Source organism: Bacillus cereus group sp. BfR-BA-01350 (assembly GCF_022663775.1).
Lineage (GTDB): Bacteria > Bacillota > Bacilli > Bacillales > Bacillaceae_G > Bacillus_A > Bacillus_A paranthracis.
Map to the genome: position 1 here is coordinate 1 of NZ_JAKUGD010000017.1, position 57671 is coordinate 57671.

Genomic DNA, 57671 nt, shown 5'->3' on the forward strand with positions numbered 1-57671 from the left:
ACCTCAAGGTGTTCAAGGACCAGCAGGCGCTACGGGCGCTACGGGGGCTCAAGGACCTCAAGGTGTTCAAGGACCAGCAGGGGCTACACGTGCTACGGGGGCTGAAGGACCTCAAGGTGTTCAAGGACCAGCAGGCGCAACAGGTGCTACTGGTGCTCAAGGTGCTACTGGTGCAACCGGACCAGCGGGTACACCAATTCCTGTAACGATCGCGGCAATCGGAAACTCAAATCCACAAACTATATCACCTGGAACAAACCTTCAATTCAATCAAGTGTTTGAATTAACTAATATCTCTTTCAATGATACTTCAGATACTTTAACGATTTTAGAAACAGGCGTATATGATATTAGTTTCTCAGCGTCTACAACTTTCCCAGGGTCTTCACCATTTGGATTCGGTATTTCATTCAATGGTCAACCACCTACTCGTAATTTCTCAACTAACGTTATCGGTAGTGCTGTTTCTTTCTCTACAATTGTTACTTTACAAGCTGGTACAACGATTGCTATACAGCCTACAGCAAACACTATTTCTATTCCAAACACAGGCGATACAACAGCAACACTATCTGTATTCCGAATTTACTAATTTTCGCTTAAGAAGTATATTTATAATAATATGTATCGTTTAACCATGCATTAAATCTCTCTTTATATAGAAAGGAGCACTTATTTGGGAGGATAAGTGCTCCTTCTTTACGTTTCTTTACCTCAAATTTACTCTATCTTAATCCTTATTTTGTATGATAAATAGTGAAGTCAAAGATATGAAAGAGGGATGAAAATGAGAGTTATGTCACTAATACGCATTTGGTTTGCACTTATGGTATGCATTATTTTATGTGTAGGATTTTTTTTAACTCTAAAATATTCCACTATATCAAAAGCAGAGAGAAAAACTGCTCCATACAAACTTTTGTATACAAAACAAAGCAACATCCCTTATTCCAATTCCACAAATAATGAAAAAAGGGTTATAAAAGGAATGCTTATTACGAAAGCTTCTAGTTCCGAGGCGTTACTCCAAATTGCTGAAACGATTAAAAATCAGTATACAAATAAAAAAATCGATGAAATCACACTTTCTATCCACAATGAGAATAACGGTAATTACGAAGAAGAATTACCTTATGAACCTATAAGCAAAGGTAGAATAAGTGTCACATACGATTCCGAATCCTATGGCAGTACGAACATTATACTTAACGAATAATAGCTAATAAGGATAGATGAAAATCTCTACCATTTAAAGTTTCATTTTGTTTTTCATACAAAAAAGAGGCGAATTTCGTTATTCGCCTCTTTCTTTTACCAAAATGAAGGAATCCATTCTTTCACTTTATCAAGCCACTCTTGTTGCTCTTGTTTTCGTTGTTGTTCCTCTTCTTTCCTTCTCTTCTCTTCTTTCCTTCTCTTCTCTTCTTCTTTTCTTCGTTTTTCCTCTTCTATTGTAGTCAATTGTTTTTTATAATCAGCCTCAGATATGAGCGATAACTGAAATGCTTTTTGAGCTGGATTTGCGTTCGCTTTTTTCATAATATCCCGGAACATTGTCGTCGTAATTTGACTACCACCCGGAACATAATGATCGCTATCGGTTTTATCATATCCTACCCAAATCGCACCTACTAAATCTGGTGTGTATCCAACAAACCATGAATCCTTTGCACCGGTGCTCGGGCCATTTACAATTTGAGTAGTTCCTGTCTTACCTGCCGTATCAACATTATTAACTTTTGCCTTTTCGCCCGTTCCCTTTTCGACAACACCTTTTAATAAATATGTCATTTTTTGAGAAACTTTCTCACTCGTCACTCGTGTCTCTTTCTTATACCACTTTCCAAGCGTTTCACCTTCAGCATTTTGTATCTCCCTAATTGCATGAGCTTCCACTTGGACTCCGTCATTTGCAAATGTACTGTATGCTTGAGCCATTACAAATGGAGATGTCCCCACATGCATACCGCCTAAAGCAATCGGATACGTACGATCTTCTGGCACTAATGGAATACCAAATCGCTCTAAAGATTTCAATCCTTTATCTAATCCAATTTGTTCTAATAGCCACACAGCTGAAACATTATACGACTTTGCTACGGCTTCATACATTGTCACATCACCGTGAAAAGTATGATCGCTATTTTGTGGTTTATATTCTTTAATGTTAAATGGTTCATCTTTTAATATATCGTATACTTCATATCCTTGTTCTAACGCTGGTACATATACAGCCAAAGGTTTTAACGTTGAGCCCGGTTGTCTTTTTAATTGGGTTGCATGGTTAAACTGTAAAAACTGATACGGCCCTCTGCCTCCAACTAAAGCTGGTATACCACCTGTTTTGGGATTCATAAGAACTACACCCGTTTGCATGAGTTGGTCTGAGCCACTATCTTTGAAATAACTATCATTATTCACAACGTCTTCTACGGCCTGTTGTTTTTTCGGGTCAAGCTCTGTATAAATACGATAACCACCTGCTAAAATTTCATTTTGTGTTAATTCGTACTTGTCCATCGCCTCTCTAACAATATAATCTACATATTGAGAGTATTTTCCCTTGTATTTATCATCAACGCCACGTTTTAACACAAGTCCACTCTCTTTTTCTTTATTATACTGTTCGTCCGAAATATACCCTTGCTCTTTCATTAAACTTAATACGACATTACGTCTTTCAATTGACTTGTTAAAGTTTTTATAAGGTGAATACGCAGATGGTGCTTTAATCAAGCCCGCAATCGTTGCTGCTTCTGAAATTGTTAAATCTTTTACATCTTTATCAAAATAAGATTTAGCTGCTCTTTTTATACCCCAAGCACCTTCACCAAAATAAATTTGGTTCATATACATTTCAATGATTTCATCTTTCGTATACGTACGCTCTATTTTTTTTGTTAAAAAATATTCCTTAATTTTTCGAGAGTATGTGCGGTCTTGTGTCAGAAATACATTTTTCGCAAGTTGTTGTGTAATTGTACTTCCCCCTGCTACAACTTCTCCTGCTGTAATATTTTTAAAAACTGCACTTATAATTCCACTATAGTAAATCCCGTGATGGTTAAAAAATTCCTTATCTTCTACTGCAACAATGGCCTGAACCATAATATCAGGAATATCTTTCTTTTTTACGCCTTCTGTTTTAGAAGAAGCTAATTTAGTCGCAACTTCATTATTTGCATCATAAATTAAGGTCGGCTGCGGAACAGCTTGCTTTAATTCAGATATGTCTTGAATAGAAATTATTATATTTATAGCAATAAATAGAGTAGCGAGCAAACTTCCTAATACAATTAATGAATTACGAAGCTTCTTCCTCTTGTTGAACCACTCCTGCATTTTTTTTAAGTGAGTGTTCTTCAATTTCATTCGTTCACTTCCTTCGTTTGTTTACACTCTTCTTTTCAAAAGGAAGAATATACCTCCTTTTAAATTTATTATAATAACGTAGTCTTTCCTGTAGTGTAAAGCTTTTCTTTCACATTCATACTTTTTGCAAGAAAAGGACATTCTACAAGTAAGATATTCAATATTGATTATTAATATTATTAATACAACAATAAGAGTTATGTTAAGTTTTTGTAAACTTTTCGATAAAATGTTTTAAAAAACGACAGTTTTTTGTTAGAATTGACTAGCCAATATATTTTACATATATTACTTTTGTGGGGGTAACTAATAATGGTCTTTAAATCAAAAAAAGATAAATTTTCTGAAATGTTAATGAATGTTTCCGAAAATTTAAAAGAAGGCGCGCAGTTTTTCGTGGAGTATAAAATTAAAAATGCTAGCGATTTAAAAGAGTTTTCTATGCGCATGAAAGAGTATGAGTCAAAAGGTGACTCATTTATTCACGAAATCATTATGGAGCTAAACAAAGCGTTTATTACTCCTATTGAACGTGAGGACATCCTACAGCTTGCAATGAGTATGGATGATGTATTAGACGGATTAGATCATAGTGCTGGTCTATTCGAAATGTATTCTATTACAGAAGCTGATGAATACATGATTAAATTCGTAGAAGCAATTAATCAATGTGCGATTGAAATTGCAAACTCTGTTGAATTAATGTCTAACAAAAAATTAGTCGACATTCGTACAAATGCGATTAAGATTAAAGATTATGAATCACAATGTGATGATATTCGCCGTCACGCGATTAAGCACTTATTCTCTCGTGAAAAAGATCCAATTAAGATCATTCAATACAAAGAGATTTACGAAGAGCTTGAAGAAGTAGCGGATAGCTGCCAAAGCGTTGCAAACGTATTAGAAACAATTATTATGAAGAACGCGTAAGGAGTTTGATCATGGATACACTCTTGATACTGACCGTTTTAGTAGTCATTTGCGCTTTAGCTTTTGACTTTATTAATGGATTTCACGATACAGCAAACGCTATTGCAACGGCTGTTTCAACGAAAGCTCTAAAGCCTAGACATGCAATTATTATGGCAGCTATTATGAACTTTTTAGGTGCGATGACATTTACAGGTGTAGCAAAAACGATTACGAAAGATATCGTTGATCCGTTCGCTTTACAAAATGGTTCTCTTGTAATTTTAGCTGCTTTACTTGCGGCAATAGCATGGAATTTGATTACTTGGTACTACGGTATTCCAAGTAGTTCTTCGCATGCAATCATTGGCTCCATCGCAGGTGCAGCGATAGCTGCTGCTGGTTTTAGTTCATTAAACTTTAAAGGATTCATAAAAATTATTGAAGCTTTAATCATTTCACCAATTATCGCATTTGTTATTGGTTATATCGTATACAGTATTTTTAAAGTCGTCTTTAAAAACTTTAATTTAACGAAGACAAACAAAAACTTCCGTATATTCCAGATTTTCACTGCTGCATTACAAGCTTATACACATGGTACGAATGATGCGCAAAAAGCAATGGGAATTATTACAATGGCTCTTATGGCGAATAGTTATCATACTTCTAGCGACATCCCGTTCTGGGTACAATTATCTTGTGCCATTGCAATGGGTCTTGGTACTTCTGTCGGCGGATGGAAAATTATTAAAACTGTCGGTGGACAAATTATGAAAATTCGTCCTGTAAATGGTGTAGCTGCTGATTTATCATCATCTCTTGTTATTTTCGGGGCAACATTCATTCACTTACCAGTTAGTACGACGCACGTTATCTCCTCTTCTATTTTAGGGGTTGGTGCTTCTCATCGTGTAAAAGGTGTAAAATGGGGAACTGCAAAACGTATGTTAATTACTTGGGTTATCACACTTCCTATTTCAGCTTCATTAGCTGCTTTATTTTATTCTTTATTACACTTAATCTTTTAATTAAAAGTCGTCTTCCTTATTTTTCTAGGAAGACGACTTTTTTGTGAACAAAGCTTTTTCTCATGAAAAAGCGTGTATAATAATTGGTGGATAAGTTATATAGAGGAGTTGGCAATTTTGGAATACATCATGTTACTTTTCATCGGGCTAATCGCCGGGACAGTCGGGAGTCTAGTCGGACTTGGCGGCGGAATTATTATTGTTCCGTTATTAATCGGATTACATAGCCTGTCACCACAACTTGCAGTAGGAACTTCAATGGTAACAGTCGTTTTTACGGGACTATCTTCCACCCTTACTTATATGAAGCATAAACGAGTAGATTACAAAAGTGGACTTATTTTATTTATCGGGAGTGGCCCTGGTGGTATCATCGGCTCGTGGGCGAATAAATTTTTAAACCAAGATACATTTTCTTTATATTTTGGGATTTTTCTTATTTTTGTCTCCATTCTTCTTATGTTACGAGACAAATTAAAACCCCTTTCTTTATCAAATATGACTGTAATCAAGCGCTCTTTTACAGATAACGAAGGAAACACTGTACACTATCAATTCCCACCGCTTCTCGCTATCTTTATCGCCTTTATAGTTGGTTTTATATCTGGATTATTTGGAATTGGTGGCGGTGCTTTACTTGTTCCAGCAATGATGCTACTTTTTGCATTCCCAGCACATATTGCTGTAGCAACTTCGATGTTTATCGTATTTCTATCAGCAATTGTAAGTTCTGCAACTCACATCTCCCTTGGAAATGTTAGCTGGATTTACGCATTAATTCTTATTCCTGGTGCATGGATTGGTGGAAAAATCGGGGCATATATTAATACAAAATTAAGCGGTAACGCCGTAATTAATTTATTGCGTATCACATTAATTATTCTTGGGACTAGATTAATCATTACTTCTTTTTTATAACGCGTTCTTTTTAGAATGCGTTTTTTCTTATACACATGAATATAAAAATCCTCCTAAGAGAACAAATAAAATTAGACAAACACATAATAACATGTAATTGGAAATATGTACTTTCTTCACGTTGACCACTCCTATGACTGCGACTGTTATCTTTATGATAGCGAAAAAATAATTCAGTTGCAGTTACAAAGTGCTAACAATGCAAAATCATTTATTACAAATTTTATCCTTATATTTCATTTCTTTGTATATTCTATCGGTTTAATAAAAAAAGATGTCATATTGACATCTTTTTTAATGAAGAAGTGACCATCCCATAAAATCTTCATGTACTTGGCACGCCCTCTTATCGTTTCGATCATATAATTCAGCATAACTATCTGTTTCTTCATCATAAGCCATCGTATAAATAATTTGGCCGTCTACTTCAACGGATAACACGACTCCACCTTTCATCTCTTCTACATGAATGATGGCATTCGCTGGAATTCTCATATCCGTCATTTTTATCGCATCTAACAATATACTAAACCCCCTACAGCGTATTCATTGCTAGTACTATTACACACTAAATAGTATACTACTGTAATAGCATATATTTCGTCAATGAAATTGCTGTTGTAAAGTATATTATCTTTATACATATACGCTAAAATAAAAGAAATAGAAATGTTTAAATGGGGGGCTAACATTGATTTTACACAAAGGAGATGTACTATTCCGTCAAGGTGAGGACGGTCCTTTATATTTTATAAAAACAGGTTTATTAAAAGTAGTAAGGTTAGAAGAAAATGGAACACCATTTCTATTCAATATTATCGTTCCAGGAGAAACGATACCTCACCATTCTTTAATTTCACCGAAGGAATATCACGGTACAGCAATCGCTTTAATGAAAACAGAAGTTGAACCTATAATGAGTAATGAATGGTATGATCAACTTCAAGCGGATCCTGCATCATATGCAAATATCGCTATGCAATTACAGTCAAAATTAAGAATGATGCAGCAACGTATCGACCAATTGACGACCGTCTCTCCGAAAGAACGCCTTCATCGCTTACAAGAATGGTTCACACTATATTTAGGTGACATTCCTATATATGAAATATTAACGCAAACTGAAATTGGTCAACTGATCGGTATACGCCGTGAAACAGTAAATCGACTATTACGAGAACAAATAAAAAACGAGGTAAAATAACACCTCGTTTTTTTGCTTCTTAAAGCTCAATTTATTGTAAACTTGCTGCTGGACCGAAAAATTCATAATGAATATGTTCTTGTTTCACACCTAAATCAGTTAGTACAGCATTTATATGTTTCATAAATGGTATTGGACCACAGAAATAAAACTCTGCTTCAGTTGTCGGAATAATAGTTTGTAACCATTCTCTTTCAACAAAACCTTCTTTATCAAAGTTCTTCATTTCTAAATCTTTTTCAGTTGGTGCAGAATAACAAGTATATGCTTTAACTTGTTCATATTCATTATCTACTGCCTCAACGTGTTCTTTCATTGCATGTGTATTACTATTTAGTGCTGCATGAACAAAACATACATTACGTTTTGAATCTTGTTCAATTAACGTATTTAGCATACTCATCATTGGTGTAATACCTACTCCACCACTAATTAGGACAACTGGTAATGTTGAATCCATATTTAATACGAAATCTCCCGCTGGTGCACTTACTGGTAACATATCGCCTTCTTTTACATGATCATGTAAGTAATTAGATACTTTACCGTCCGGTGTATCTACACCTTTTTCTTTCTTGACACTAATACGATAATATTCTTTTCCAGGAGCATCTGATAAGCTATATTGACGATTATGTGTATATGTTTCACCTTCGATATTGATTTGAACCGTTACATATTGTCCTGGAATGAATGAAGAAACTTTCCCTCCATCTTCAGGTTTTAAATAAAATGACGTAATAACATCGCTTTCCTTCACTTTTTTAACAACTACAAAGTTACGGAAATCTTTCCATCCACCTTCTTTATGTGCCGCTTCTTCATACATCTCTGCTTCAATGCTAATGAATGCATCAGCAATGACACCATACGCTTCTCCCCATGCCTTTAATACTTCATCAGGTGCACCTGCGACCTCTTTAATTGCACGTAATAAACATGTACCTACAATCGGATAATGCTCTGCTTTAATACCTAAACTTCTATGCTTATGACCAATTTGTTTTACAACTGGAATAATAGCTTCTAAATTATCAATGTACGTTGCAGCTGCATAAACAGCATTCGCTAACGCTTGTTGTTGTCTTCCCTTTTTCTGATTTGTATGGTTGAAAATATTCAATAACTCCGGATGTTCCGAAAATAAAATTTCATAAAATCTCGTTGTAATTTCAACGCCTTTTTCCTGTAATAATGGTACTGTTGACTTTACGATTTCAATTGTTTTTTCACTTAACATTGTATCCCACTCCTCTATTTCCTTAACTGTTTTTAGTTTAACTGAATTGTATAATACAGATTGTGATTTTAATCACTATTAACACGGTGTTTTTGTGAAAAATATATGAACATTGAACTTACAAAATAAAATAAGCCAACTAGAATGCTAGCTCGCTTATTATTTAGACTGTATCGCTTGTTCAATTACCTTTATATCTTTCCCATCTCCAAATTCTGTATACCCCCAGATGTTCGTTTCACCTCTATATTTATTTACAATAATATCTAAGTCATGGTATACGCAATGTGCATACACTACATACTCAATATTTTGGAGCTCCACACCTTTTTTTACAATTTCATAGCTTCTATTTACATCACGTTTTATTTTTTCATTCTTTATGTCTGTATGTATATTTTTTAACGATGATTCTTGTTGTTGAAACCATTGTTTAAATTGGTTCCAGTCCCCTTCTGTATAATTCTCTGCTTTACCATAATTTAAGAAATTATTATAACTTTCATGTGTCATACGAATAAAATCTAGTACTTTTGTCTCTTCTTGCACATCTTCTATTTCAGCTGTTGTACTTACCTCAGCGGGCTTATTCGCATAATGTAATAATACTTTCATAAGACTATAGCTCGCAATGATCATTACGATAATAATCACGAATACATTTAACAATTTCTTCATATACAGAACTCCTTCTCTACTAAAGATATTACAATGTATGACTATACTTGTAACATTCTCTCGTAGAAATATAATTCCTGTATAAATTCTTCCTATCATTTCGACAATATTCTTTTATACATTTCTCGTTGGCAAATGTTCTTGTAAAACAATATATCCTTCATAAGCTGCGTAGCCAAGTATAGCCATTAATCCGATATAACAAGCAAATACCGTCCATTTCGTTTTTGTATCCACTTTATAGTAGTTTTCCTGTTGTCTCTTTTCCGCATCCCATTCCTCTAATTTTCTTTCTGACATTTCAAATGCTTCTCTTATATGAATGGTATGTGTTTCTTTTTCATCTTCATACGGGACGTAATCCAGTGGCTCAAACTTCGGTAACAAATACTCTAACACTTCAATCTTTTGAAATTCTCCTGTTTTTAATTCTTTCTCTCTTTCTTTTTGCCTTAATACATTTATTTCATGTTGCATCATATATATATTTCGATGCACAGCACCAGTTTCTTTTAACTCCTCTTCAAGCCTTGCAACATATTCTTTCATTCCATCAATTTTATATCCTAATTCCTTAATTGGCTCATCTCTTTTTATTACTCTATACAATTCCATACAGCCGATAATAACAATAAATCCTCCCAAAATACTTTTAAAATAAATTGAATACCCAAGTAGTAAAACAAGCCCTGCTCCCCAAATTTTCGTACTTACAACTGAAATAATCCGTCCCCCGTCTAACGGAGAAACCGGAATTAAATTAAAGAAATTAATCATACTTCCGAGTAAAATAATGAGCGCCCAAAACGGCTCTTTCGTTATCATATAAAGTGGAATAGCCGGTAAAAATGAAAGTAATCCGAAAAGAGGTCCCATATAGGCAATATATGCTTCATCTTTTGCATTTTTAGGCATCTCTTTCATCCCAATAAGAGCGCCCATAAATGGAATAAATATTGCTGGCGATGTTGGTATACCTTTTCTTTTCGCAGCCCATAAATGGCCCATTTCATGAATAAACAACAAATAAATGAGCGCTACCCCAAATTTCCAACCATATATAACCGCGTACGCACCAAGTGATAGAAACATACTAAATACCGTTGAAAACTTTGCTAATTTAAAAATTGCAAATACCCACTTTAACTTAGAAAGTAAAAATAGCCCTATTGCAACAAGAATTCCCCATAATCCTTTTTTATTATTTTTCATATTCCTCTCCTTTATCTTTCATTAATGAATCATATACATTCATCAAAGCTTGTTCTTTTCTCTATTATGACATATTTTTTTCTATTGTTAGAAATAATGTTTATATAATCCATTTTTAGCCAAAAATATAAATAAAAGGAGGTGCACACAATTGAATTTACAATCTCTCATAATAGGCGCTCTATCATTTTTAGCTTCAACTCTTATTTTTTATACCGTTAGTTACGTATTATTATTAGATTTGTTGCCCAATCACGTATTTATTGCCCTTATCATCCTTTCCGCTCTTATGATTTCTTTCCTTATTACACGAAAATCAATGAATGAGCCATCTGCAAAAGCAAAGTAATAGAGAGGGGCGTCCCCTCTCTATTATCATTTCCTAGGAAAGTACATATAAAATTGAAAAATTTTTATTCCCCCCAATCCGTAAGGACTAAATAAAGATTCACTTTACCTTTGTAAATTCATTTTTTCACCATACTCTTTAACAATTTGAATAATATTTTGAAAAACACCTATTTTTTCTTGTTTACTATTTAATATTTTTAAATCATAATTTTCATAATATGTTTCTAATGACTTTAATTGTGATTCTGAAGCACCTTGTACCGGAACAGTAGCATGCAATTCATACTGTTTATATCCTTCCTTTACCTGTTCTCCTAAGATTTTTTCACTCTCTTTTGCTCCAATTAATTTTTGAACTTTTTCTGGAAAAATAACCTGCAAATAGTATTTTTGTTCCTTCTCTAACTTGTTGTATAGTGATTGTGAAATCGTATACCGTACTGTATAATTCACTTTTTGATCGCCGGCTTTAATATGAAACGCGGTAATCTGCAAATCTTTTTTCGTTACTTCCGTTAAAGGACCTACTTGTATCTCATCTTCTTTTTGTTCTGATACATTTGGAAATATAGCCAAAAGCTTTTCTGTATCTTTTTTATTCAGCATATACATAGCTTTCTTATGTTGTATCCATCCTCGTCTATCCTCTCCTCTTAGCCATGCATAATATGTTTCCTTTTTCCCATCTCTACTAATTTGTATTTCATATTCAGGTTCACCGAAGCTACCTGTTATTTCTTGTTTTTCAGCTTTATCTATAATGTCTATTACTACATTAGCTTCAGATTCCTGTAACTTTTTCTCTTTATCTTTTTTTTGTATAACGGTTACCTCTATTGTTTCTTTCACTTCATTCACCGTCTCTTCCACTTTTTTTGTTTCTTTTTTTTGCTCAACTTGACTACAAGATGCTAGTAACATAGCAAATAACAGCACTACATATTTCCTTCTCACCTTAATCCTCCTTTTACAATAAGAAACTCTTATAATCTTCATATAAAAAACAAAAACGTGACACACTATAAAATACGCTATACTAAGCATTGAAAGGAGGTCTTTTTCATGCCCATTAATTTTCACGATGCAAATAATAAATACACATACGCACAGCGAAACGCTCATATTTCTTGGAGAGAAATGATAAAAAATATTACAGACATACAAAACAAACGAATAATTGATATCGGCTGTGGTGGCGGGATTTATACGAAAGAACTTGCTCTTATGGGAGCAAAAAGTGTTGTTGGGCTTGATTTTTCAAAAGAAATATTACAAGCTGCAAAAGAAAACTGTAGTGGATTTTCAAATATTTCATTCATTCACGGTGATGCACATAGTACTCCATATCCTAACGATACATTCGACATTGTTATTTCGCGTGCGGTTATTCATCATTTGCAAGACATTCCTACATTTCTACGTGAAGCTTCTCGTATATTAAAGAAAAACGGTGTACTTATTGTACAAGACCGAACCATTGAAGATTGTACAATTCCTGGAAGCCCTGAACACATTCGTGGATATTTTTTCTCTATATTTCCGAAACTTATCGAAATAGAATCAAAAAGACGACCAAAAACCACCACGATACAACAAGAATTACAAAAATATTTTCTTCACGTGTTCCCCACTCAAACACAATGGGAAGTACGAAAAATACATGATTCTGTAGAAGCATTATTGCAAGATTTATCTCCCCGAACAGGTCGATCCATTCTATACGAATTAACAGATTATGAACTTTCTCAACTTCTACAACAAGTACAGACTGCCTTACAAAACGTCGCTCCTATTATCGAAAGGGATCGGTGGACCATTTGGAGCGCCATGAAGTTGTAAGGAAGGAAGCCTCACAAAATAATGTGAGGCTTCCTTCTTTCATAATCTAATTTTGCAACACTCTTGATACCCTCCACTTCTGGCCTGTGCACTTCCACACTTCGGACATACTAAATATCTAGACTGATTTGTCAACAAACTACCTTTTTGAAAGAGTAAAACTTCTGCTTGTTTAAACGAACGCGAATAATATAACCACATAAAACCAATTATAGCAATAATGCCAAATAATACTCCCATCGCAAGCATTCCAGTCACCTCTTTTGGTTTGTTCTTTCCAGCAAGTGGATTGTTGTATTATTCTCTGTAAATTCAAATAATCCCTTCTTTACTCCTATAAATATCAACTTTCTCTATAATTTTTACAATTCTCCGCAAATTTTTACTTCTGTTTTACAAGTCAATTTACATCAACTATTCATTTCAAAACAAATAACATTTCCGCATATATATATTTTATTAAAAAATATATTGACTTTCTAAAAAAAAAATGTGACAATACTTTCAGAATACTTGAATAAAAATTCATTGACGAGAACGAGTACGTTATAGAACTGTTCCCCAGAGAGTTGGCGATTTGCTGAAAGCCAACGTTCAGTGCGTAGCCGAAAATCATCTCCGAGAAGTAGAACCGAATGTTATAGTAAGTTCTTACCGGCTGTCCCCCGTTACAAGGAACACGTATCATGTTGTACGTTGCAAAGCCGTATACATATAGAATTATTTCTACATGTATAAATTAGGGTGGTATCGCGGGTAAATAAAACTCGTCCCTTTCTTTAGGGACGAGTTTTTTGTGTTCTTACAAATGAATTTTAAAAAAGGAGGAAAAACAATGAACACTGTATCAAAAAAACATATTTTTTTCACGGGTCTTATGCTATTTTCTTTATTTTTTGGGGCAGGTAATTTAATTTTCCCTCCCATGCTTGGACAAAATGCAGGTGAAAACTTTTGGCCAGCAATGATTGGATTTTTACTAACAGGAGTCGGTTTACCACTACTAACTGTTATCGCAATTTCTTTATCAGGAAATGGTATGCAACAACTTGCAAGTCATGTTCACCCATTATTCGGAATATTCTTTACGGTAGTTGTATACATTGCCATTGGTCCTTCTATGGGTATTCCACGCGTTGCAAATGTCGCTTATGAAATGGGCGTAAGTTCTTTCTTACCAGAAACAATCCGTTCTAGCAGCCTAGTGCTATTTGTATATACAATCATATTCTTTGCTATCGTATTTTGGCTGAGCTTGAATCCATCTAAACTTGTAGATCGCATTGGAAATATATTAACACCTATTTTATTACTCTCTATTTTCTTATTGTTTGTTAAAAGTGTATTTACACCACTTGGGCAATCAGGACCAGCGATGCAAGAGTATCAAACTTCCCCGATCTTCAAAGGATTTATGGAAGGATACTTAACGATGGATACCATTTCAGCACTTGCATTTGGAATTATCGTTGTAAATGCTATTCGCTCTAAAGGTGTGAATGATCCTAAATCCATTGCCATCGCAACAGCAAAAGCAGGACTTATTGCCGCTACTGGTCTCGTACTTGTATATGGTGCGCTTGGCTGGCTCGGTACAACTAGCGTCTCGCTCGGATATGCAAAAAATGGCGGACAGTTACTTACTGTCATCGTACAACAATTATTCGGTCCATACGGCTTACTTCTACTAGCTCTAATCGTTACACTCGCTTGCTTAACGACATGTGTTGGACTCGTATCTGCATGTAGTCAATATTTCTCAACATTATTGACTAAATTTTCATACAAAACATTTGCAAGTATCATTTGTGCTTTAGGGTTACTAGTTGCTAACTTAGGTTTAACAAAAATCATTGCCATCTCTGTTCCAATTCTACTTGTTGTATATCCAATTGCAATTGTACTTGTTCTACTATCGTTACTGCATAAATATTTTGGGGGATATCGTTCTGTTTATGTAGGTGCTTTAATTGGAGCAGCTATAGTGAGCGTATTTGATGGATTAAAACAAGGGGGTATTTCAGTTTCATTTATCACATCATATTTTGAATTTATCCCTTTATATAATGAAGGAATAGGCTGGCTAGTACCTGCATTAGCCGGAGCTCTTATTGGCCTTGCAATCGCTAAGCTAAGTGGCGCGAAAAAAGTTCCCTTACTAACCGAATCTCGTGAAGTAAAAGCATCCTAAAAAAACTCCCAAAAGGGAGTTTTTTACTTTTGATAAGCAGTATGATTAAAACTGCTTATTTTATACGCTTTCGTATAATAGTCGATATTTGTATCCACTGTTTCTACTTTGACGACATCATAGCAATCTTCTTGCTTTATTAAAAATAAATAGTACTCTTCTGTCGCCTCAACAATTGCAATTTTATCTGTTTCAACATTATATTGTTCACAAAGCGCTTGTAATGCGTTCACATAATCCCCTAATTTTTTTGATTTATCCATGCCAAATATCGTTTGAACTAACATATACATTCTCCCCTTTATATGTACTGTTAACAACTTAATGATAACGCTTACATATATTAGCGTCAATAAAAAGATTCGGTGCAAACTAATAATCAGTGGGAATAGCTCCCCACTGATTAAAGTTTCACTGTATCATTTCGTCAATTGATGTCGAAACGCATAAATAACCGCCTGTGTCCGGTCACTTACATTTAGCTTATTTAATATATTGCTCACATGTGTCTTTACTGTTTTGAGGGCAATAAACAACTCATCTGCAATCTCTTGATTACTTTTCCCCTCTGCAATTAATAACAAAATTTCAGACTCTCTTTCTGTTAACTCCTCATGCAAAGGTTGTTCTTTCTTCTGACGCATACGAGACATCATTTTACCAGTAACTTTCGGCTCTAATACCGTTTCTCCATCATAAGTAGCTCGTACAGCGTCTGCTATATCACTCGCTCTTGATGTTTTTAATAAATAACTTGTCGCTCCAGCCTCAATAACAGGATACAATTTCTCATCATCTAAAAAACTCGTTACAACTACAATTTTTGCTTCTGGCCATTCTTGAATAATAGCACGTGTTGCTTCAACACCATCCATCTCATCCATGACAAGGTCCATCAAAATAATATCCGGCCTTAATTGCAAAGCTAACTCTGAACCTTTTCTTCCATTTTCAGCTTCTCCAACTACTTCAATATCTGGCTGCGTTGATAAATATGCTGATACACCCATTCGAACCATTTCATGATCATCCACTAGTAATACTTTTATCATGATTCTCCCCCTCTCTCAATCATAATCGGTACTTTTACTTCTATTTGTGTACCTTTATTTGGAAAACTAAGCACTTTTAATGTACCACCAATTTCATGAACTCGCTCTTGCATTGATCTTAATCCGTAAGAACCTGCCTTATTCACTCCTACTTTAAAACCTACACCATCATCAATAATTTTCAATATTGCATATTGATCAATTTTTCGAAGACGCACTTCCGTTTTCTTTGCCTTCGCATGACGTAAAGTGTTAGATAGCGCCTCTTGTACAATGCGGAATAAGTGATCTTCTACACCTTTTTTTAATTGAATCGGTTCAATTAACCATTCAATTTTCATATGTTGCTTTCTAGATAGTTCTGTTAATAATTCTTCTATACCTTCTGTTAGTTTCTTACCTTCTAACTGTACTGGGCGTAAATGAAGAAGCAATGCTCTCATCTCTGATTGTGCATTTACAACCATATTTTCAACAAGTTGCAACTGCTTTTTCGTCGTTTCTGGAAATTCAGCTACTTGTTCATTAATAGCCGACATCATCATCGACATTGCAAAAAGCTGCTGACTTACAGAATCATGCAGCTCCCTCGCCAATCGATGCCTTTCTTGGGAAATCGCTTCTTGTCTCATCTCTTCATTCCAATGAGCTCGTTCATTCGTTACTTTTTGAAAGAGTCCAGCTTGCTCCTCTAATCGACGAGCCAGACCGATTACTTTTCGTTCCACTTCATGAAATTCATCATCTGCAGTAAACGAAACATCGCTTGGAAAATTCCCTCGCTCCACTTCAAATAGAAATGTATTTAACCCTTGTATACGCTGCTCTATATAGTAACCGATTGCATATCCTACAATTCCCCCGATAAGTAAACTTGTAGTCATAATAAACAAGCCAATTGGAACAGAAGCGATGGATTCCTTCCATAATAAATCATATACTTGTTGCTCACTTTTCCATACATATACAATTGTACAAATGAGTGCGATACTAACTGAGGACAACATAGAATAACGAATATACATCCACGAAATATTTTTTTGTTTCTTCATTATACTTTCCTCACTTCCGTATCGCCTACGACAAGCGAAGAAATAATTTTAATACGACGAGGAGCCTCTTTATACTGCTCTGTTCTAAATGTAACATTGCGGTTAAACCCCGTCTCCTCATGACCTGGCAAGAGCACACGTCCGACAATAACAGAATGATTTAAAGACAGTTCAATATCATATGGCACATATAAACGAATATTACCAACGACACCCCGAATAACAATTACCGTCTCCCCTTCAGGAATCATAGCAGTTGTTAAATCTATTTCCACATCACAAGCACCATATTGAACATTAATATCCTCAAGTTCATAAATATGATCCATCATTCGTACATTACCTACAAACATGTTTTTTAAATATGGTTCTGTACGATATATTTGTTTCTCTTCGTCTATAATCACTTTTTCTTTAATTTCAACCTTCATTGCCTTTTGCTTATGTCCTTGTTGAATCAATTGATAACCAATTAAAGCTAAACAAGCAAATACGACAAGAACAAATGCTGCTGATGAAAATAAGAAGAATAAAAATACGATACCACCAACAAATAAAAATACATTTCCCCGTACATAACGATTCTTTTTACGATAATGTCTTCCAAACATAAGCATAATAAATGCAAAAATAAGACCACCTGGTTCAAAATGTCCAAGTATCATATCAAGAAAAAGACCGAATCCAAATATGATGAGGAGCATCCCCATTAATTGTGTTTTTGAAAAATGCTTCTTCATTTCAGCTCCCCCCTTCTTGTCACATATACATAGAAGAAAAGGCATTGCTTTCCAACACCTTTTCTCCTATCACTATATCATAAGCCTGTTTTATAATATACTACTATTATTTTGTTAACTCTTTCGTTAACGATACATCATTCTTTTCTTTCATTTCACGCTCAAGTTTTGCAATTTTCATATCAAATGTGTCACGTTCATGCTCATCATTCATACGAGTTTCTAAGTCACGAATATGCTCTTCAATTTCTTCAAAGCGTAAGAATGGATTATTTTCATCCATTTTATGCATCGCAGTATTCATACGACGATTTGCATGTGCCATATTTTCACGTGCCATTAATTCCATACGTTTTGCGTGCATTTCTTTTAATTTATTTTTCATTTCAGAAAGACGACGCTCTAACTCATCAATTTGCTCTACAACACCTGCATACATTTCTTCTAATCGAGTTACTTGCCCTTCATAGTAAGCTACTTCTTCTAATGCACGCTCATGTAGTTGTAATTCGCCTGCTTCTTGAGCGATAAGCGCTTGCTTTGATCTTTTATTTACGAAATAACGAGCTTGCTCAAGCTCACGAGCAAAGTTAGATTTTAATGTTTTATGACGCTGAATTAACTTCTCAATTTTTGTTATTTCACGCTCACTATCGCGTAAATATTGGTTTAACATAGCAATTGGGTTTTTTCTTTCTTTCTCATCTAATACATTATGAAAATCTGCTAAAATTGCATCGCGTACACGTCCGAATAAAGATTGTTTCATTATAATCTTCCTCTCTTCTACTTTATAAATTTGATTTGATTTATTTTTTATTAGTTTTTCATTAACTTGTTCCACTCATCTTCAAAGTTGCTATATGGTTTAGAACTTTCTGGAGCAGAATCAACAACTACATCTTTTTCTTTTTTCCACTCACGGTATCCGTAGTATAAAACTACTAATGCGGCAATACCGATTAATGCTGGGGAATGAGAAAGGGCGATGGACAAGCCGATTAAACCAACAATACCCCAAGCTAACTTTCCAAAAAATGATTGTGCTCGCACAAATGATTTATAGCTCCAGTACACAACTCCTGCTCCAATTGCGAATCCTATAATACCAGCAAGACTGCCAAGAGCAATTAAAGCTAAAATACCAGCCGCGATAAACGCTAGAAATTGTTTCATCTTGTGCTTGCCTCCCTTCGATTTGATACTCTTATCTTAACTATTTTTTCTTTTTTCCATAACGAGCTTAAGAACCGTTTTCAACTCAGACTTAAGACCGAGTTGCATTCAGCCTTTTGTAAAAACATAAGGTAGCATGAGATTATTCACTCTTTTATCGCACAAAAAAAGCCGCACAGAGAACATTCTCTGAACGGCTTTCGTTACTTTTAATAAACTTCATTTTCATTATGCTGTTTTATGATATTCTTTCTTTTCTGCTACTTTAGAAAACCTCGGGAAACCAATTAATATAGAAATGATTCCACATACTCCCACTAAGATCGGATAAAACGCATATGGTAACAATTCAATTGGAGATAACGCCGCAAATCCTGCTGCCGTTAACATTTGTGCACCATACGGAATTAATCCTTGCACACAGCATGAGAAAAGATCTAATACACTCGCTGATTTACGAGGATCAATTTCATATTGATCTGCAATGTTTTTTGCAAGTGGACCTGTAAAGATAATAGAAATTGTATTATTTGCTGTACACATATTCGTCATCCCTACTAAACCAGCGATACCGAACTCTGCTCCTTTTTTAGAACGAATGTTACGCGTTAAAAGATTCATTAAATATTGAATACCACCATTATATTGGATCAATTCAACCATACCGCCAATTAAAATAGCGAGTAATACTAACTCCATCATGCCGCCCATTCCAGTCGTTACACTTTTAAAGAAGCTCTCTAACGTGTAACTTCCATCTAAAAGACCGATAACCCCAGATAGTACAGTTCCACCAGTTAATACAATAAGTACATTCCAACCAAGTAGCGCTGTAATAAGTACTCCTGCATACGGTAAAATCTTTATCAAGTCAAAGCTATGCGCTTTAACTTGCGTGTCGCTTCCTAAAGTAAGAATTACTAATAGTACAATTGTAATAATAGCCGCTGGTAATACAATTAAAAAGTTCGTTTTAAACTTATCTTTCATTTCTGTTCCTTGTGAACGTACAGCTGCGATTGTTGTATCTGAAATAAATGATAAATTATCACCAAACATCGCCCCGCCAACAACGGTAGCCATTGCAAGCGCAATGGAGATATCAGTTTGCCCACTAATACCTACCGCAATCGGTGCTAATGCGGCAATTGTTCCCATTGAAGTTCCCATTGCTAATGAAATAAATGCCCCTATAACAAAAATTCCAGCTATAATAAATCCTTGCGGTAAAATTGATAACGCTAAGTTAACTGTAGAATCAACGCCGCCCATCCCTTTTGCCGTTTCAGAAAATGCTCCTGCAAGTACAAAGATTAGAACCATAATCATAATATCTGGGTTTCCTGCACCTTTAGCAAATCTTTCTACTTTTACATGAAAGCTTTCTTTACGATTCATCGCTAAAGCGACTCCTACAGCAATTGAAATTGCTACAAGTATCGGCAATTTATAGAAATCACCTGTAATAATTCCAGAACCTATAAATAGCGCCAAAAATATCCCAAGTGGTAATAAAGCTAAACCATTTCCTCTCGTTTCTTTCAAAGTACCATCTCTCCCTAGTTTCAACCTTTTTTCTAATGAATAACAAAAGACCTCTTCCAACGAGAAGAGGTCTTATACATCTATAAGAAACGCTCTTCTCATCTTTCAAGCACATGCTTGCTGGATTTGGCACAGCACTCTAAAATCGAGTCCGCTGCCGAGGCATCGTAGGGCCAGTCCCTCCGCCTCTCTTTATAAGAAGGTTTGATATTTATTTTTTAATAATAATTTCTTCCCTAACTTTACTCGCTTACAAAACAAAAGTCAATTATTTTTTGTATAGATTTTTTTGGTAATTATACAAAAATTTGAATACAATAATCATTTTAACTTTTTGATTTCTTCTTCCAATATTGAAATCCAATAAAATTCATTATTTTTTATTGCAGCTATAATCCACTTTGTAGTGTACCAAGCTAACTCATACTCTTCTTTTGTAACATCGCCACTTTTATAAGCATCCTCTAACTCATCTTCATCCAATACATACATTTTACCATTCGGTAATAATACCACATCTAAATATAAATCATCAAAATACGGTAAACCACGCTCGTCTATTTCATAGTCTTTCGCCACATCGATATAATATTGCACTAATTCCTTTTGATCATCTAACATAGCGGTAATCGCAAAGTTTTTCCCGTCTATGAAATATTGAATCCACGTATACTGATTGCCAGCAATACATAGCTCTTTCCCGTCATATTCTTTACAACTAGGTTCTCTCACCTTTTTTATTTCCAGTATTCCTAGCATTCCCTCTTCTATTTGCTTAACCGTATAATTCCTTTCTATTAGTCGCTTCCACGAAGAACCGTCACCATATTTACGTTTCATTACGTCCGCTTCCCTTCTATATAGAAAAGCCCTCACATATTATGTGAGAGCTTTTTTCAAATTATAATTAAGCTGCTTGCTTATTAGAAATTTCTTTCAAATAGGCTTGTCCTTTTTCAGCGTCATATTGACCTTCCCATTTAGACATAACTACAGCTGCTAAAGAGTTACCTACAACGTTAACTGCTGTACGAGCCATATCTAAAATACGGTCAATACCGGCGATGAATGCTAAACCTTCAGGTGGAATACCTACTGTACCAAGTGTCGCTAATAATACAACGAATGATACGCCCGGTACACCTGCGATACCTTTTGATGTAACCATTAATACAAGTAATAATGTAATTTGTTGTGTAATAGATAAATCAATACCGTACATTTGCGCTAAGAAAATAGCTGCAATTGCTTGATATAAAGTTGATCCATCTAAGTTAAATGAATAACCTGTCGGAATAACGAAAGATGTAATTGCTTTCGGACAACCGAACTTCTCCATTTTCTCCATAATTTTCGGTAAAACTGTTTCTGAACTCGCTGTAGAATATGCTAAGATCAGCTCGTCTTTTAAAATCTTAAAGAATTGGAAAATGTTAATTCCAAATATTTTCGCTGTAAGTCCTAAGACAACTACAACGAAGAAAATCATTGCCCCGTATACTACAATTAATAATTTCCCTAATGGAATTAACGAAGCAAGACCAAATGTAGAAACTGTAACTCCAATTAGTGCAAACACACCAAATGGTGCAAATTTCATAACTTGATTTGTTACGTAAAACATCGCATCAGCTACACCTTGGAAAAATTGAAGAACCGGTCTTCCTCTTTCACCAATTGCTGCTACACCTAAACCAAATAATACAGAGAAGAAGATAATAGCAAGCATATCTCCGTCAGCTAATGACTTCATAATGTTTGTTGGAACAATATTTACAAATGTATCTGCAAACGAATGACTTTGTACTTGCTCTGTCGTATGTGTATATTTCGAAATATCTGTCTTTGTTAACTGCTCCATATTCACGCCTTTTCCTGGTTGGAAAATATTCGCAATTAATAGACCGACAATAATTGCAATTGTTGTAATAATTTCAAAGTAAATAATTGTTTTTCCGCCTAGTCGGCCTAATTTTTTTACATCGCCAACACCAGCAACCCCAACAACAATACTTGCTACAACAATCGGTACAACGATCATTTTAATTAATCGGATGAAAATATCACCAATTGGTTGTAAGTAACTCACCACTGCCGGATTGCCAAAGAAAATCGCTCCAACTGCAATACCAAGCGCAAGCCCTATTAAAATTTGCCATGCAAGTCCTATTCTTTTCATATTTGTTGTAACCCCCTCTTCGATGTTTCACTCTATCTCTCATTCTATCTATCTTTATAAAACTTGAAATTAAGAGTATTACATATTATTCGACAATTCACTACATTTTGTCCCTGTTAAAAATCATAAATCAAAATTTAAAATCTGACAACAAAATAACTTTGCCCGAACGCAAATAATTTTCTTGACAAAAATAAAACCCATGTCAGAAAACCTAACATGAGAACGATTCCTTACTAGTATTTTATTGAGTTTCCAAATTAAATTTCACTACATAAAATAGACCTATTTATTCCTTTATTTAACAAAACGTAATCCAGAACACACCTTTGTTACACAAACTAAAAAATAGAATCACCATTACAATTACCGTAAAAAAATGATAAATTCCGACAAAACTTAGTAATTTTATAAAATTTTCTTTACATTATGGTTACAACGATAGACACTCTTCTTCTTATGATATATAACATTCATAGGGAAAGGAGCCAGACAACCATGAAAAAGAAATTTGTAGCGTTCAGCGTTTTAGCAGCAGGAACGATTTTTGCTTCCCCGTTACTTTCACCCGCATACGCTGAAACGAATCAAGATAAATTATCTAATATTCAATCTGAATTAGAAGGAAAACAAAATGACTTACAAAATAAATCAGCCGAGAAAGAACAAATAGAAAAGGAAATTCAAGAATTACAAAAGAAAATCGACGATTTAACTACTTCTATTAATAAAAACGAGGCTGAATTAAACGATACAAAAAAAGAAATTAGTAAAACACAACAAGTAATCGCTGAAAAAAAGAAACATATAGAGCAATTACAAACAAACATAGATACACGCCAGGAAGTTATTAAGCAACGTTTGCAATCTATGCAAGAAAAACCTCGCACAAATATTATTACAGAGGTATTAACAACTTCTACAAACATCGCTGATCTTGTTGATAATATGTACTCTGTAAGTTTAATTTTAAACAACGATACCGATATTGTGAAAAAACAAACAACTGACCAAAATGCTGTAACGAAAGAAAAAGAGGCGGTTGAGAAAAAAGAGCAAGAATTAAAAGAAGCTGAACAGAAATTAGTTCACAAACAACAAGAGTTGCAAACGAATCAGCAACAGCAGCAAACCTTTATTAGCGATCTACATACGAAAGTAGCAAAAGTAGATTCAGAGATTGAAGGATTAGAAGAATCTAAAGGTATTTTAGAAAATCAGCGTCAAGCTGTTCAAAAAGCAATTGAAGAGGAAAAACGTGCAGAAGAAGCTCGTAAAGCTGAGGAAGCCCGCAAGGCAGAAGAAGCTCGTAAACAAGCTACTACATCTGCTCAAAAAGCTCAAGCAGCTCCAACACCACACGATACAAATATTGGCGGCTTTATTAAACCAGCAGCCGGATCAAAAACTTCTGGGTTTGGCGTGCGCTCTATAGATAACCATAAAGGAATCGATATCGCTGCTTCAGGAACTGTTCCAATTATTGCCGCTGCAGATGGCGTTGTTATTCGCTCAGAATTATCATCTAGTTACGGAAATGTTGTGTACTTATCTCACCGTATTAACGGAAAAACATATACAACAGTATATGCTCATATGAGTAGCCGTTCTGTATCAAATGGACAAACTGTAAAACAAGGAACTCAACTTGGATTTATGGGGAATACTGGCCAATCATACGGACAACATTTACACTTTGAACTTCATCTGGGAGAATGGAATGTCGGTAAGACAAACGCAGTTGATCCATCTCCTTATATCGGATTATAAAAAAACTCGGTGCATACCGAGTTTTTTTATTTCCACTTCACACACTATAGGCATTCTACATAGACTATAACTAAATGCCTATAGTTTACGGGGTGAATTATATGAATACACAATTACAACAAGAAATACAAGAAGCTAGAGAGACTTTTATTGGCCGGATATTTACATTTGGCGGCTCAGTTTTATTTTTAATCGGGTCATTCCTCGCAGTCGTCACAGCCTATAAAGCATATAATCGTTTATTAAATACACCTACAACATAATAAAAAGACGGAGATTTCTCCGTCTTTTTATTATGCAAACATTTTAAATACACCTATCACATTTAAAAATACAATAATTACAGTTACTGGAATAACATAACGAAGTAAGAAGAACCAAATATTAAATAATGTTTTCCCTTTCGTTTCCGTAACTTCTAATTCTTTCATTAACATTTCTTTACTCATTTTATTTGGTACGAATAGCGAAATAGCTAGTACCCCTAACGGCAGCAATACGTTACTTACTGAGAAGTCGACTAAGTCAAAGAATGTTTTCCCAAATATTTTCACATCACTCATAATACCAAACGATAACGCTGACGGAATTCCAACCGCAAAAATTAGAATACCAATTAATAATGATGCTGACGGACGCTTTTTCTCATTATCTTTCGCAACAGATGCTACTACAATTTCAAGCATGGAAATCGCAGATGTTAGCGTTGCAAAGAAGAATAACACCAAAAACATAATGAAGAAAAATTGTCCAAATGGTATTTTCGCAAATACCGCTGGAAGGACGATAAATAGTAACCCCGGTCCTTCAGTCGGCTTAACACCTAATGCGAAAATCGCTGGAAAAATCGCTAATCCTGCAAGTACTGTAATAAAAACAGTTAAACTTACAATAGATGTTGCTGATTTTGCTAAATGTTCTTCTTTCTTCAAATAAGAACTATACGTGACCATTACCGAGGCCCCAACTGTTAGCGAGAAGAATGATTGTCCCATCGCGTATAAAATCGTATCTGCTGTCAGCTTTGAAAAATCTGGTTTTAAGAAGAACTCTACCCCAGCAAAAGCACCATCCAGTGTTAACGCACGAACAATAATTGCAATAAACAAAATAAATAATAGCGGCATCATATACTTACTTGCTTTTTCTATCCCTTTCTCTACACCTTTACTTACAACAAAAATCGTACAAAGCATAAAGACAAATTGCGCTCCAATCGCGCTTACTGGATTTGAAATCGTCTCACCGAATAATTGCCCATAATCAGTCACTCCATTCCAGAAACTTCCTGTCACACTATAGTATAAGTAAAGTAAAATCCATCCACCTACAACACTATAAAAAGATAGTACACTAAAACAAGTAACAACTCCCATACGACCAATCCAAGGATATAACTTGCTATTTGGCACCAATACTTTATACGCTGTAACTGCCTCTTTTTGCGTACTACGTCCAATAACAAATTCAGCTAAAAGGAGTGGCATACCTATAAATAAAGTTAATAGTAAAAATACAAGGAAGAATGCGCCTCCCCCTCCATTACCTGCAACATATGGAAATTTCCATATTGCACCAAGACCTACTGCGGCTCCGGCTGCTGCGAGTACAAAGCCTATTTTCGACGTCCATTGCTGTGTTTCTTTCATCATAAATTCTCCTTTTCTGAATATTTAAACTTTTATTAATTATACACTTTCATTTCATACTCGCACACCTCCTTTAGAAAATAAAAAAGTCCCCTACACGCAAATATGCATGTAGAGGACGATATATGTAATGTTAATACCGTGGTACCACCTCAATTGGATTGACAAATCCCACTTGTTCAAGTACAGGAAAAACTCCGATACTCTATCCTTTTAACGGCGGAACCCGGGTTGCCTACTACAATGTTCAACATACCTCTCGCAAGCCCATTCTGTATATTTTATCGTACCGGGCTCACACCTTACCCCAGCTCTCTGAACGTATCAAATATACATACTCTTCTTGCTCATCGATTTCATCTATTGAAGTTACTTGTGATTATAAATTATATTTTTATAGTTGTAAAGTACAATTTACTCATTATCCTATATGGACTCTTCTCTCTAATTCTTGTAAAAACAATTCTCTTTTTTGTTCATTTTGAACATATATCGACTTCAATACCTCTTGCAACAATATATTTCTCTCTCTTTTCTCTATTTGTAATTCTTTCACCTTTATTCTAACTTCGTATAAAAAATCAAGATACGATTCATACGTCTCATCATATTTATTTGCGATATCATCTCGAATTTTTTTTGCAAGTTTTGGGCTCGCTCCACCAGTAGAAACAGCCACATTCAGTAATCCACGATGAATCGCTGCCGGAAAATGAACATTACCACTTTCCGGATTCGTAATAACATTTACTAATTGATTCTCTGCGACATCTTCAGCAATTTGTTCATTCAATACAGCATCACTACTCGCTGCAACAACTAAAAAGGCGTCTTTAATATCATTTTTTTCATACTCCCTTTGATACCAACGAATTTTCTTTTCTTCTACAAGTTTCACTAAATTTGCATCCAATTCAGGACTTACCACGACTATATCTGCACCTTGTTTGAGTAAAGGAATAATTTTGAATCCCGCGACTTTCCCTCCACCAATGACAACAACACGTTTCTTCTCAACCCGCACTGTAAGTGGATACATATTGATCTCCCTTCAATAATTTCTTCGTTTTCTGAATTAACATATACTGAAACGCTTCATTCTTCCCTAAATATGGACTTATTTTTATCTCATCTAGCTCATATTGGCGTACTTCTTTTTCAATATGCTTCATAAGCAAACCTGTAAATAACAAGTAAGGCAGTACAACGATATTCTTTTCTTTTCGTTCTACAACTTCCTTTAACTTCTCCTCAAATTTCGGCTCGGCAGCTGCTAAATAACAAACTTCTACTTTTTTAATTTTCTCTTCCGTTTGAAATAAAGAAGCGATCCAGTTTATATCTTTTAGCACTTCAGGATCACTGCTCCCTCTTGCAACGAGAAGTAACGTCACTTCATTCTTATCTTCCTGTTCAATGCCACTTCCGCTATACACCGATTTAACAAGTGTTTCTGATACACCAAACGGATTACCATAGGTCACTTTAACATTCAAAAATTGATTAGTTAACTTTTCCAATTCAAACGGGATATCTTTTTTCACATGACCTGCCGCTAATAAAAAAACTGGAATAACAATAATCTCTGTAGCACCACGCTTCACACATGTACGGAACCCTTCATCAATAGTTGGACTCGCTAACTCTAAAAAACAAATTTCTTGAATACTTGCCTCTACACGGTTCATACATGACGTAATAAATGCAACCGCTTCTTCTTTCGCTGCTTTCAAGCGACTTCCATGACATATATATAAGATGGCTTTCATTTTATAACACTCCACTTACTTGATACGTACTTTCTGTCTGTTTCTCAAACCAATGAATTTTTTCTCTAAAACGGACGACTTCTCCAATTACAATCATGCTTGGATTTTGAATTTGTTCTTTTTTCGCAACATCTACAATTGTTCCTAACGTCCCAACAACTGTGCGCTGCATAGATGTCGTTCCCCGCTCAATAATAGCAGCAGGCGTACTTTTATCTTTTCCATGCTTTATCAGTTGCTCACATATGTAGGGTAAATTGCTAACCCCCATATATACAGCTAAAGTCTCTACACCTTTCGCTAAATTTCCCCACTTCACTTCCTCTTCAGCATCTTCTTTTCTATGCCCTGTCACAATAGCAAAACTTGCACTTGCATCACGATGTGTCACTGGAATACCAGCATAAGCAGGAGCAGCTATTCCAGCTGAAATACCAGGAACGATTTCAAACGGTACACCTTGCTTTGCTAACGCTTCAGCTTCTTCTCCTCCTCTACCAAATACAAATGGATCCCCACCTTTTAGCCTCGTTACAACTTTTCCTTTTTTCGCATATTTAATAAGAAACGTGTTAATTGTCTCTTGCTTCATCGTGTGATAATTTGGTAGTTTTCCACAATAAATTAAATCCGCTTCAGGCTTTGCATAAGAAAGCAATTCTTTATTCACGAGACGGTCGTATAAAATAACATCTGCTTTCTCAATGCATTTCAATCCTTTTACAGTAATTAAATCCGGATCACCAGGGCCCGCTCCAACGATATATACTTTTCCCATCATCTCTCCTCATTTCTACTATTAAAGTGAAACTTCCATCCTTATATAGGAATGGAAGTTTTCATTTCTTCATATTTCAATGTTCCTTACTCATGAATAACAAAGGCTGCGCTTTTTCGAATCTTCTTTTTTTCAAATAAAGCAATCTCCTTTACTTCTGGTAACGGTAAAAAATGTTTTTCAAGCTCAATCTCCGCCATCTTAAATGCCTTTTCTTCACTTTCAGCAACAACAACAATTGGAACAATACTATTCTCTAATACCGCTTCAAATCGATATAAATCCATATTGCCCCTCCTAAGACGCTATTACTTCTTCTAACACGTTATTTAACGCTGTTTGTAATGTCTCTACACCAACACGGCCTACAAAATCATAAAACGTTTCAGCTGGTAATTTATTTTCTTTGAAATAACTTATAAATGATGCGAGTACATCAGGTAGATCCTCGCCATCTATTTTTCCTTTTAACTTTTGATTATAAGCACCACCATCTAACAGCGTTCCACCTACATATATTTCAAAGGCTTCAACAATTCCTTTTTCCTTCGTCTTCATTTTTACACCTTGTAATCCAATGTCAGCAATTTGACGTTGACCACATGAATTCGGGCATCCTACCATATGAATACGAACCGGAACATCGAGTGCAATTTGTGTATCTAAGTATTCGGCAATTTTTCGTAATCTTTCTTTCGTTTCTACTAATGCAAGATTGCAATATTCAATACCAGTACAAGAAACCGCGTGACCAATAAACGATTTCGGATTTGCTGATATCGCTTCAAACAACGGCTCATTTAGTAAGCCAGTTACATTTTCTGGCGGAACATTCGGAATAATGAAGTTTTGTGAATTACATGTACGAATTTGTCCATTTCCATATTGTTTAGCAATTCTTGCAATCTCAAACATTTCTTCTGCATGTAGGCGTCCTACCGGCACATTAAAACCTACATATTTTAGTCCCTCTTGTTTTTGGTCTTGAACACCATAAAAGTATCCCGCATTCCAGCCTTTAAGAGCACTTTCTCCTTTACTTTGTAATGGTCCTGTATATTCTATTAGTTTCTCTTTAAACTTCTCTGCTCCCCAGTCTGCAACAAGAAATTTCAAACGAGCTAAATGACGTTTTTCACGATATCCAAAATCACGGAATATCGTAGCAATTGCAATCGCTACCGCCTTCACTTCTTCTGGCAAAACGAATACATCTAATTCATCAGCTAAATATGGACGAGCCGATAACCCACCGCCTACTTTTATATGAAAACCAACTTTTTTCTCACCATCTATTTCTTTCGTAGCAGGTGTAAATGCAACACAGTTAATCTCTGCGTTTGCTGCGTTATAAATGTTAGAACTAATAGACATTTTAAATTTACGTGGTAAGTTAGAAAACTCTTCATTATGTTGGAAGTAGTCATATACCTCTTTCACAATATGCGTTGTATCAAATAATTCATTTGCATCAATGCCAGCAAGTGGATTTCCCGTAATATTACGCGTTATATCACCACACGCCCCAGCTGAAGATAACCCAACTCTTGCTAATCTTTTAAAAATATCTGGAATTTGATGAATTTCTAACCAATGAAACTGAATCGCCTGTCTTGTCGTAATATCGATTACGTCACGTCCATAATCCTCAGCGATAGAAGCAAGCACTTCTGCCTGTGCATTCGTAATAATGCCAGAAGGAATATTTACGCGCATCATAAAATAACCCGCTTCTTTCGGTCTTTGTAAATACAACCCTGCCCATTTGAATGCGTCCCACTCTTCTTTCGGAATAGATTCGAAGCCATTCTCTGCATAGTAAGGAATATCATTAAAGATTTCCAATCCATCTTTTTTTAATTTATTTTTCTCAGTTTGATTTAATTTTTCATTGTTAGCCCATACTTTTTCATAACTCATTTTTTATCCCCCTATATAAAACTACGCTCTTGTAAGTATTTCACGATTTGTTCTGCACATTCTTCAATAGAATACTTATTCGTTTCTACAATTAATTCCGCTTTTTCTGGTTCCTCATACGGTGAATCGATACCTGTAAAGTCTTTAATATCACCTTTTCTTGCTTTTTTATAAAGCCCTTTCGGATCACGTTTCTCACACTCTTCAATTGGACATTTTACAAACACTTCTATAAATTCATCTGTAGCCAATAGATCTCTAACTTGTTTTCGATCTACTCGAAACGGTGAAATAAACGCTGTAAGAACAACAGTACCTTGATCTACAAATAGCTTCGCCACTTCGCCAATCCGTCTTATATTTTCCATACGATCACTTTCAGAAAAACCTAAGTCTTTATTTAAACCGTGGCGTATATTATCTCCATCAAGTACATAGTTTCCAATATTCTTTTCAAATAGTTTACGAGCAACCGCGTTCGCTACTGTAGATTTACCCGAAGCTGATAAACCAGTAAACCAAATTACAAAACTATGATGCCCATTCTTCACTCTTCTCTCATCTTTTGAAACAGAAGCTGTATGCCAAGTAATATTCGTATCCATCTCATTCTCTCCCTATTCTGTTACTACTTCTTTTTTCAAACCTTTAATTAGTACCTCTACTACCTCTTTACGACTAAATGTACTTGGCGGAATCTCACCGTTTCTTAATAGTTCTCTTACTTTCGTACCCGATAAAATAACATGATCTTCTTTTCCGTGCGGGCATGTTTTTGTCGAAGCCATCGCTTCACATTTCGTACAGTAAAAACTATGTTCAAAAAATAACGGTGTAATCCCTAACTCTTCCACTGTAAAGTTTGTAAAAATTTCTTGTGCTTCATAAGTTCCGTAATAATCTCCTACCCCAGCATGATCGCGCCCTACGATAAAGTGGGTACATCCAAAATTCTTTCTAACTAATGCATGGAATATTGCTTCCCTCGGTCCTGCGTAACGCATTGCCGCAGGAAATACACTTAAAAAGACACGATCTTTCGGATAATAGTTTTGAAGTAATACTTCATAGCTTTCCATCCTTACATCAGCTGGAATATCGTCCGATTTTGTTTCCCCAACGAGCGGATTTAAAAAGAGTCCATCTACAATTTCAAGAGCAGATTTTTGAATGTATTCATGGGCACGATGCACCGGGTTCCTCGTTTGAAATCCTACTACTGTTTTCCAACCACGTTTTTTAAATTCTTCTCTCGTTTCAATTGGGTCTAAATGATAAGAAGGAAACGGATTATTTTCAAAGCGTTTCGTAAGAACAATAGCCCCACCGACATAAACGTTCGGTCGTTCATATAATTTTTTCACTCCCGGATGAGCCTCATCCGTCGTTTTATATACTAGTAACGCTTCTTTTTCCTTATCAGGCACAAAAATATCTTCTATTTGAATGACACCATATACATTTCCACCGTTAACAAGTTTTACTTCCTCTCCAACTTTTAGCGTCTCTGCTACTTCTTCTGTTACTGGTAATGTAATTGGTATACTCCAAACACTCCCATTAGCTAAACGAAGCGTTTCTACAACCGAATCATAATCTTTCTTTCCTAAAAAACCAGTAAGCGGGCTATATCCCCCTGTCGCTAATAGTTCTAAATCACTTAACGCAATATTATCTAGCCCAATTTCTTTTTCAATTTGTAATACGTCATATGTCTCGTCTACACGGTTTACTAATTCGTTTACTGTACTCATGTTCTATATCCCCTCTTAGTTTTATTTCAAGATTCATCTTATTGATAATGAAGACCACATTCAGTTTTCACTTTCCCAGCCCATCTACCATCTCTTGAATCGCCACCCTCTCCTACAGGCAACGTACACTTCTCACACCCAATACTTGGATATCCAATATCATGTAATGGGTTATACGGCAAGCTATGCTTGTATACATATCGCCATACCTCTTTCCACGTCCAATGAATGAGCGGACAAACTTTAATAGATTGAAAGCGATGATCTTGATTTATAAACTTTGTATGCTTACGCGTTTCTGATTGTTCCCTCCTCAACCCCGATATCCACGCTTTTTCATTCGCTAATGATTCTTCTAGCGGTAAAATTTTCCTAATCTTACAACAAAGATTAGGATTGCTTTCCCATAGCTTGTTACCATGCAATTTGGCTTGTTCATCAAGTGTAAGTTTTGGCTGTTTTTCTATAATATTTAATGAAGGAAATCGTTCTCGTACTTTTTGAATTAATTCATACGTTTCTTGAAAATGAACATTTGTATCCAAAAATACAACTTTAGCAGATGGATTTACTTGGTTAATAAGATGCAGTAGTACCATCCCTTCCACTCCGAAGCTACATGCGTATACAATTTCATTTTCATATTCTTTATACGCCCAACTTAATACTGATAGCGCGCCTTTCGTTTCATCTTCTTCTGAAAATGAAATATCATTTTCTTCCCACGTTTCATACGTCAACATGTTTTTTCCCCCTGTAAAAGCAAAAAGACGGTTTTAACCTAATAACATAGGTTAAAACCGCCTCTAGTTTTTCTAGTCAGCGCTTTTTACTTTAAACGTACTTTTTCACTTTTCTCTAATTGAATGACTTTTCCATCTTGCACAACAATTGTAATTGAACCATATTTCATATCAGCAAGCATCGCTTCAATTTTCTCAGATACTTCCTCAAAATGTTCCCGTACGCTCACGCGAACAGCCCCCCTTTTTATTCATAAAAAAAATCTTTCCCATTTCGAAAAGACTGTTCGGTAATATATTTTACCTTATCTTTCAAAATGGATTCCATTTTGCTGGATTTAGCACCTTGCTTTCTATAAGCAGGTTGCCGAGCTTCGCCGGGCCAGTTCCCTCCGCTTCTCTTGATAAGCTTTGTATTTGTATTTTATCACAATTCTGATTTTTTTCAATCCTAGTTTTCCGATATATTTTAATTATTTTATTTTACAAAAAAGGAATTGCCCATCCGAACAACTCCTTTTTCCTCATTTAAACAAGTTCTTTAATACGTATGCGATCGTTCCCAATAATATTTTCATATGTTTCGCGCTCTACAACAATTTGTGATGTACCGCCTTTCACGAAGACGACAGCTGGTCTACGAATCCGATTATAATTATTCGCCATCGAGTACCCATATGCCCCTGTACAAGAAATCGCTAGTAAATCGGCAGAGGCAACTTTCGGTAAAGTAATATCCCAAATTAACATATCTCCACTCTCACAGCATTTCCCTGCAATCGAAACAACTTCCTCGTTCTCATCATTCCCTCGATTCGCTAACATCGCTTCATAACGAGCGTTATATAAAGCAGGTCTTAAGTTATCAGTCATCCCACCATCCACTGATACATATTTCCGAATACCAGGAATGTCTTTCACAGATCCGACTGTATAAAGTGTCGTTCCGGCATCACCTACAATACTACGGCCTGGTTCAACCCATATTTCTGGCAATGGATAATTACATAACGTAAATTGTTCTCTCACCGCACTTGTTACAGCTCGCACATACGTCTCAAGAGTTAATGGTGTATCGGACTCTGTGTAGCGTATTCCGAATCCTCCCCCTACATTTAGCACTTTTACTACATAGTTTGTTCGCTCTCTCACTGCTTCTAAAAATTGACGAAGAACTTCAATCGCTCGCACAAAGCCAGCCGTTTCAAATATTTGTGATCCGATATGTGAATGAATTCCTAACACGTTATAATTTGATTTTTGTAAAGCAAGCTCAATTGCCTGCATCGCTTGACCATTTGACACGCCAAATCCAAATTTTGAATCATCTTGACCTGTTGTAATATATTCATGTGTGTGCGCCTCTACTCCGGGCGTTACACGAATTAATATGTTCACAAATTTCCCATGTTGCACTGCTAAATCATGCAAAATTTCTAATTCTAAGAAGTTATCTACGACAAAACAACCAATATTCGCCTGAAGAGCCATCACAATTTCTTCTTCTGTTTTGTTATTGCCATGAAAATGAATGCGCGATGCAGGAAATCCTGCTTGTAGTGCAGTATATAATTCTCCTCCAGAAACAACATCTAATGACATATTCTCTTCACGAGCTACTCGGCACATCTCCATGCACAAGAACGCCTTGCTTGCATATGCTACTTGATAAGAGAACCCACTTTCTTTAAAAGCACGATGAAACGCGCGGCACTTTCCTCGAATTGACTCTTCATCGTATACATAAAGTGGTGTTCCATATTGTTTTGCTAGCTGCGTCGTGTCGCACCCTCCAATTTCTAAGTGTCCTTGCCCATTGATTCGGCTTGTGCCGTGTAAATACATTTGAATTCCTCCCTTATTTCCTCTAAAACTCATAACCCCAATCTTCTATTCATTGCAGCACGCTTTTAGATAGACAAAAAACGCGCGGAACAATGTTCACACGCGTTTCTTATTAGGAAAAATATATATTGAAAAAATAAACGAGTTGTTATCTCCTCAAAATAAGAAACCGCATCAACATCTCCAAATAGCTCTCCATAAAATAAATCTTATGACAGTACTACATTTATTCAATGCAGTCCCAATATATGAATAAGATGGTTATTCTTATATTTCGGCAATAGTCCCTTTCAACCTATGATCACAGATTCCATTAAATCTCCCATAGCTTACTCTTTCCTATCGCGGCCTCTACCTTTGAGAGTAGATGAGGTAAGTCTATTTAATTTTCAAACATCTAATTGTTGCTATTAACAATACCAAAAGACCATTTTATTTGTCAAACAATTTTTTATATTGCTTTTTGACAGTTTAGTTTCGTATCGTTTGGTAAGCGCTTTACTGAAACCTTTGTCACTTCCCATTCACCTTCTTCGTTATTAAATGTAATCGTTACCTTCTCAAATGGTGGCGCAATTTTCCCTGCAACACGTTCATACTTAGTCACTTCAATACTCGCTTGAAATAAATATGTACCGCTATACACTTTTTTTAAACTAATAATTTTCGGGCATTGATAAGGCTTCAAGCTCCCATATTGTTTTTCGATTGCTTTATTTATTTTCGGAAATAACACAGAATAAAGGGCATCTTCCATAAGAGGTGCATCATACTCTGCTACCGACACACTTGGTGAAGCAAAAAGTATAACACTACTGCATACTATAAAATATAATAATTTTCGCATTATAACCTCCATATTGTTACACGATTCTTTCCGCGCACGATAATAATCATACATAGAAACTCCATTTTATTGTCTCCTACTGCCCTTTTTCTACTCAATTGTTATAAAAAAGTCCACAACTCTCTTTTATTTTCGTATAATGATACTCATAGTATAATAAACATAATAATAAAGGACTGTTCGTATATATAAAATGAGGCGCTAATCAAATAGGCCCACAAGAACCGTCATGCTTTTTAGGAGAGGAGTATATTATGCTACAACGTCTGTTTCCAAAACTGCGATTCGCACTCGTTGCAGTCGTTTTATTATGGATAAAAACATATATTGTGTACAAGCTAGCGTTTGATATTAAAATTGATAATTTCTTTGAAGAATTTATGCTTTTTATGAATCCACTAGCTGCGTTACTTTTATTTTTCGGTTTTGCATTATTTGCATCTAAACACCGAAATCGCATTATAGTTGGAATTAGTTTTATACTGTCATTCATTTTATTTGGAAATGCAATGTTTTATGGGTTTTATAACGATTTCGTTACGTTCCCAGTATTATTTCAAACAAATAATATGGCTGATTTAGGGACGAGTATAAAAGAACTCTTTACGTATAAAACATTACTGTTATTCGCAGATGCGATCATCTTAATGTTTCTTTCGCGTAAATTCCCATCATTTTGCGACAAAACGCCGCTTTCTCGCTCTGAGAAGAGAACTTTCTTTAGCGGTGTAACAGCTCTATTAGCACTACAAATTGTTGTTTCTGTTATTTATAAACCACAAATGTTCTCACGCTCATTCGATCGTCAAACTGTCGTGAAAAATTTAGGTTTATACACATATCATCTATTTGATATTACACTGCAATCAAAATCTTCAGCTGAACGTGTATTTGCAAGTGGGGACGGGTTCTCTGAAATTAAAAACTATACAGACTCAAAAGATAAGCAAGTTGATAAGAACTTATTTGGATCTGCAAAAGGTAAAAATGTCATTTTGATTTCAATGGAATCTACACAAAGTTTTGTTATTAATAAAAAAATAAATGGAAAAGAAATTACTCCATTTTTAAACGAATTTATTAAAGATAGTTTTTATTTCGATAACTTTTATCATCAAACAGGACAAGGTAAAACTTCTGATGCTGAATTTATCGTTGAAAATTCACTTTATCCGTTAGACCGCGGTTCTGTATTCTTTACTCACGCAACAAATGAATATACAGCTACACCAGAACAATTAAAGAAATACGGATATTCTTCTGCTGTCTTCCATTCAAATGATAAAGCGTTTTGGAATCGGGATGTAATGTATCCTGCACTTGGATATGATCGTTACTTTAATTTAAATGATTACGTAGGCACAGAACAAATGTCAGTCGGTTGGGGATTAAAAGATAAGGAGTTCTTTGAACAATCTATTCCAAAGTTAAAATCCTTACCACAGCCGTTCTATACAAAATTCATTACTTTAACAAATCATTTTCCATTTCTTCTAAATCCAGAAGATCAATATGTTGATGAGTTTAATTCGGAAAGTGGCGTTGTAAACCGTTACTTCCCAACCGTTCGTTATACGGATGAAGCTCTTAAACAATTTATTAAACAATTAAAAACAGAAGGACTGTATGACAACTCTGTTATTGTCATTTACGGAGATCATTACGGTATTTCTGAAAACCATAACGCAGCTATGGCTCAGTTCCTTGGGAAAGACGCTATTACACCATTTGATTCTATGCAATTACAACGCGTCCCTCTCATTATTCATGTACCTGGTCAAGAAGGAAAAGTCATTTCTAAAGTGTCTGGTCAAATTGATATTAAACCAACGCTACTTCATTTACTTGGTATTAAAACAAATAAATCAGTTGAATTTGGAACTGACTTATTTATTAAAGAAGAAGATCCACTTATGGTAATGCGTGATGGTAGCTTCGTTTCGGAAGATTATGTGTATACAAAAAACATGTGCTATAAACGAAACACAGGTGAAGAAGCAGACATCTCATTATGTCAACCGAATATTGAAAAAGCAAAAACAGAATTGAAACTTTCCGACAAACTCATTTATGGAGATTTGTTACGTTTCGATCCTAACAATCGGTATAAAACTGGAACTATGATAACGAACTTTGAATAATACAAGAAGAGGCTGTCCCAAAAAGTGCTTTTTAGCCAAAATCGAATAAAAAGTGAAGGGCAGAAATGTTAATTTTATAACGTTTCTGCCTTTTCAATTTCATGTGATCTTACTTCGAAAGAGGCTTATGAGACAGCCCCTTCTTTTTTCACTTATTTTTCAAATCATTCTGATATGAAATCTTTCACAAATTGGGAATTTCTTTCGTGTGAAGAAGAAATTTATGGTATGATAAAATAAGTAAACTTTCATACACTAATTAAGAATTTATTACAGAAAGCAAGGGATCAGATTTTGTATAGAGCAGCTATTCCAAACTTATTTACGCTCGGAAATTTATATAGCGGATTCTTGTCAATCGGCTATGCATCTTTAGGATATTATAAATCAGCTGCTATTTTAGTACTTATCGGGATGATGTTAGATAGTCTTGATGGGCGTGTTGCTCGTTTATTACGTGTTGATTCACAAATGGGAAAAGAGCTTGACTCGCTTGCGGATGTCGTAACATTTGGTGCAGCACCTGCTGTTCTCATGTATTACACATCTTTCTCTAATTATGGAATCATCGGACTATACATAGCGGGGCTATTCCCTCTTTTCGGAGCATATCGTTTAGCACGATTTAATGTAACACCATCTTCTACTTCAATGAAATATTTCACTGGGGTACCGATTACAGCAGCGGGAGGGCTTGTTGCTTTCTTAACATTATTTTCACATACCATTCCAAAAATCGTTCTTATTACAGTATTTGTAACGTTCGCATTTTTAATGGTGAGCCGCATTCGTATCCCAAGTTTAAAAGATGTACCAATTCCACGATATAGCATCATTATTACACTATTTTTAGTGGGCATCATTATCACAATGTACCAAACAGGGTTCGGTAATTTTTCTGTTTTCTTATTCATTGCTATTCCACTATATATTTTGTACATGCTATCTCAATTCCTTAGACAAAGACCATCAAAAAGAGCAAATAAAGAAAAATAAAAAGAAACCTTCCGATTCCGGAAGGTTTCTTTTTATTTTGTAACGAATACTTTTTGATTGACAGGCGTTACAGCTTCTTCGCCATTTAATACAGCTAAAATATTTCTTACCGCCGTTTCCGCCATCGCATCACGCGTTTCGAATGTTGCATTTCCTACGTGAGGAGCAAGTACCACATTCTTTAATCCTTTTAGCTCTTCAGTAATTTTCGGCTCAAATTCAAACACGTCAAGAGCTGCCCCTTCAATTTCATTTGTTTTTAAAGCATGAGCAAGTGCCGCTTCATGCATAATTGGTCCACGTGAAGCATTTATAATATACGCTGTTTTCTTCATCATTTTAAACTGTTCTTCATCAATCATATGGTGCAATTTCGGATTATACGCACAGTTAATTGTAATAAAGTCTGCTGTTTGTAATAATTCTTCCAATGTTACATATGTTGCTTCCAGTTCACTTTCAGCTTCAGGCTTTCGATTTGGTCCTGTATATAAAACATTCATTCCAAACGCTTTCGCACGCTTTGCAACTGCCTTTCCGATTTCTCCAAGGCCGATAATTCCAATTGTCTTACCATGTACTTCGCGGCCTAAGAAAAATAACGGTGCCCATCCGTTAAATCCAGTTGTACGACATAACGTATCACCTTCAGGAATTCTACGTGCAGCTGCCAAAAGAAGTGCGAATGTTAATTCTGCTGTCGCTTCCGTTGATACTTTCGGTGTATTCGTTACCGCAATCCCTTTTTCTCCAGCATACGTGTAATCAATATTATCGTAACCAGCACCGTAGTTTGCAACAATCTTCAAATTAGGTGCCGCATCAATCACTTCTTTTGTCACCTTTGTAGAAAGTAGGCTTAACAATGCATCTTTGTCTTTTACACGCTCTGTTAATTCATCTAAAGAAATTAACTCCTCTTTATCGTACATTTCTACATCATGATCCTTTAATAGTTCTAATCCGATTGCTGGAATTTTCCCTGCTACTAATATTTTTGCCACTACTAACACCTCTTCTATAGAAAATAAGATCTCTCTTATCTTTCATTGTAAGAAATCCACATATAAAAACCAAGGAATTTGATTATAGTTTTGAAAATCGACACTTTTCCATGAAAAAAGAGGAGATGCAAGTCTCCCCCTCTTCTTATGCTTTTTCTTGCGATTGTTTTCCAAGCTTCACATCGATCGTTCCTTCTGCAACTGTATCACTAATTTGTTCCTCAATAACGGATTGAGATGTAGCATTCGTTTCAGAAGTATACGCTTGTTGCTGTGCACCTTGTACATTTTGTTTATTTTGCTGTTTCGACATTTCTTACCCTCCTTTTTATTCTTTCTTATTTTGAACAAAAAGGAAGGTTTTCATCAAAAAATCGTGATCATTTTGAAATTGTTACTTCTTCTAGTAATCTCATCGTTCGGACTCGTTTCGTAAATGTAGCTAAGTGAGCAATATCATGATTACGTAACGTCTTTATATTCTCTTCCACATATTTTCCTAAATCATTCGGATAATGAGCATCTGAAGAGAGTGTAATCGGAACTTCGTGTTTAGCTAATACTTGTAAATATAGCGGACTCGGACACATTTCGCGCACAGGATAGCGATAGTACAATCCCGCATTTATTTCCGTTGCTGTATTTGTTTCTACTAATGCACGCGCAATTTTCTTATAATAAGAAAGTTGTTCATTCTCATCTAATCGATAATTAAATACTTTTATGTTGTCAAGATGAGCAATAATATCAAATAACTCAGAACGAACTGCGCACTCAACCGTTTTGAAAAACGTATCATATAAAGCATATAAGTCATGTTCCTTAAAATATTCTTTCGTATCTGGATTATCAAATCCCCAGCCATTTAAAAAATGAACAGAACCAATTACATAATCAAAATCTCCTAATGCGAGCAAAGATTGTAATTGTTGTTCACCACCAATAAAATAATCTGCTTCAATTCCAAGTTTAAGCGTAACACCTCTTTTACTCCACCGTTCTTTCGCCCCTTCAATTGCCTTTGTAAAATCATGTAGTGAAGCTACCCTTACTTGGTCTAACCATTCCTTTTGTAAACGTCCAAGCTCCGAATCACTAATATCAACATATGCTTCATAGTATTCTTTCGCTTCATAAAAACGATATAAATGATCGACAATACCAACTTCTTTTATCCCTTTTCGCAAAGCTTCTTCTAAATATAAATCAATCCATTTCGTTGTAAATGGCCCTTCATTCACACGTCTTTGCAGGCGTTCTTGTGTTTTCACAAGCCATTCCATAGAATGTTTTTCTTCTTTTAGCGGTTCATAATGTTGTAATGATTCATTTATTTTAGCTAGCCATCCTATTGAATATGGCCCTTCTTCTAAATGAATGTGATAATCCACCTTCATACATATTCCTCCTATAATGTATCTATTTCTCTTCTGTCCCCTACTCTCGAAAGCTTCCCATTTCTTTCTGTCACTTCCTCCATAATATCTTCTAATGATATATTTTTTTCGGCTAATAAAACGAAGCAGTGATACATTACATCCACCATTTCTTTCACTAGCTCTTCGTTATCATTATTTTTGGATGCAACAATTACTTCCGTACATTCCTCACCAATTTTCTTTAAAATTTTATCTTCTCCTTTTGAAAACAAGTAATTTGTATATGATTCAGAAAGTGGATTTCTCTTTCGTTCTTTAATTGTTTCGAATAGTAATGTAAAGGCGTTTTTCATATGTATCCCCCTATATAATTTTGTAATGAAAACATGTTTTTTCTCCCGTATGACATGCAGGCCCTACTTGCTTTACGACAACAACGATTGAATCTTGATCACAATCTAAATAAAGAGATTGCACATGTTGGACATTACCTGATGTTTCTCCTTTATTCCATAACGACCTTCTTGAACGAGAATAAAACCATGTTCTTTTCGTTTCTATTGTTTTTTCATATGCCTCTTCATTCATATAAGCTAGCATTAAAACTTCTTTTGTATCTTCTTCAATTACAACTGCTGGTAATAGTCCTTTTGAAAAGTTAGGTTTCATAGCCGCACCTCGACGTTTGCATTTCTTAATTTTCTCTTTACGCCCCCTATTGTCGCCTCACCGTAATGAAAGATTGATGCCGCTAATGCTGCATCAACTGTTGTCTTTTGAAACACTTCTATAATGTGATCAGCATGACCGCATCCACCTGACGCGATGACAGGTACGGAAACACTTTTTGAAATTTCTTCTGTTAAACGAAGGTCATATCCGTTTTTCGTTCCGTCTGCATCCATACTCGTTAATAAAATTTCGCCTGCGCCTAGCTCTGTAACGCGCTTTGCCCACCCGATTGCATCCATTCCCGTATCAACTCTTCCGCCGTTCACATATACATTCCACTTATCCTCCGCTACTTTTCTAGCATCAATTGCGACGACAATACATTGTGAACCAAAGTGCTGTGCCCCTTCTTTGATTAATTTTGGATTTCGCAATGCTGCTGAGTTAATTGAAACTTTATCTGCTCCCGCTCTTAGTAAATTGTACATATCTTTCACACTTGAAATTCCTCCGCCAACTGTAAGAGGAATAAATACTTTTGAAGCCGTTTTTTCTACAACATCTATAATTGTTTTTCGTCCTTCATGCGTTGCCGTAATATCTAAAAATACTATTTCATCTGCTCCCGCATCATTATATAAAGCTGCTATTTCAACAGGATCCCCGACATCTTGTAGTCCTATAAAATTTACACCCTTTACGACTCGCCCTTCTTTCACATCTAGACATGGAATAATGCGTTTCGCTAACATAACTTTGTTACCTCTAGCACTTCTTCTAAATCAATCGTTTTCTCGTAAAGAGCCTTACCAATTATGACGCCGTATATGTTCATATCATTTAACTTTTTCACATCTTGTATAGATGCAATTCCTCCAGAAGCAATAAGTCGAGTAGCAACGTTCTTTTGTAGTAACTCCAATTGTTCTATATTCGGTCCTGCAAGTGTTCCGTCTTTCGAAATGTCTGTAAACACAATCGTTTGAACACCTATCTTCTCCATTTGTTTTGCTAAATCAATGTAAGAAATTTCAGACACATCAAGCCAGCCTCTCGTTGCTACGAAACCATTTTTCGCATCAATTCCGACGATGATTTTTTCTTTATATAGACGAACTGTCTCTTCTAAAAATGGCTTATCATAAAGAGCGGCTGTTCCTAAAATCACTTTATCTACCCCTACTGAAAATAATTTCTCTACGGATACAAGTGATCGAATTCCTCCGCCAACTTGCACTGGAATACGTACTGCCTTGCAAATTCTTTCAATGACGGACAAGTTTAACGACTCACCAGCAACTGCACCATCTAAATCAACAATGTGCAACCGTTTCGCTCCAAATGTTTCAAATATAATCGCTTGCGCAACTGGGTCTTCATTCATTACTGTTTCTTTACTAAATTCTCCTTGATACAGTCTAACGCATCGTCCCTTTTTCAAATCGATAGCTGGGAAGATTTCCATGTTTCTACCACTCCTTTAAAATTTTTCAACATTTGCATGCCAATGTCACCACTTTTTTCAGGATGAAACTGCGCACCGTATATATTTCCTTTTGCTACAAAACCAGGTACTTTCACTCCATAATCACTTATTCCATACACAATTTCATTTGGACAATCTGCGTAATAAGAGTGGACATAATATACGAAAGAACCATCCTCTAATCCATTCCAAAGTGCTATTTCTCCCTCTTTCTTTAACTCATTCCATCCCATATGTGGAATTTTATAAGGAACCTTTAACTTTCGAATAACGCCTGGCAATAAACTTAGCCCATTACAGTCTTGTAGTTCCTCACTTTTTTCAAATAAAAGCTGCATTCCTAGGCAAATACCTAGAAGTGGTTTTCTGAAACGCCCGATTTCTTGTAACACACGCACTAAATCTTTTTCTTCCAATACATCCATCGCTTTTGGAAATGCACCTACTCCTGGTAAAATCACTCCATCACTTTTAAAAATCTCTTCTTTATCACTCGTTACGATATACGCTGCTCCAATATACTTTAATGCTTGTTCTACACTACGAATATTTCCCATTCCATAATCTATAATGGCAATCAATTACAACATCCCTTTCGTTGAATTTACACCAGTAATGTTGGCATTTCTTTCGACTGCTTCTCTAAGCGCTCTACCAAACGCTTTAAATAACGCTTCAATTTTGTGATGTGTATTGCTTCCGTATAAAATACGAGCATGTAATGTAATATTGGCAGCATGAGCAACTGCTCTAAAAAATTCTTCCGTTAGTTCTGTATCAAAATCCCCAAGCTTCGGATTCGTTAATTCTCCTTGAAATACAATATATGAGCGTCCACTTATATCAATTGCAACAAAGCCTAAAGACTCATCCATCGGTACATATGCTGAGCCGTACCTGTTAATCCCCTCTTTACTGTGCAATGCTTCTTTCAAACAATTTCCGAGTACAATCCCAACATCCTCAACTGTATGATGTGCATCAACGAATACATCCCCTTCTGCCTCCACTTGCAAACCGAATCTTCCATGCCTTGCAAATAAAGTTAGCATATGATCAAAAAAACCAACTCCCGTTCGTACAGAAACGTTCTTCCCATCATCAAGCTGTAAACTTAATTTTATTTTTGTCTCTGTCGTCTCACGTATTTGACTAGACTCACGCATTATTCTTCCTCCTCAAATCTTATTTGAATTGCTCTCGCATGCGCATGTAACCCTTCTTTATTGGCAAGCTCTACAATATGATGTTTTACATCTCTTAATGCTTCCTCTGTATAAGACAAAAAGCTTGATTTTTTCACAAAATCATCGACTGATAACGGTGAGAAAAACCTTGCCGTTCCACTTGTCGGTAACACGTGATTCGGTCCTGCTACATAATCCCCGAGCGGTTCTGGTGCATATGGTCCAAGAAAGATAGATCCTGCATGTTTCACATAAGCTAGAGCATTCATCGGTTCTTTTATATGTAACTCTAAATGTTCCGGGGCAATTTCATTCGATAAATTTAGCGCCTCATCTAAAGAAGGAACGATAAAAATGGCCCCATTTCTCTTTATTGATTCACGTGCAATTTCGCTTCTTGGTAATGTTTCTAACTGCCTTTCTATCTCTTTTTCTACTTCTTTTGCTAACTCTATATTTGTTGTAATACAAATTGCTGTCGCTCTCTCGTCATGTTCTGCTTGTGATAATAAATCAGCAGCAATATATTTTGCATTGCCGGTTTCATCTGCAATAACTACAATTTCTGACGGTCCAGCAATCATATCAATATTTACTATTCCATATACTTCTCGTTTCGCTAGAGCGACGTACAAATTTCCTGGTCCAACTATTTTATCCACTTTCGGAATCGATTCCGTCCCGTATGCTAAAGCAGCAATTGCTTGCGCACCACCTATCGTATAAATTTCATCTACTCCTGCAAGGCTTGCAGCAACTAAAATATGTGGATCAATTCCTCCTTCTCTTGGCGGTGTTACCATTACAATCTTTTTCACACCAGCGAGTTTTGCTGGCAATACATTCATTAATACTGACGAAGGATACGAAGCAGTTCCGCCTGGCACATATACGCCTACATTCTCTAATGGCCGAATGATTTGTCCTCTAATGATGCCTTTACTCGCGCAATCGAACAACGATTGTCTTTTTTGCTTTTCATGGTACGAAATAATGTTTTTCTTCGCCTCTTGTAACGCTTCTAAAAATGAATTCTCTACAAACATACTCGCTCGTTTTATTTCTTCTTCACTTACACGAACATCTTTAATCTCTACACCATCAAACTTTTTTGTATAGAAAGATAACGCCTCATCTCTACTCTCTCTTACGTTCTGAACGATTTCCCTGACACTTATTTGAACAGTTTCTTCTATTATATTAGCGTTTTCTCGTAACAGTTTTATTTTCGTTAACGCCTTTTGAAAATCCTCACAAACTATCTCCATTACAAGTCCCCCTATTTCCTGTCAAAATTTCTTGCTCCATCATATTTATAATACTGAATATTTCGTCTTTTTTAGTTTTTAATGCAGCCTTATTTACAATCATTCGAGCAGATATAGAATACATTTCCTCAAATACAATAAGTCCATTTTCTTGTAATGTTTTTCCTGTTTCAACAATATCAACAATCGCATCTGCCAATCCAAGAATAGGAGCAATTTCTACAGAACCTTCTATTTTAATAATTTCTACATCCTCTCCTTTATCATGAAAATAGTTAGAAGTAATATGTGGATATTTCGTCGCAATGCATTTCTTCCGGTAGCTCTTCGGATTATACGTAGGAATAGAAGCGACACAAAACTTACACACGCCTACTCCTAAATCTAACATTTCATAAATATCTTTCTCGTTTTCCATTAAAATATCTTTTCCAACGACTCCGATATCCGCTACTCCATGTTCTACATAAGTAGCAACATCTACTGCTTTCACTAAAATAAATGAGATATCCGTATTTTTACTTTGAAAGACAAGTTTTCTTCCTTTATTTTTGAGCTCTGAACAATCAATTCCAATCTGCTCAAAGAGCGGAATTACATGTTTTTCTAATCTCCCTTTCGTTAACGCAATTTGAATGTTACGCATGAAGTTTCTCCTTCTTTCTGGATGACCCATTTCTCTTTCCATACATATTCCACTAATGATTCGTTCTTTGCCTCAACGACCGTTACAATTTGATTTTTTCTAGCAAATTGAAAAGTATCATTTAAATTAGAGAATAAAGATAGCGCTACTTTTTTCCCGTCCTTTTGAAGTAAATTTCGTAATCGTTCCGCTTCTGCTAATCTATTTAACTCGTAATGAATCATAATATCTATTCTCTTTCGTTCATATGGCTCTTGCTGCTCTTGCAGCGCCTTTACAATTTGATTAACTTGCACCGCGAGTCCAACAGCCGGTAACATTTCTCCAAAATTTCCAATTAACTCATCATATCTTCCTCCACTAACAATTTCTTCTCCAATTTCATATATATACCCTTTGAAAATAACACCTGTATAATAGTCCAAATGTTGAATCATTCCTAAATCAATTGATATGTAAGATCCATAGCCTAGTTTTTCAATTGCTTCATATATTTCTTTCACTCTTGTAATAGCCATTTTCATTTCATTACTTGAGGCGAGTTTTTCTGCTTCCTCAATCACTTCTAAATTCCCAAATAACCTCGGTAATTTCTCCAGTAACTTTACTGTTTCATCACATCGATCTAATTTCTTATCTCTAATAAAATTGGATAAAGCGGCATAATTTTTACTTTCAATATATGTTCTAAGAACTTTCTCTTCTTCCTCATGAATGGAGAGCTTTTTGACAATACATTTATATAACTGTACTTGCCCAATCTCTATTGTAAAAGATTGCACCTTCAACTTTTGAAGTGATTGAATGACACTTATAACACATTCAATTTCAGCTCTTACATTATCAATACCGATAATTTCAATACCACTTTGCACGATCTCATTATATTTTCCAGTAAGGGACTCATTCGCTCGAAATACATTTCCGCTATACGTCACTTTAAGTGGTGTATCACACCTCTGCGTTCCGATCACTCTCGCTAAAGGAATTGTCATATCTGGACGCAATACGATAATCCTTCCCTTTTCATCAAAAAATTTATACATCTTTTCTTCATCTATCGGCCTGCTTTGAAAGGCGAACACATCATAAAATTCAATTGTTGGTGTCCTTATTTCTTCATAACCTCTCTCTAAAAAAGTACGCCTTAATTTTTGCTCCACTTCTTCAATTAACGTACATTCTTCGAATAAATAATCTCTCGTTCCATTTGGATTTGCCCGTTTCCATTTTGTCATCTAAATTCTCACACCTTTCCCTTTCTAATGTATGCTTATTTCATGCACCTAAACCGAAAATAAAAAGAGCCTTGTAGATAAAATATACCTACAAGGCTCTTTAGTAGCGTGTAGGTACAACGGGAATAACCCTTGCACCTACACGTTTTCACGTTAGGTTCAAGGGCTTTACGTATGATGATGTAGTTGTGTAAGCATTTCAATAGATTGCATTGTTTTCATAATACTTACTCCCTTTCTCCTCTAATTTTTACATAGTATATAACACATAATTCTGAATGTAAATACATTTTAAACATTCCGTTATTTCTTAATATACAGCTACCTTTCTTTCATACTCTCTTATTTCTTGTTCATATTGCATTGTAATACTAATTTCATCTAAACCATTTAATAATTTCTCTTTCCACATTTTCTCGATTGTAAAATGAAACCTGTACGTACTTGTTGTAATTACTTCATTCTCTAAATCTACTTCTATTTGTTCTCTTGCATCCGTTTTGGCAAGCTTTTCTCGCATGTCTTTATCCATTACAATTGGTAACATACCATTCTTCATACAATTCATATAAAAAATATCTGCAAACCCTCCCGCGATAATTACGCGGAAACCATAATCAGCAAGTGCCCAAGGTGCGTGTTCTCTTGAAGAACCACATCCAAAATTATCACCTGTAATTAATATACTTGCTCCTTTTCTATCTGGTGCATTTAGTGGGAAATTAGGGTTTTCGTGTCGCTCATTATCATATCGCCACTCATCAAATAAAAACTTTCCAAACCCAGTTCTTTCAATTCTCTTTAAATATTGCTTCGGAATAATTTGATCTGTATCAATGTTATCATTCATTAGTACTGCGGCAGTACCTTTATGAATACGAAATGGCTCCATCATAACTCTCCTTTCTAATATCAACAAAATGACCATATAACGCAGCTGCTGCCGCCATTGCTGGGCTAACTAAATGCGTTCGTGCTCCTTTTCCTTGTCTTCCTTCAAAATTACGATTTGAAGTTGAAGCACAATGCTCTCCTTCAGGTACTTGATCTGGATTCATTCCAAGACACATGGAACATCCAGGTTCTCTCCATTCAAATCCAGCTTCTTCAAATATGTGATGTAGTCCTTTTTGCATCGCCGCATCCCTTACTCTTTTCGATCCAGGTACAACGAGTGCTCGCACACCTTCTTTTACCTTTCTCCCTTTCACAACAGCTGCAGCAATTTCTAAATCAGATAATCTAGAATTTGTACAAGATCCAATGAAGACATGCTGAACTGGAATGTCATACGTACTTTGTCCAGGGATTAATCCCATATAAGAGAATGCTCTTTCGTCATTTACATCATGCTTTTCTGGCAATTTCTCATCAATACGAACTCCCATACTCGGGTTCGTTCCCCACGTAACGTACGGCGCTAAATCCGTAACATCTATCGAAATATGTAAATCATAAATTGCATCTGCATCTGTATACAGTTCAAACCATTTCTTCTCGAAAGTTTCATAGTCTCTCGGTGCATATTTACGTCCTTTTACATAAGCAAATGTTTTTTCATCTGGTGCGATAATACCCGCTTTTGCTCCTCCTTCAATCGCCATATTACAAAGCGTCATTCTCTCTTCCATCTCCATGGTCCCAATCGTCTCTCCGTAAAATTCCATTACGTATCCAGTTCCAACTGCTACACCGTATTTTGAAAGGAGATGCAAAATAATATCTTTTGCGTAAACGCCTTTCTGTAATTTTCCTTTTAACTCAATGCCCATCGCTTTCGGTTTTCTTTGCCACAACGTTTGCGTTGCCAATACATGTTCCACTTCACTCGTACCAATGCCAAATGCTAGCGCGCCAAACGCACCGTGCGTCGCTGTATGACTATCACCACAAACAATTGTTTTTCCTGGCTGCGTGAGCCCAAGTTCTGGTCCGATAACATGAACGATCCCTTGCTCTTCATCTCCGATATCCGCTAACGGTACCTGAAATTGTTTACAATTTTCCCGAAGTGTATCTAGTTGCTGCTTCGCAATGCGATCGGTAATATTCCAAACATCTTTCGTTGGAATATTATGATCCATCGTTGCGAATGTTAAATCTGGTCTGCGTACCGTTCGATTTGTAAGCCGCAAGCCTTCAAAGGCTTGCGGTGATGTTACTTCATGAACAAGGTGCAGATCGATATATAATAAATCTAATCCATTTTCATTTGTCGCAACTACGTGTCTTTCCCAAAGTTTATCTAGCAACCTTTTCCCCATTATCTTCCTCTCCCTACTAGTGCTTGCTCTTCCATTTCTTGCATTACTGCCTTCGTAAATGAAGTTGTCGTTTCAGTCCCCCCGATATCTGCTGTACATTTTCCTAATTTAAGGACTGCTGAAATCGCTTCTTCAATTGCACACCCTTCTCTAGTTAATCCGAACGATTGCCCAAGCATCATGGCAACAGAGCGCATCATCGCAATTGGATTCGCCTTATTTTTCCCGGCAATATCCGGTGCTGATCCGTGAATAGGCTCGTATAGCGAAGGGCCCTTTTCCGCGTGACTTGCTGACGGAAGCATTCCTAATGATCCAGCTAATACGGAAGCTTCGTCACTTAAAATATCCCCAAATAAATTTTCTGTTACAATTACATCAAACCGTCCTGGATTCCGAATTAACTCCATAGCAGCTGCATCTACTAAAATATGTTCTAGTTCAACATCTGGATAACGAAGTGCTACTTCTTCTGTTACAGTTCTCCATAGTTTACTAGATTCTAAAACATTCGCCTTATCAATAGATGTTACTTTTTTCTTCCGTTTACTCGCTAATTGAAAAGCATAAGAAACGATACGTTCAATTTCATGGCGATGATACGTAAGTGTATCCGTTGCTACTTCGTCGGTTCGTTCTTTCGGATAAGAAAAATAAATTCCACCTGTTAATTCACGAACGACAACGAAATCAATTTCATCAGCCTTTTTTAATGGCGATAAATGTGCCGTTGCACTTTCTACCGTTACAGGGCGAACGTTCGCAAATACACCGAGCCCTTTTCTTAAAGCTAATAATCCTTTCTCTGGTCTTTCTTTCGCACTATCCCACCTTGGTCCACCAACTGCTCCTAGTAAAACCGCATCACTTGCTAAACAAGCTGCAAGTGTTCGTTGTGGTAATGGTTGCCCCGTTAAATCGATAGCAACACCACCAAAATGCTCATCTTGCAAATGAAAATGATGACCATATAACCTTTCTACCATATGCAATACTTCCTTCGCACTTTCCATAACTTCCGGTCCAACCCCATCACCAGCTAAACAAACGATACGTTTTTCCAATTTCAACACCCCTTTTAACTGAATTTTCAGAACTTTAATTTGATAGGTGAGAATAGCCCCTCTCACCTATCAAACACTTATTTCACAAGCTGGATAAAAGATTTCAATTTCCCCGCTGCGTGGACATATGCTCTCGCCGACGCTTCCAATACGTCTTGCGCAACACCAAAACCTGATACTTGATGTGTTCCTTCTTTTAATTCAACATGAACATGAGCCAGTGCATCTTGACCTTGTGTAATAGATTGTATGCGATAATCCGCCAATTCACATTCTAATCCTAAAATTCTTTGGATTGCATTATAAATTGCTTCAATACTACCAGAGCCAGTAGCTGCATCTTCGAATACATTTCCTTCCTCATCTTTTAGTACAACTGTCGCGCATTGTGTACTATTTGATACGAAATGTACTTGCAGTTGCGTAATATTATATTGCTGAGCCGCAAATGCTGCTTCACCAAGCATAAGTGCTCGTAAATCTTCCTCCGTAATTTCCTTCTTACGATCAGCTAATTTTTTAAATGCTTCAAATACTGCATCCCGCTCGTCGTTTGTAAATTCATAGCCAAGTTCTTTCATTTTTTCTGTAAACGCGTGACGCCCAGAATGTTTTCCAAGTACAAATAGATTTTGAGATTCCCCTACTAGCGCTGGTTCAATAATTTCATATGTTGTCACTTCTTTTAATACACCATCTTGATGAATGCCTGATTCATGAGCGAATGCATTCGCTCCAACAATCGCTTTATTTTTCGGTACAACCATACCTGTTAATCTGCTTACTAATGTACTTGTCGCTTTAATTTCTTTTAGCGTCATAGAAGGCTCTGCTTTATAGAAATCTTTTCTAATATGAAGAGCAACTGCAACTTCTTCTAATGCCGCATTCCCTGCTCTTTCTCCAATTCCATTAATTGTTCCTTCTACTTGTAATGCCCCGCCTTCAACCGCAGCTAAAGAATTTGCTACCGCCATCCCAAGATCATCGTGACAATGACAAGAAAAAATTGCTTTTTCATATGAAGGAACAGATTCTTGTAAGTACTTAAAAAGAGAATAATATTCTTCTGGATTCGTATATCCAACTGTATCTGGAATGTTAATTACATTCGCTCCTGCACGAATCGCAACCTCTACTGCCTCAGCTAAAAAATCTCTTGCTGTTCTTGTTGCATCTTCTGCTGAAAATTGTACTGTCGGAAATAACGATTTCCCAAGTGTAACCGATCGATAAATACTATCTAATACATCTTCTTTTGACATACAAAGTTTATATTTCATATGAATATCACTCGTAGCTAAAAATACGTGTAAACGAGGAGATACCGCATCTTTCACAGCTTCATATGCTCTTCGAATATCACTTTCTTTCGCTCTTGCTAAACTCATAACTGTAGCATTTTGAATTGTATTTGCGATGCGCTTTACCGATTGAAAATCCCCTTCGGAAGCTGCTGCAAAGCCAGCTTCCATGACATGAATCCCTAGTCTCTCTAATTGCCTTGCAATTTGCAATTTCTCTTGTTCATTTAAATTTACTCCTGGTGATTGTTCGCCATCACGTAGCGTCGTATCCATGAACAAAATTTTCTTCATATTATTTGACCCCTGCCTTTACTCGCGGCTGTACGAAAGGCATCATTTCACGTAATTTACGTCCAACTACTTCGATTTCATGTTCATTTTCTTTCTCATTTGTCGCATGAAAATTCGGTCTTCCTGCTTTATGTTCTGCAATCCAACCTCTTGCAAATGTACCATCTTGAATTTCTGCTAACACTGCACCCATCGCTTTCTTCGTATCTTCTGTTACAACACGTGGTCCTGATACGAAGTCGCCCCACTGCGCTGTATCTGAAACTGAATATCTCATATTTTCAAGTCCACCTTCATACATAAGGTCAACAATAAGTTTCAGTTCATGTAAACATTCAAAATATGCAAGTTCCGGCTGATATCCGGCATCAACTAACGTTTCAAATCCAGCTTTGACTAGCGCAGTTACTCCGCCGCAAAGTACAGCTTGCTCTCCAAATAAATCTGTTTCCGTTTCTTCTTTAAATGTCGTTTCTAATACACCAGCTCTCGTCGCTCCAATTCCATCGGCATAAGAAAGTGCCTTTTCAGTCGCAACTCCTGTTGCATCTTGGTATACTGCAAATAGTGCCGGAACAGCTCCTCCTTCAGCAAACGTACGACGAACTAAATGTCCCGGCCCTTTTGGTGCTACTAGAAATACATCTACATTCGCTGGTGGTTTCACTTGATCAAAGTGAACATTAAATCCGTGTGCAAAAACGAGAGAATTTCCTGCCTGTAAATTTGGTGCAATTTCTGCTTCATATACCTCTGGTTGCAGTTCATCTGGCAGCAAAATCATTACTACATCAGCCTGCTTTGCTGCTTCTGCTACTGTATATACAGAAAATCCATCTTCTTTCGCTTTATCCCAAGACTTACCTTTTCTTAAACCTACTACTACATCAAATCCGTTATCACGTAAATTTTGCGCATGTGCATGACCTTGCGAGCCATATCCAATGATTGCTACTTTCTTTTCCTTTAATACATTTACCGTTACATCTTTTTCATAATAAACTTTTGCCATTTTCATTTCCCCCTATATTTAAATGATTATTGAATTAACATAACTTGCTTATCTTGTTTTTTCATACTACGCGTAAAGGCTGTTACCCCTGTTCTTGCAATTTCTTTCAAACCGTATGGACGAAGTAATTCAATTAATGCTTCTACTTTTTCCTGCGTACCTGTCACTTGCACAACTATGGAATCCTTCCCAACATCTATTACAGCGGCTCGAAACGGTTCAATTAAACTGTATAATTCCGCTCTTGCGACTGATGTTGCTACTTTAATAAGTGCAAGTTCTCTTGCAATCATCGCTTCTTCTGTAATATCTGATACTTTCAAAACATCAATTTGCTTATGAAGTTGTTTAATTAACTGCTCAACTTGCTGTTCATTTTCAACGTGTACAACAATCGTCATCCGCGATATGTCCGATGATTCCGTATGACCTACTGAAATACTTTCAATATTAAAATGTCTTCGTGTCATAACACCTGTAATTCGGTTTAACACACCACTTTGATTTCGAACTGTTGCTGTAACAATTCTCTTCACCTTTTTTCCACTCCCTCCATTTGGTGAACACCTTTCCCTGGCGCAACCATCGGCATTACCTTTTCTGATTGAAGTACACGGCAATCAATTACAACTGGCTCTTGTAATTGAATTGCATGCTGCAATTGTTTCTTTGCAAGAAGTGGATCATCTATGCGAACTCCTTTTATACCATACGCATTCGCAAGAGTAACGAAATCTGGTTGACACGCTAGTAAAGAGTGCGAATATCTTTTGTTATAAAATTCATCTTGCCATTGTCTTACCATTCCTAAAGCTTCATTATTTAAAATAAATACTTTAACAGGTAAAGAGTGTTCTTTTAACACACTTAATTCTTGCAGAGTCATTTGAAATCCAGCATCACCAACAATTGCAATAACTAGTTCATCAGGCTTTGCAATTTGTGCACCAATTGCTGCCGGAAATCCAAAGCCCATCGTTCCTAGTCCTCCTGAAGTTACCCATTTATCTGGAGTTTTGAGCGGATAATATTGGGCTGCCCACATTTGATGTTGCCCCACATCTGTCGTTACAATCGCTTCTCCTTTCGTAATTTCATATAACATATCAATTGCATATTGAGGCTTAATACTTTCAGAATTTCGTTTATAAGAGAATGGATACTTTTCTTTTCTATTCTTTAATAAAGAGATCCACTCATGATGATTTTCTTTCCTTCCTTCTGGTTGAAGCAATACTTGGAGCGCTTGCTTAGCACTTGCAACAATAGGAATTTCAGTCGGTACATTTTTTCCGATTTCTGCTGGATCAATATCGATATGCGCGACAGTCGCCTCTTTCGCAAAATAAGCTAAATTTCCAGTAAGACGATCATCGAATCTAGCGCCTATATTAATGAGTAAGTCGCATTCATATAACGCCATATTAGCTGTGTAAGAACCATGCATTCCTCCCATCCCTAGAAATAGTTCATCATCTGGTGGAAACCCACCAAGACCAAGTAATGTATGCACAACAGGAATTTCATATTTACGAGCAAAACTTGTTAATTCCTTTGAAGCTTTCGCATGCAATACACCTGCTCCAGCTAAAATTAATGGCTTGTTTGCAATCTGAATTGCTTGTAATAATTTGTTTATTTGCAGTAGATTCGGTTCATAATTAGGGTTGTATCCTGGTAAATCCATTTGCACATCACTACATCGTTCGCCTTGCTCTACTACCATATCTTTCGGAAGGTCAATAACGACTGGGCCTGGTCTTCCTGTTCTAGCAATATGAAATGCCTCTTTAATAATTCGAGGTAAATCTGAAGCCTTTCGCACTTGATAGTTATGTTTTGTCACTGGCATCGTAAGCCCCATAATATCCGCTTCTTGGAAAGCATCGCTTCCAATCAACGTTGTTGCTACTTGCCCTGTAAATACAACAAGTGGCAATGAATCAATCATCGCATCTGCTAGACCAGTAATCACATTCGTAGCACCAGGTCCACTCGTTGCAATTACAACCCCTGGATTGCCAGTAATTCTGGCATACCCTTCCGCAGCGTGAATCGCTCCTTGTTCATGCCTTGTTAAAATATGCGGAATTTCACAGTCATAGAGCGCATCATAAAGAGGTAAAACTGCACCACCAGGATAACCAAAAATCACTTCTACTCCTTCCTTTTCTAGCGCTTCTAACAATAGCTGTGCACCGGTTGCCAGTTTCTCTTCCGTTTTTGAAGACATTGTTCTTATAAGCCCCCTTTTAAAAACTTTTATCAATAAAAAAAATCCTACGTCCACACTCCAGCTATGTGCTGAAGGGACGAAAGATTTCGCGGTACCACCCTTCTTTGCAAGAATACTCTTGCCTCAGTGACCCATAAATGAGTCTAGCTAATAACGGAGCTACCGTCTAAGCCTAGACAAATGCTTCAGCTTAGCACTCAAGGGCGATGTTCGTCGACGTGAACCATCGGTTTCCAGCAACCACCGACTCTCTGTGAGGCTTCACAATCAACTACTCCTCCCTATCAACGCTTTCTTATGTTATAAAGAGTTGTTATCCAACTTTATTTTCTTCGTAAATTTTCTCTCCATCTTCTATAACTAACTTTCGGAATTCTTCTAGTAAACGATTCGTATGTGGACCCGTTTGCCCTAAACCAATCGTTCTACCATCTACTGTCGTAACAGCAATTACTTCCGCAGCCGTTCCTGTTAAAAATACTTCATCAGCTACATATACATCATGTCTTGTAAATAACTCTTCTCTAACGTCATATCCAAGTTTTTCACCAATTTCTAAAATAGCGTTTCGTGTAATGCCTTCTAACGCTCCAGCAGAACTTGGTGGTGTAATTAATTTATTTCCTTTTACAATAAATACGTTATCCCCTGAGCCTTCAGCTACGTACCCTTGATCATTTAACATAAGCGCTTCTTGTACTCCAGCCAATTTCGCTTCGATGCGAACTAAAATATTATTTAAGTAATTTAAAGATTTTACTTGAGGCGACAATACATCTGGACGGTTTCGGCGCGTTGCAACTGTTACAACTGGAATCCCTTTTTCATAATATTCTTGCGGGAATAAAGATAGTTGCTCTGCAATTACTACTACATTCGGTTTCGTACAAGAATCAGGATCTAACCCAAGATTTCCTGCTCCTCTCGATACAACTAGGCGAATGTATCCATTAGATAATTTATTTTGTCGAATCGTCTCAACAACAATATTCGTTACTTCATCTAAAGAATATGGAATTTCTAACATGATGGATTTTGCTGATTCATATAACCGGACAAGATGCTCTCTCAAACGGAAAACATTACCGCTATAAACTCTAATTCCTTCAAATACTCCATCGCCATATAAATAACCATGATCATATACTGATACTTTTGCCTCGTCTTTTGGAACAAATTCTCCATTTAAGAAAATCCATTGCTCGTTCACTGGAAAGCGCCTCCTATGTTCTATGAATTTTTTATTGTTTCCTAGTTTACTCTCCTTTCTAAATAAATCAAGTTAATTTTTAGAAAATTTATAATTTTTATTCGTACGTACATCTTTAATTATATTGATTTAATAACATTGTTAACGTTTACAAAAAGTCAAAAATTTTTTTTCACCAATTTCCGCTAAAAAAATATTTGTTTAAAAGAAGGATTTTCATCAATTGATACGAATCTATTGTATTCAATAAACGGACGTCCGTTTTATAAATTCGGGAATATACAACGACTTTTGCTGAAAAAGGGGGAAAATAATAAAAATAAAGCTGTCTAAAAATAACATTCATATTTTTCATTTCGGAATCATAATCCTATTTTTAAAAAACAATTTGTCAAAATGAAGGAGGAAATCAATATGGCGTGTGTACAAATTAAAGGAACGAGACAAGAGGTAGTAGAGATGCTTCAACTATTTGATCTAATGGATACGAAAGGTTTTTGTAA

Annotated in this window: 62 protein-coding genes, 1 pseudogene, 3 riboswitches and 3 other annotated features (1 of these 69 running past the window's edge); of the genes and pseudogenes, 14 read left to right on the forward strand and 49 right to left on the reverse strand. The window is 36.0% G+C overall.

Annotated elements, in window-relative coordinates:
* Nucleotides 1–592: Gly-Xaa-Xaa repeat protein (locus tag MR147_RS24295; protein ID WP_242304807.1), on the forward strand; the 592-nt coding region annotated here is incomplete at its 5' end.
* Between the two features lie 195 nt (nucleotides 593–787).
* Entirely contained in the window at nucleotides 788–1216 is a 429-nt protein-coding gene (locus tag MR147_RS24300; protein ID WP_001265566.1) for a hypothetical protein, read from the forward strand.
* 95 nt (nucleotides 1217–1311) lie between these two features.
* Here MR147_RS24300 and MR147_RS24305 read toward each other — a convergent pair whose 3' ends face one another.
* Complete coding sequence (locus MR147_RS24305) at nucleotides 1312–3372, reverse strand: transglycosylase domain-containing protein (protein ID WP_074609416.1); 2061 nt, start codon at nucleotides 3370–3372, stop codon at nucleotides 1312–1314.
* Between the two features lie 312 nt (nucleotides 3373–3684).
* On the opposite strand from MR147_RS24305, the gene MR147_RS24310 reads away from it, so the two are divergent.
* From MR147_RS24310 to MR147_RS24320, 3 genes are all read left to right on the forward strand, one after another.
* Entirely contained in the window at nucleotides 3685–4305 is a 621-nt protein-coding gene (locus MR147_RS24310; RefSeq protein WP_000231448.1) for a DUF47 domain-containing protein, read from the forward strand.
* Nucleotides 4306–4316: 11 nt separating this feature from the next.
* Nucleotides 4317–5315: an inorganic phosphate transporter gene (locus tag MR147_RS24315; RefSeq protein ID WP_000380271.1), complete on the forward strand. Its 999-nt coding sequence runs from the start codon at nucleotides 4317–4319 to the stop codon at nucleotides 5313–5315.
* A gap of 117 nt (nucleotides 5316–5432) precedes the next feature.
* Nucleotides 5433–6233: a sulfite exporter TauE/SafE family protein gene (locus MR147_RS24320; RefSeq protein WP_000455758.1), complete on the forward strand. Its 801-nt coding sequence runs from the start codon at nucleotides 5433–5435 to the stop codon at nucleotides 6231–6233.
* A gap of 294 nt (nucleotides 6234–6527) precedes the next feature.
* On the opposite strand, the gene MR147_RS24325 is transcribed toward MR147_RS24320, so the two are convergent.
* Nucleotides 6528–6755: a hypothetical protein gene (locus MR147_RS24325; RefSeq protein ID WP_000882907.1), complete on the reverse strand. Its 228-nt coding sequence runs from the start codon at nucleotides 6753–6755 to the stop codon at nucleotides 6528–6530.
* A 169-nt stretch (nucleotides 6756–6924) separates the two neighbouring features.
* Here MR147_RS24325 and MR147_RS24330 point away from each other — a divergent pair, with 169 nt between their 5' ends.
* Nucleotides 6925–7437 (forward strand): Crp/Fnr family transcriptional regulator, encoded by a 513-nt coding sequence (locus tag MR147_RS24330; protein WP_000600590.1) that lies wholly within the window; start codon nucleotides 6925–6927, stop codon nucleotides 7435–7437.
* 31 nt (nucleotides 7438–7468) lie between these two features.
* Here the strand turns inward: MR147_RS24330 and hmpA are convergent, their stop codons facing one another.
* The 3 genes from hmpA to MR147_RS24345 form a co-directional block, all read right to left on the reverse strand.
* Nucleotides 7469–8677 (reverse strand): NO-inducible flavohemoprotein, encoded by a 1209-nt coding sequence (gene hmpA / locus MR147_RS24335; protein WP_074609415.1) that lies wholly within the window; start codon nucleotides 8675–8677, stop codon nucleotides 7469–7471.
* A gap of 159 nt (nucleotides 8678–8836) precedes the next feature.
* Complete coding sequence (locus MR147_RS24340) at nucleotides 8837–9355, reverse strand: hypothetical protein (RefSeq protein WP_242304808.1); 519 nt, start codon at nucleotides 9353–9355, stop codon at nucleotides 8837–8839.
* Nucleotides 9356–9469: 114 nt separating this feature from the next.
* Entirely contained in the window at nucleotides 9470–10567 is a 1098-nt protein-coding gene (locus MR147_RS24345) for a site-2 protease family protein (RefSeq protein ID WP_071741634.1), read from the reverse strand.
* A 151-nt stretch (nucleotides 10568–10718) separates the two neighbouring features.
* On the opposite strand from MR147_RS24345, the gene MR147_RS24350 reads away from it, so the two are divergent.
* The gene (locus MR147_RS24350) at nucleotides 10719–10916 is read left to right on the forward strand and encodes a hypothetical protein (protein ID WP_001053353.1); all 198 of its coding nucleotides are present in this window, start codon (nucleotides 10719–10721) and stop codon (nucleotides 10914–10916) included.
* Nucleotides 10917–11020: 104 nt separating this feature from the next.
* Here MR147_RS24350 and MR147_RS24355 read toward each other — a convergent pair whose 3' ends face one another.
* Complete coding sequence (locus MR147_RS24355; protein ID WP_242304809.1) at nucleotides 11021–11872, reverse strand: YhfM domain-containing protein; 852 nt, start codon at nucleotides 11870–11872, stop codon at nucleotides 11021–11023.
* 108 nt (nucleotides 11873–11980) lie between these two features.
* On the opposite strand from MR147_RS24355, the gene MR147_RS24360 reads away from it, so the two are divergent.
* Complete coding sequence (locus MR147_RS24360; RefSeq protein ID WP_074609411.1) at nucleotides 11981–12757, forward strand: class I SAM-dependent methyltransferase; 777 nt, start codon at nucleotides 11981–11983, stop codon at nucleotides 12755–12757.
* Nucleotides 12758–12796: 39 nt separating this feature from the next.
* Here the strand turns inward: MR147_RS24360 and MR147_RS24365 are convergent, their stop codons facing one another.
* Nucleotides 12797–13006, reverse strand: a complete 210-nt coding sequence (locus tag MR147_RS24365; protein WP_000880630.1) for a hypothetical protein — start codon at nucleotides 13004–13006, stop codon at nucleotides 12797–12799.
* A gap of 270 nt (nucleotides 13007–13276) precedes the next feature.
* Nucleotides 13277–13535: a binding site (T-box leader), on the forward strand.
* Nucleotides 13536–13592: 57 nt separating this feature from the next.
* Between MR147_RS24365 and brnQ3 the strand changes: the two genes are divergently transcribed.
* A complete protein-coding gene (gene brnQ3, locus MR147_RS24370; RefSeq protein WP_074609409.1) occupies nucleotides 13593–14948 on the forward strand; it encodes a branched-chain amino acid transport system II carrier protein BrnQ3 in 1356 nt (451 codons plus the stop codon).
* Nucleotides 14949–14971: 23 nt separating this feature from the next.
* Here brnQ3 and MR147_RS24375 read toward each other — a convergent pair whose 3' ends face one another.
* The 9 genes from MR147_RS24375 to gltP form a co-directional block, all read right to left on the reverse strand.
* Complete coding sequence (locus MR147_RS24375) at nucleotides 14972–15310, reverse strand: DUF3922 domain-containing protein (RefSeq protein ID WP_139302860.1); 339 nt, start codon at nucleotides 15308–15310, stop codon at nucleotides 14972–14974.
* 57 nt (nucleotides 15311–15367) lie between these two features.
* Nucleotides 15368–16000, reverse strand: coding sequence for a response regulator (locus MR147_RS24380; protein WP_000598709.1), 633 nt, complete (start codon nucleotides 15998–16000; stop codon nucleotides 15368–15370).
* Nucleotides 15997–17052: a sensor histidine kinase gene (locus MR147_RS24385; protein ID WP_074609405.1), complete on the reverse strand. Its 1056-nt coding sequence runs from the start codon at nucleotides 17050–17052 to the stop codon at nucleotides 15997–15999. Before MR147_RS24385 ends, MR147_RS24380 begins: the two co-directional genes overlap by 4 nt.
* Nucleotides 17052–17792: a cell wall-active antibiotics response protein LiaF gene (gene liaF / locus MR147_RS24390; RefSeq protein WP_074609403.1), complete on the reverse strand. Its 741-nt coding sequence runs from the start codon at nucleotides 17790–17792 to the stop codon at nucleotides 17052–17054. The genes MR147_RS24385 and liaF overlap by 1 nt, the downstream gene beginning before the upstream one ends.
* A gap of 106 nt (nucleotides 17793–17898) precedes the next feature.
* On the reverse strand, nucleotides 17899–18561 hold the full coding sequence (locus tag MR147_RS24395) for a PspA/IM30 family protein (RefSeq protein WP_000814145.1): 663 nt from the start codon (nucleotides 18559–18561) through the stop codon (nucleotides 17899–17901).
* A gap of 50 nt (nucleotides 18562–18611) precedes the next feature.
* Nucleotides 18612–18968: a lmo0954 family membrane protein gene (locus MR147_RS24400; protein ID WP_000808632.1), complete on the reverse strand. Its 357-nt coding sequence runs from the start codon at nucleotides 18966–18968 to the stop codon at nucleotides 18612–18614.
* Nucleotides 18969–19196: 228 nt separating this feature from the next.
* Nucleotides 19197–20513: a Na+/H+ antiporter NhaC family protein gene (locus tag MR147_RS24405; RefSeq protein WP_074609402.1), complete on the reverse strand. Its 1317-nt coding sequence runs from the start codon at nucleotides 20511–20513 to the stop codon at nucleotides 19197–19199.
* Nucleotides 20514–20608: 95 nt separating this feature from the next.
* A riboswitch (SAM riboswitch) is annotated at nucleotides 20609–20714 on the reverse strand.
* 120 nt (nucleotides 20715–20834) lie between these two features.
* A complete protein-coding gene (locus MR147_RS24410) occupies nucleotides 20835–21353 on the reverse strand; it encodes a ribonuclease FAU-1 family protein (RefSeq protein WP_074609400.1) in 519 nt (172 codons plus the stop codon).
* Nucleotides 21354–21420: 67 nt separating this feature from the next.
* Nucleotides 21421–22692, reverse strand: a complete 1272-nt coding sequence (gene gltP / locus MR147_RS24415) for a glutamate/aspartate:proton symporter GltP (RefSeq protein ID WP_071727969.1) — start codon at nucleotides 22690–22692, stop codon at nucleotides 21421–21423.
* Nucleotides 22693–23190: 498 nt separating this feature from the next.
* On the opposite strand from gltP, the gene MR147_RS24420 reads away from it, so the two are divergent.
* Nucleotides 23191–24462: a murein hydrolase activator EnvC family protein gene (locus tag MR147_RS24420; protein WP_074609398.1), complete on the forward strand. Its 1272-nt coding sequence runs from the start codon at nucleotides 23191–23193 to the stop codon at nucleotides 24460–24462.
* Between the two features lie 101 nt (nucleotides 24463–24563).
* Nucleotides 24564–24725 carry a hypothetical protein gene (locus MR147_RS24425; RefSeq protein ID WP_001095994.1) on the forward strand — a complete coding sequence of 54 codons (162 nt, stop codon included), beginning with the start codon at nucleotides 24564–24566 and terminating at the stop codon, nucleotides 24723–24725.
* A 30-nt stretch (nucleotides 24726–24755) separates the two neighbouring features.
* Here the strand turns inward: MR147_RS24425 and MR147_RS24430 are convergent, their stop codons facing one another.
* The 12 genes from MR147_RS24430 to MR147_RS24485 form a co-directional block, all read right to left on the reverse strand.
* A complete protein-coding gene (locus MR147_RS24430) occupies nucleotides 24756–26111 on the reverse strand; it encodes a sodium-dependent transporter (RefSeq protein ID WP_000665448.1) in 1356 nt (451 codons plus the stop codon).
* 111 nt (nucleotides 26112–26222) lie between these two features.
* Nucleotides 26223–26471, reverse strand: a binding site (T-box leader).
* Nucleotides 26472–26532: 61 nt separating this feature from the next.
* Nucleotides 26533–27150, reverse strand: coding sequence for an NAD(P)-binding protein (locus MR147_RS24435; protein ID WP_074609396.1), 618 nt, complete (start codon nucleotides 27148–27150; stop codon nucleotides 26533–26535).
* Nucleotides 27125–27880: a sirohydrochlorin chelatase gene (locus MR147_RS24440; protein WP_074609394.1), complete on the reverse strand. Its 756-nt coding sequence runs from the start codon at nucleotides 27878–27880 to the stop codon at nucleotides 27125–27127. Before MR147_RS24440 ends, MR147_RS24435 begins: the two co-directional genes overlap by 26 nt.
* A gap of 1 nt (nucleotide 27881) precedes the next feature.
* On the reverse strand, nucleotides 27882–28658 hold the full coding sequence (gene cobA, locus MR147_RS24445) for a uroporphyrinogen-III C-methyltransferase (RefSeq protein ID WP_070805588.1): 777 nt from the start codon (nucleotides 28656–28658) through the stop codon (nucleotides 27882–27884).
* Between the two features lie 86 nt (nucleotides 28659–28744).
* Nucleotides 28745–28945: a DUF3906 family protein gene (locus MR147_RS24450; protein ID WP_000366909.1), complete on the reverse strand. Its 201-nt coding sequence runs from the start codon at nucleotides 28943–28945 to the stop codon at nucleotides 28745–28747.
* A gap of 10 nt (nucleotides 28946–28955) precedes the next feature.
* Entirely contained in the window at nucleotides 28956–30578 is a 1623-nt protein-coding gene (locus tag MR147_RS24455; protein WP_074609393.1) for a nitrite/sulfite reductase, read from the reverse strand.
* Nucleotides 30579–30589: 11 nt separating this feature from the next.
* Nucleotides 30590–31183: an adenylyl-sulfate kinase gene (gene cysC / locus MR147_RS24460; protein ID WP_074564891.1), complete on the reverse strand. Its 594-nt coding sequence runs from the start codon at nucleotides 31181–31183 to the stop codon at nucleotides 30590–30592.
* 12 nt (nucleotides 31184–31195) lie between these two features.
* Nucleotides 31196–32332 carry a sulfate adenylyltransferase gene (gene sat / locus MR147_RS24465; RefSeq protein WP_000108788.1) on the reverse strand — a complete coding sequence of 379 codons (1137 nt, stop codon included), beginning with the start codon at nucleotides 32330–32332 and terminating at the stop codon, nucleotides 31196–31198.
* Nucleotides 32333–32370: 38 nt separating this feature from the next.
* Entirely contained in the window at nucleotides 32371–33075 is a 705-nt protein-coding gene (gene cysH / locus MR147_RS24470) for a phosphoadenylyl-sulfate reductase (protein ID WP_000958980.1), read from the reverse strand.
* An 86-nt stretch (nucleotides 33076–33161) separates the two neighbouring features.
* Nucleotides 33162–33305: a YezD family protein gene (locus MR147_RS24475; protein WP_000116161.1), complete on the reverse strand. Its 144-nt coding sequence runs from the start codon at nucleotides 33303–33305 to the stop codon at nucleotides 33162–33164.
* Nucleotides 33306–33377: 72 nt separating this feature from the next.
* Nucleotides 33378–33486, reverse strand: a riboswitch (SAM riboswitch).
* A 117-nt stretch (nucleotides 33487–33603) separates the two neighbouring features.
* Nucleotides 33604–34920 (reverse strand): diaminopimelate decarboxylase, encoded by a 1317-nt coding sequence (lysA, locus tag MR147_RS24480; RefSeq protein WP_074609391.1) that lies wholly within the window; start codon nucleotides 34918–34920, stop codon nucleotides 33604–33606.
* A gap of 180 nt (nucleotides 34921–35100) precedes the next feature.
* Nucleotides 35101–35282, reverse strand: a riboswitch (Lysine riboswitch).
* Nucleotides 35283–35371: 89 nt separating this feature from the next.
* A complete protein-coding gene (locus MR147_RS24485; protein ID WP_001228829.1) occupies nucleotides 35372–35767 on the reverse strand; it encodes a DUF3888 domain-containing protein in 396 nt (131 codons plus the stop codon).
* Nucleotides 35768–36021: 254 nt separating this feature from the next.
* Here MR147_RS24485 and MR147_RS24490 point away from each other — a divergent pair, with 254 nt between their 5' ends.
* Together MR147_RS24490 and pssA are read left to right on the forward strand one after the other, a co-directional pair.
* A complete protein-coding gene (locus MR147_RS24490; protein WP_074609387.1) occupies nucleotides 36022–37908 on the forward strand; it encodes an LTA synthase family protein in 1887 nt (628 codons plus the stop codon).
* A 294-nt stretch (nucleotides 37909–38202) separates the two neighbouring features.
* The gene (pssA, locus tag MR147_RS24495; protein WP_000285422.1) at nucleotides 38203–38904 is read left to right on the forward strand and encodes a CDP-diacylglycerol--serine O-phosphatidyltransferase; all 702 of its coding nucleotides are present in this window, start codon (nucleotides 38203–38205) and stop codon (nucleotides 38902–38904) included.
* A 32-nt stretch (nucleotides 38905–38936) separates the two neighbouring features.
* On the opposite strand, the gene MR147_RS24500 is transcribed toward pssA, so the two are convergent.
* The 21 genes and pseudogenes from MR147_RS24500 to MR147_RS24600 all read right to left on the reverse strand — a co-directional run bounded on the left by MR147_RS24500 (nucleotide 38937) and on the right by MR147_RS24600 (nucleotide 57523).
* Nucleotides 38937–39908, reverse strand: a complete 972-nt coding sequence (locus MR147_RS24500) for a 2-hydroxyacid dehydrogenase family protein (RefSeq protein ID WP_074609386.1) — start codon at nucleotides 39906–39908, stop codon at nucleotides 38937–38939.
* A 145-nt stretch (nucleotides 39909–40053) separates the two neighbouring features.
* Nucleotides 40054–40221, reverse strand: coding sequence for a YozQ family protein (locus MR147_RS24505; RefSeq protein ID WP_000043572.1), 168 nt, complete (start codon nucleotides 40219–40221; stop codon nucleotides 40054–40056).
* 67 nt (nucleotides 40222–40288) lie between these two features.
* The gene (locus MR147_RS24510; protein ID WP_074609384.1) at nucleotides 40289–41305 is read right to left on the reverse strand and encodes a histidinol phosphate phosphatase domain-containing protein; all 1017 of its coding nucleotides are present in this window, start codon (nucleotides 41303–41305) and stop codon (nucleotides 40289–40291) included.
* An 11-nt stretch (nucleotides 41306–41316) separates the two neighbouring features.
* On the reverse strand, nucleotides 41317–41640 hold the full coding sequence (gene hisE, locus MR147_RS24515; protein ID WP_074609382.1) for a phosphoribosyl-ATP diphosphatase: 324 nt from the start codon (nucleotides 41638–41640) through the stop codon (nucleotides 41317–41319).
* Between the two features lie 10 nt (nucleotides 41641–41650).
* Nucleotides 41651–41956, reverse strand: a complete 306-nt coding sequence (gene hisI / locus MR147_RS24520) for a phosphoribosyl-AMP cyclohydrolase (RefSeq protein WP_000803969.1) — start codon at nucleotides 41954–41956, stop codon at nucleotides 41651–41653.
* Nucleotides 41953–42711 (reverse strand): imidazoleglycerol phosphate synthase cyclase subunit, encoded by a 759-nt coding sequence (gene hisF / locus MR147_RS24525; RefSeq protein WP_074609381.1) that lies wholly within the window; start codon nucleotides 42709–42711, stop codon nucleotides 41953–41955. Before hisF ends, hisI begins: the two co-directional genes overlap by 4 nt.
* Nucleotides 42705–43424, reverse strand: a complete 720-nt coding sequence (gene hisA / locus MR147_RS24530) for a 1-(5-phosphoribosyl)-5-[(5-phosphoribosylamino)methylideneamino]imidazole-4-carboxamide isomerase (RefSeq protein ID WP_074609379.1) — start codon at nucleotides 43422–43424, stop codon at nucleotides 42705–42707. Before hisA ends, hisF begins: the two co-directional genes overlap by 7 nt.
* Entirely contained in the window at nucleotides 43397–44026 is a 630-nt protein-coding gene (gene hisH / locus MR147_RS24535; RefSeq protein ID WP_074609378.1) for an imidazole glycerol phosphate synthase subunit HisH, read from the reverse strand. Before hisH ends, hisA begins: the two co-directional genes overlap by 28 nt.
* Entirely contained in the window at nucleotides 44027–44611 is a 585-nt protein-coding gene (gene hisB / locus MR147_RS24540; protein ID WP_001209290.1) for an imidazoleglycerol-phosphate dehydratase HisB, read from the reverse strand.
* Nucleotides 44611–45900: a histidinol dehydrogenase gene (hisD, locus tag MR147_RS24545; RefSeq protein ID WP_074609376.1), complete on the reverse strand. Its 1290-nt coding sequence runs from the start codon at nucleotides 45898–45900 to the stop codon at nucleotides 44611–44613. Before hisD ends, hisB begins: the two co-directional genes overlap by 1 nt.
* Nucleotides 45884–46546, reverse strand: a complete 663-nt coding sequence (hisG, locus tag MR147_RS24550) for an ATP phosphoribosyltransferase (protein WP_074609374.1) — start codon at nucleotides 46544–46546, stop codon at nucleotides 45884–45886. The genes hisD and hisG overlap by 17 nt, the downstream gene beginning before the upstream one ends.
* The gene (gene hisZ, locus MR147_RS24555) at nucleotides 46522–47784 is read right to left on the reverse strand and encodes an ATP phosphoribosyltransferase regulatory subunit (RefSeq protein ID WP_074609373.1); all 1263 of its coding nucleotides are present in this window, start codon (nucleotides 47782–47784) and stop codon (nucleotides 46522–46524) included. Before hisZ ends, hisG begins: the two co-directional genes overlap by 25 nt.
* A gap of 310 nt (nucleotides 47785–48094) precedes the next feature.
* The gene (gene leuD / locus MR147_RS24560) at nucleotides 48095–48676 is read right to left on the reverse strand and encodes a 3-isopropylmalate dehydratase small subunit (protein WP_074609371.1); all 582 of its coding nucleotides are present in this window, start codon (nucleotides 48674–48676) and stop codon (nucleotides 48095–48097) included.
* On the reverse strand, nucleotides 48654–50048 hold the full coding sequence (gene leuC / locus MR147_RS24565; RefSeq protein WP_074609369.1) for a 3-isopropylmalate dehydratase large subunit: 1395 nt from the start codon (nucleotides 50046–50048) through the stop codon (nucleotides 48654–48656). Before leuC ends, leuD begins: the two co-directional genes overlap by 23 nt.
* Complete coding sequence (gene leuB, locus MR147_RS24570; RefSeq protein ID WP_074609368.1) at nucleotides 50048–51112, reverse strand: 3-isopropylmalate dehydrogenase; 1065 nt, start codon at nucleotides 51110–51112, stop codon at nucleotides 50048–50050. Before leuB ends, leuC begins: the two co-directional genes overlap by 1 nt.
* A 77-nt stretch (nucleotides 51113–51189) precedes the next feature.
* Entirely contained in the window at nucleotides 51190–52710 is a 1521-nt protein-coding gene (leuA, locus tag MR147_RS24575; protein ID WP_074609366.1) for a 2-isopropylmalate synthase, read from the reverse strand.
* A gap of 1 nt (nucleotide 52711) precedes the next feature.
* On the reverse strand, nucleotides 52712–53722 hold the full coding sequence (gene ilvC, locus MR147_RS24580; RefSeq protein WP_074609364.1) for a ketol-acid reductoisomerase: 1011 nt from the start codon (nucleotides 53720–53722) through the stop codon (nucleotides 52712–52714).
* A gap of 26 nt (nucleotides 53723–53748) precedes the next feature.
* Nucleotides 53749–54258, reverse strand: a complete 510-nt coding sequence (gene ilvN / locus MR147_RS24585) for an acetolactate synthase small subunit (protein WP_000822948.1) — start codon at nucleotides 54256–54258, stop codon at nucleotides 53749–53751.
* Entirely contained in the window at nucleotides 54255–55955 is a 1701-nt protein-coding gene (gene ilvB, locus MR147_RS24590) for an acetolactate synthase large subunit (protein WP_074609362.1), read from the reverse strand. Before ilvB ends, ilvN begins: the two co-directional genes overlap by 4 nt.
* A gap of 72 nt (nucleotides 55956–56027) precedes the next feature.
* Nucleotides 56028–56255: a binding site (T-box leader), on the reverse strand.
* Between the two features lie 16 nt (nucleotides 56256–56271).
* Nucleotides 56272–57168 (reverse strand): branched-chain-amino-acid transaminase, encoded by an 897-nt coding sequence (ilvE, locus tag MR147_RS24595; protein ID WP_074609361.1) that lies wholly within the window; start codon nucleotides 57166–57168, stop codon nucleotides 56272–56274.
* A gap of 141 nt (nucleotides 57169–57309) precedes the next feature.
* Nucleotides 57310–57523 (reverse strand): annotated as a pseudogene (locus MR147_RS24600) (hypothetical protein).
* 59 nt (nucleotides 57524–57582) lie between these two features.
* On the opposite strand from MR147_RS24600, the gene MR147_RS24605 reads away from it, so the two are divergent.
* Nucleotides 57583–57671, forward strand: the 5' portion of a protein-coding gene (locus MR147_RS24605; protein WP_000752504.1) for a DUF3911 family protein. Its footprint extends 151 nt past the window's final position; 89 of the gene's 240 nt are visible here — the first part of the coding sequence; the start codon lies at nucleotides 57583–57585; its stop codon lies beyond the right edge, outside the window.

Excerpts from the sequence above, each read along its gene's own strand:
- hisD (WP_074609376.1), bottom strand. The coding sequence starts at position 45,900 with ATGGAGATAGTTTGTGAGGATTTTCAAAAGGCGTTAACGAAAATAAAA.
- MR147_RS24315 (WP_000380271.1), top strand. The coding sequence starts at position 4,317 with ATGGATACACTCTTGATACTGACCGTTTTAGTAGTCATTTGCGCTTTA.
- MR147_RS24395 (WP_000814145.1), bottom strand. The coding sequence starts at position 18,561 with ATGAAACAATCTTTATTCGGACGTGTACGCGATGCAATTTTAGCAGAT.
- MR147_RS24380 (WP_000598709.1), bottom strand. The coding sequence starts at position 16,000 with ATGATAAAAGTATTACTAGTGGATGATCATGAAATGGTTCGAATGGGT.
- MR147_RS24385 (WP_074609405.1), bottom strand. The coding sequence starts at position 17,052 with ATGAAGAAACAAAAAAATATTTCGTGGATGTATATTCGTTATTCTATG.
- MR147_RS24485 (WP_001228829.1), bottom strand. The coding sequence starts at position 35,767 with ATGCGAAAATTATTATATTTTATAGTATGCAGTAGTGTTATACTTTTT.
- hmpA (WP_074609415.1), bottom strand. The coding sequence starts at position 8,677 with ATGTTAAGTGAAAAAACAATTGAAATCGTAAAGTCAACAGTACCATTA.
- liaF (WP_074609403.1), bottom strand. The coding sequence starts at position 17,792 with ATGAAGAAGCATTTTTCAAAAACACAATTAATGGGGATGCTCCTCATC.
- MR147_RS24425 (WP_001095994.1), top strand. The coding sequence starts at position 24,564 with ATGAATACACAATTACAACAAGAAATACAAGAAGCTAGAGAGACTTTT.
- MR147_RS24430 (WP_000665448.1), bottom strand. The coding sequence starts at position 26,111 with ATGAAAGAAACACAGCAATGGACGTCGAAAATAGGCTTTGTACTCGCA.
- ilvB (WP_074609362.1), bottom strand. The coding sequence starts at position 55,955 with ATGTCTTCAAAAACGGAAGAGAAACTGGCAACCGGTGCACAGCTATTG.
- MR147_RS24440 (WP_074609394.1), bottom strand. The coding sequence starts at position 27,880 with ATGAAAGCCATCTTATATATATGTCATGGAAGTCGCTTGAAAGCAGCG.
- MR147_RS24310 (WP_000231448.1), top strand. The coding sequence starts at position 3,685 with ATGGTCTTTAAATCAAAAAAAGATAAATTTTCTGAAATGTTAATGAAT.
- cysH (WP_000958980.1), bottom strand. The coding sequence starts at position 33,075 with ATGTTGACGTATGAAACGTGGGAAGAAAATGATATTTCATTTTCAGAA.
- lysA (WP_074609391.1), bottom strand. The coding sequence starts at position 34,920 with ATGTATTTACACGGCACAAGCCGAATCAATGGGCAAGGACACTTAGAA.
- MR147_RS24340 (WP_242304808.1), bottom strand. The coding sequence starts at position 9,355 with ATGAAGAAATTGTTAAATGTATTCGTGATTATTATCGTAATGATCATT.
- MR147_RS24360 (WP_074609411.1), top strand. The coding sequence starts at position 11,981 with ATGCCCATTAATTTTCACGATGCAAATAATAAATACACATACGCACAG.
- MR147_RS24450 (WP_000366909.1), bottom strand. The coding sequence starts at position 28,945 with ATGGATTTATATCGATTTGAAGCGGTATTAGAGAATAGTATTGTTCCA.
- brnQ3 (WP_074609409.1), top strand. The coding sequence starts at position 13,593 with ATGAACACTGTATCAAAAAAACATATTTTTTTCACGGGTCTTATGCTA.
- MR147_RS24365 (WP_000880630.1), bottom strand. The coding sequence starts at position 13,006 with ATGCTTGCGATGGGAGTATTATTTGGCATTATTGCTATAATTGGTTTT.
- cysC (WP_074564891.1), bottom strand. The coding sequence starts at position 31,183 with ATGGATACGAATATTACTTGGCATACAGCTTCTGTTTCAAAAGATGAG.
- MR147_RS24410 (WP_074609400.1), bottom strand. The coding sequence starts at position 21,353 with ATGAAACGTAAATATGGTGACGGTTCTTCGTGGAAGCGACTAATAGAA.
- MR147_RS24455 (WP_074609393.1), bottom strand. The coding sequence starts at position 30,578 with ATGAGTTATGAAAAAGTATGGGCTAACAATGAAAAATTAAATCAAACT.
- MR147_RS24305 (WP_074609416.1), bottom strand. The coding sequence starts at position 3,372 with ATGAAATTGAAGAACACTCACTTAAAAAAAATGCAGGAGTGGTTCAAC.
- sat (WP_000108788.1), bottom strand. The coding sequence starts at position 32,332 with ATGAGTACAGTAAACGAATTAGTAAACCGTGTAGACGAGACATATGAC.
- MR147_RS24420 (WP_074609398.1), top strand. The coding sequence starts at position 23,191 with ATGAAAAAGAAATTTGTAGCGTTCAGCGTTTTAGCAGCAGGAACGATT.
- hisB (WP_001209290.1), bottom strand. The coding sequence starts at position 44,611 with ATGCGTGAGTCTAGTCAAATACGTGAGACGACAGAGACAAAAATAAAA.
- MR147_RS24510 (WP_074609384.1), bottom strand. The coding sequence starts at position 41,305 with ATGAAGGTGGATTATCACATTCATTTAGAAGAAGGGCCATATTCAATA.
- MR147_RS24400 (WP_000808632.1), bottom strand. The coding sequence starts at position 18,968 with ATGAAACAATTTCTAGCGTTTATCGCGGCTGGTATTTTAGCTTTAATT.
- cobA (WP_070805588.1), bottom strand. The coding sequence starts at position 28,658 with ATGGGAAAAGTATATATCGTTGGAGCGGGCCCTGGTGATCCGGATTTA.
- MR147_RS24300 (WP_001265566.1), top strand. The coding sequence starts at position 788 with ATGAGAGTTATGTCACTAATACGCATTTGGTTTGCACTTATGGTATGC.
- leuD (WP_074609371.1), bottom strand. The coding sequence starts at position 48,676 with ATGGAGCCATTTCGTATTCATAAAGGTACTGCCGCAGTACTAATGAAT.
- hisF (WP_074609381.1), bottom strand. The coding sequence starts at position 42,711 with ATGTTAGCGAAACGCATTATTCCATGTCTAGATGTGAAAGAAGGGCGA.
- leuC (WP_074609369.1), bottom strand. The coding sequence starts at position 50,048 with ATGGGGAAAAGGTTGCTAGATAAACTTTGGGAAAGACACGTAGTTGCG.
- hisI (WP_000803969.1), bottom strand. The coding sequence starts at position 41,956 with ATGAAACCTAACTTTTCAAAAGGACTATTACCAGCAGTTGTAATTGAA.
- hisG (WP_074609374.1), bottom strand. The coding sequence starts at position 46,546 with ATGCGTAACATTCAAATTGCGTTAACGAAAGGGAGATTAGAAAAACAT.
- MR147_RS24490 (WP_074609387.1), top strand. The coding sequence starts at position 36,022 with ATGCTACAACGTCTGTTTCCAAAACTGCGATTCGCACTCGTTGCAGTC.
- hisA (WP_074609379.1), bottom strand. The coding sequence starts at position 43,424 with ATGGAAATCTTCCCAGCTATCGATTTGAAAAAGGGACGATGCGTTAGA.
- hisE (WP_074609382.1), bottom strand. The coding sequence starts at position 41,640 with ATGAAAAACGCCTTTACATTACTATTCGAAACAATTAAAGAACGAAAG.
- MR147_RS24505 (WP_000043572.1), bottom strand. The coding sequence starts at position 40,221 with ATGTCGAAACAGCAAAATAAACAAAATGTACAAGGTGCACAGCAACAA.
- MR147_RS24435 (WP_074609396.1), bottom strand. The coding sequence starts at position 27,150 with ATGTATCCACTTACAGTGCGGGTTGAGAAGAAACGTGTTGTTGTCATT.
- gltP (WP_071727969.1), bottom strand. The coding sequence starts at position 22,692 with ATGAAAAGAATAGGACTTGCATGGCAAATTTTAATAGGGCTTGCGCTT.
- MR147_RS24345 (WP_071741634.1), bottom strand. The coding sequence starts at position 10,567 with ATGAAAAATAATAAAAAAGGATTATGGGGAATTCTTGTTGCAATAGGG.
- leuA (WP_074609366.1), bottom strand. The coding sequence starts at position 52,710 with ATGAAGAAAATTTTGTTCATGGATACGACGCTACGTGATGGCGAACAA.
- hisZ (WP_074609373.1), bottom strand. The coding sequence starts at position 47,784 with ATGACAAAATGGAAACGGGCAAATCCAAATGGAACGAGAGATTATTTA.
- ilvC (WP_074609364.1), bottom strand. The coding sequence starts at position 53,722 with ATGGCAAAAGTTTATTATGAAAAAGATGTAACGGTAAATGTATTAAAG.